The organism is Sphaerisporangium sp. B11E5 (assembly GCF_039871875.1).
GTDB lineage: Bacteria > Actinomycetota > Actinomycetes > Streptosporangiales > Streptosporangiaceae > Sphaerisporangium.
The window spans coordinates 1-56230 of the sequence record NZ_JBDPMD010000003.1 but is presented as its reverse complement, the minus strand read 5'-3'; the positions used below and the strand labels follow the sequence as shown (position 1 = coordinate 56230).

At 71.4% G+C, this 56230-nt stretch carries 54 protein-coding genes and 1 pseudogene (1 of these 55 cut by a window edge); 33 read left to right on the top strand and 22 right to left on the bottom strand.

What is annotated here, in order from left to right; all coding sequences use genetic code 11:
* The 3 genes in view from ABGB17_RS04225 to ABGB17_RS04215 are tightly spaced (each overlapping or abutting the next) and all read left to right on the top strand, a layout consistent with a single transcriptional unit that may run on beyond the window.
* Nucleotides 1–136 carry the 3' portion of an MptD family putative ECF transporter S component gene (locus tag ABGB17_RS04225; protein ID WP_347626393.1) on the top strand. It extends 452 nt beyond the left edge of the window, so only the last 136 of its 588 coding nucleotides appear in the window; its start codon lies off the left edge, out of view; the stop codon is at nt 134–136.
* Nucleotides 133–801, top strand: a complete 669-nt coding sequence (locus ABGB17_RS04220) for an energy-coupling factor transporter transmembrane component T (protein ID WP_347626392.1) — start codon at nt 133–135, stop codon at nt 799–801. The genes ABGB17_RS04225 and ABGB17_RS04220 overlap by 4 nt, the downstream gene beginning before the upstream one ends.
* Nucleotides 798–2189, top strand: coding sequence for an energy-coupling factor ABC transporter ATP-binding protein (locus ABGB17_RS04215; RefSeq protein WP_347626391.1), 1392 nt, complete (start codon nt 798–800; stop codon nt 2187–2189). The genes ABGB17_RS04220 and ABGB17_RS04215 overlap by 4 nt, the downstream gene beginning before the upstream one ends.
* 42 nt (nt 2190–2231) lie before the next feature.
* On the opposite strand, the gene ABGB17_RS04210 is transcribed toward ABGB17_RS04215, so the two are convergent.
* The 6 genes from ABGB17_RS04210 to ABGB17_RS04185 form a co-directional block, all read right to left on the bottom strand.
* On the bottom strand, nt 2232–2993 hold the full coding sequence (locus tag ABGB17_RS04210) for an ABC transporter permease (protein WP_347626390.1): 762 nt from the start codon (nt 2991–2993) through the stop codon (nt 2232–2234).
* A gap of 9 nt (nt 2994–3002) precedes the next feature.
* Complete coding sequence (locus tag ABGB17_RS04205; RefSeq protein WP_347626389.1) at nt 3003–3809, bottom strand: ATP-binding cassette domain-containing protein; 807 nt, start codon at nt 3807–3809, stop codon at nt 3003–3005.
* A gap of 78 nt (nt 3810–3887) precedes the next feature.
* Nucleotides 3888–4214, bottom strand: a complete 327-nt coding sequence (locus ABGB17_RS04200; RefSeq protein ID WP_347626388.1) for a DUF1048 domain-containing protein — start codon at nt 4212–4214, stop codon at nt 3888–3890.
* A 1-nt stretch (nt 4215) separates the two neighbouring features.
* A complete protein-coding gene (locus ABGB17_RS04195; protein ID WP_347626386.1) occupies nt 4216–4572 on the bottom strand; it encodes a DUF1048 domain-containing protein in 357 nt (118 codons plus the stop codon).
* On the bottom strand, nt 4569–4895 hold the full coding sequence (locus ABGB17_RS04190; protein ID WP_347626385.1) for a PadR family transcriptional regulator: 327 nt from the start codon (nt 4893–4895) through the stop codon (nt 4569–4571). The genes ABGB17_RS04195 and ABGB17_RS04190 overlap by 4 nt, the downstream gene beginning before the upstream one ends.
* Before the next feature lie 173 nt (nt 4896–5068).
* Nucleotides 5069–7315 carry a germacradienol/geosmin synthase gene (locus ABGB17_RS04185; protein ID WP_347626384.1) on the bottom strand — a complete coding sequence of 749 codons (2247 nt, stop codon included), beginning with the start codon at nt 7313–7315 and terminating at the stop codon, nt 5069–5071.
* A 174-nt stretch (nt 7316–7489) separates the two neighbouring features.
* Between ABGB17_RS04185 and ABGB17_RS04180 the strand changes: the two genes are divergently transcribed.
* Nucleotides 7490–8314, top strand: a complete 825-nt coding sequence (locus ABGB17_RS04180; protein ID WP_347626383.1) for a universal stress protein — start codon at nt 7490–7492, stop codon at nt 8312–8314.
* Here ABGB17_RS04180 and ABGB17_RS04175 read toward each other — a convergent pair.
* On the bottom strand, nt 8299–9285 hold the full coding sequence (locus ABGB17_RS04175; protein WP_347626382.1) for a DNA polymerase ligase N-terminal domain-containing protein: 987 nt from the start codon (nt 9283–9285) through the stop codon (nt 8299–8301). The genes ABGB17_RS04180 and ABGB17_RS04175 overlap by 16 nt on opposite strands.
* 218 nt (nt 9286–9503) lie before the next feature.
* Here ABGB17_RS04175 and ABGB17_RS04170 point away from each other — a divergent pair, with 218 nt between their 5' ends.
* Together ABGB17_RS04170 and ABGB17_RS04165 are read left to right on the top strand one after the other, a co-directional pair.
* Nucleotides 9504–9716, top strand: coding sequence for a hypothetical protein (locus ABGB17_RS04170; protein WP_347626381.1), 213 nt, complete (start codon nt 9504–9506; stop codon nt 9714–9716).
* A gap of 154 nt (nt 9717–9870) precedes the next feature.
* Nucleotides 9871–10602 (top strand): PIG-L deacetylase family protein, encoded by a 732-nt coding sequence (locus ABGB17_RS04165; RefSeq protein WP_347626379.1) that lies wholly within the window; start codon nt 9871–9873, stop codon nt 10600–10602.
* Nucleotides 10603–10644: 42 nt separating this feature from the next.
* On the opposite strand, the gene ABGB17_RS04160 is transcribed toward ABGB17_RS04165, so the two are convergent.
* From ABGB17_RS04160 to ABGB17_RS04130, 7 genes are all read right to left on the bottom strand, one after another.
* The gene (locus ABGB17_RS04160) at nt 10645–11919 is read right to left on the bottom strand and encodes an MFS transporter (RefSeq protein ID WP_347626378.1); all 1275 of its coding nucleotides are present in this window, start codon (nt 11917–11919) and stop codon (nt 10645–10647) included.
* A complete protein-coding gene (locus tag ABGB17_RS04155; protein ID WP_347626377.1) occupies nt 11916–13034 on the bottom strand; it encodes a GNAT family N-acetyltransferase in 1119 nt (372 codons plus the stop codon). The genes ABGB17_RS04160 and ABGB17_RS04155 overlap by 4 nt, the downstream gene beginning before the upstream one ends.
* 86 nt (nt 13035–13120) lie before the next feature.
* Nucleotides 13121–14902, bottom strand: coding sequence for an FAD-dependent monooxygenase (locus tag ABGB17_RS04150; protein WP_347626376.1), 1782 nt, complete (start codon nt 14900–14902; stop codon nt 13121–13123).
* Nucleotides 14899–15423 carry a hypothetical protein gene (locus ABGB17_RS04145; RefSeq protein ID WP_347626375.1) on the bottom strand — a complete coding sequence of 175 codons (525 nt, stop codon included), beginning with the start codon at nt 15421–15423 and terminating at the stop codon, nt 14899–14901. The genes ABGB17_RS04150 and ABGB17_RS04145 overlap by 4 nt, the downstream gene beginning before the upstream one ends.
* A 36-nt stretch (nt 15424–15459) precedes the next feature.
* The gene (locus ABGB17_RS04140) at nt 15460–15975 is read right to left on the bottom strand and encodes a DUF6879 family protein (RefSeq protein WP_347626374.1); all 516 of its coding nucleotides are present in this window, start codon (nt 15973–15975) and stop codon (nt 15460–15462) included.
* A 251-nt stretch (nt 15976–16226) separates the two neighbouring features.
* Nucleotides 16227–16784 carry a hypothetical protein gene (locus ABGB17_RS04135; protein ID WP_347626373.1) on the bottom strand — a complete coding sequence of 186 codons (558 nt, stop codon included), beginning with the start codon at nt 16782–16784 and terminating at the stop codon, nt 16227–16229.
* Nucleotides 16781–18502, bottom strand: coding sequence for a histidinol-phosphatase (locus tag ABGB17_RS04130; RefSeq protein ID WP_347626372.1), 1722 nt, complete (start codon nt 18500–18502; stop codon nt 16781–16783). Before ABGB17_RS04130 ends, ABGB17_RS04135 begins: the two co-directional genes overlap by 4 nt.
* Nucleotides 18503–18924: 422 nt before the next feature.
* On the opposite strand from ABGB17_RS04130, the gene ABGB17_RS04125 reads away from it, so the two are divergent.
* On the top strand, nt 18925–21573 hold the full coding sequence (locus tag ABGB17_RS04125) for a glycoside hydrolase family 6 protein (RefSeq protein WP_347626371.1): 2649 nt from the start codon (nt 18925–18927) through the stop codon (nt 21571–21573).
* A 215-nt stretch (nt 21574–21788) separates the two neighbouring features.
* On the opposite strand, the gene ABGB17_RS04120 is transcribed toward ABGB17_RS04125, so the two are convergent.
* The 4 genes from ABGB17_RS04120 to ABGB17_RS04105 form a co-directional block, all read right to left on the bottom strand.
* Nucleotides 21789–22811 (bottom strand): family 2 encapsulin nanocompartment cargo protein polyprenyl transferase, encoded by a 1023-nt coding sequence (locus tag ABGB17_RS04120; protein ID WP_347626370.1) that lies wholly within the window; start codon nt 22809–22811, stop codon nt 21789–21791.
* 77 nt (nt 22812–22888) lie between these two features.
* Nucleotides 22889–24298: a family 2B encapsulin nanocompartment shell protein gene (locus ABGB17_RS04115; RefSeq protein WP_347626368.1), complete on the bottom strand. Its 1410-nt coding sequence runs from the start codon at nt 24296–24298 to the stop codon at nt 22889–22891.
* Between the two features lie 397 nt (nt 24299–24695).
* A complete protein-coding gene (locus ABGB17_RS04110) occupies nt 24696–26633 on the bottom strand; it encodes an esterase-like activity of phytase family protein (RefSeq protein WP_347626367.1) in 1938 nt (645 codons plus the stop codon).
* Nucleotides 26633–26962, bottom strand: a complete 330-nt coding sequence (locus ABGB17_RS04105; protein ID WP_347626365.1) for a hypothetical protein — start codon at nt 26960–26962, stop codon at nt 26633–26635. The genes ABGB17_RS04110 and ABGB17_RS04105 overlap by 1 nt, the downstream gene beginning before the upstream one ends.
* Nucleotides 26963–27221: 259 nt before the next feature.
* Here ABGB17_RS04105 and ABGB17_RS04100 point away from each other — a divergent pair, with 259 nt between their 5' ends.
* From ABGB17_RS04100 to ABGB17_RS04015, 18 genes are all read left to right on the top strand, one after another.
* On the top strand, nt 27222–29198 hold the full coding sequence (locus tag ABGB17_RS04100) for an erythromycin esterase family protein (protein ID WP_347626364.1): 1977 nt from the start codon (nt 27222–27224) through the stop codon (nt 29196–29198).
* Between the two features lie 61 nt (nt 29199–29259).
* Entirely contained in the window at nt 29260–29913 is a 654-nt protein-coding gene (locus tag ABGB17_RS04095) for an alpha/beta family hydrolase (protein WP_347626363.1), read from the top strand.
* A 141-nt stretch (nt 29914–30054) separates the two neighbouring features.
* The gene (locus ABGB17_RS04090) at nt 30055–30855 is read left to right on the top strand and encodes an SIS domain-containing protein (RefSeq protein ID WP_347626362.1); all 801 of its coding nucleotides are present in this window, start codon (nt 30055–30057) and stop codon (nt 30853–30855) included.
* On the top strand, nt 30842–31546 hold the full coding sequence (locus tag ABGB17_RS04085) for an SIS domain-containing protein (RefSeq protein ID WP_347626361.1): 705 nt from the start codon (nt 30842–30844) through the stop codon (nt 31544–31546). Before ABGB17_RS04090 ends, ABGB17_RS04085 begins: the two co-directional genes overlap by 14 nt.
* A gap of 16 nt (nt 31547–31562) precedes the next feature.
* Nucleotides 31563–32639 carry a hydrogenase expression protein HypE gene (locus tag ABGB17_RS04080; protein WP_347626360.1) on the top strand — a complete coding sequence of 359 codons (1077 nt, stop codon included), beginning with the start codon at nt 31563–31565 and terminating at the stop codon, nt 32637–32639.
* Nucleotides 32640–32657: 18 nt separating this feature from the next.
* Nucleotides 32658–34451 carry a nickel-dependent hydrogenase large subunit gene (locus ABGB17_RS04075; protein ID WP_347626359.1) on the top strand — a complete coding sequence of 598 codons (1794 nt, stop codon included), beginning with the start codon at nt 32658–32660 and terminating at the stop codon, nt 34449–34451.
* Nucleotides 34432–35016, top strand: coding sequence for a NifU family protein (locus tag ABGB17_RS04070; RefSeq protein WP_347626357.1), 585 nt, complete (start codon nt 34432–34434; stop codon nt 35014–35016). Before ABGB17_RS04075 ends, ABGB17_RS04070 begins: the two co-directional genes overlap by 20 nt.
* Nucleotides 35013–35822 carry a DUF5947 family protein gene (locus ABGB17_RS04065; RefSeq protein WP_347626356.1) on the top strand — a complete coding sequence of 270 codons (810 nt, stop codon included), beginning with the start codon at nt 35013–35015 and terminating at the stop codon, nt 35820–35822. The genes ABGB17_RS04070 and ABGB17_RS04065 overlap by 4 nt, the downstream gene beginning before the upstream one ends.
* Nucleotides 35815–36444 carry a DUF6084 family protein gene (locus ABGB17_RS04060; protein WP_347626355.1) on the top strand — a complete coding sequence of 210 codons (630 nt, stop codon included), beginning with the start codon at nt 35815–35817 and terminating at the stop codon, nt 36442–36444. The genes ABGB17_RS04065 and ABGB17_RS04060 overlap by 8 nt, the downstream gene beginning before the upstream one ends.
* Nucleotides 36441–37979, top strand: a complete 1539-nt coding sequence (locus ABGB17_RS04055) for a hypothetical protein (RefSeq protein WP_347626354.1) — start codon at nt 36441–36443, stop codon at nt 37977–37979. Before ABGB17_RS04060 ends, ABGB17_RS04055 begins: the two co-directional genes overlap by 4 nt.
* Complete coding sequence (locus tag ABGB17_RS04050) at nt 37976–38455, top strand: hydrogenase maturation protease (RefSeq protein WP_347626353.1); 480 nt, start codon at nt 37976–37978, stop codon at nt 38453–38455. The genes ABGB17_RS04055 and ABGB17_RS04050 overlap by 4 nt, the downstream gene beginning before the upstream one ends.
* A gap of 154 nt (nt 38456–38609) precedes the next feature.
* Nucleotides 38610–39002: a hydrogenase maturation nickel metallochaperone HypA gene (locus tag ABGB17_RS04045; protein WP_347626352.1), complete on the top strand. Its 393-nt coding sequence runs from the start codon at nt 38610–38612 to the stop codon at nt 39000–39002.
* Nucleotides 38983–39228, top strand: a complete 246-nt coding sequence (locus ABGB17_RS04040; RefSeq protein ID WP_347626351.1) for a HypC/HybG/HupF family hydrogenase formation chaperone — start codon at nt 38983–38985, stop codon at nt 39226–39228. The genes ABGB17_RS04045 and ABGB17_RS04040 overlap by 20 nt, the downstream gene beginning before the upstream one ends.
* Before the next feature lie 10 nt (nt 39229–39238).
* The gene (gene hypD / locus ABGB17_RS04035) at nt 39239–40366 is read left to right on the top strand and encodes a hydrogenase formation protein HypD (protein WP_347626350.1); all 1128 of its coding nucleotides are present in this window, start codon (nt 39239–39241) and stop codon (nt 40364–40366) included.
* The gene (gene hypE / locus ABGB17_RS04030) at nt 40363–41508 is read left to right on the top strand and encodes a hydrogenase expression/formation protein HypE (RefSeq protein WP_347626349.1); all 1146 of its coding nucleotides are present in this window, start codon (nt 40363–40365) and stop codon (nt 41506–41508) included. The genes hypD and hypE overlap by 4 nt, the downstream gene beginning before the upstream one ends.
* A 149-nt stretch (nt 41509–41657) precedes the next feature.
* A complete protein-coding gene (locus ABGB17_RS04025; RefSeq protein ID WP_347626348.1) occupies nt 41658–42035 on the top strand; it encodes a hypothetical protein in 378 nt (125 codons plus the stop codon).
* A gap of 63 nt (nt 42036–42098) precedes the next feature.
* Nucleotides 42099–43103: an LLM class flavin-dependent oxidoreductase gene (locus tag ABGB17_RS04020; protein ID WP_347626347.1), complete on the top strand. Its 1005-nt coding sequence runs from the start codon at nt 42099–42101 to the stop codon at nt 43101–43103.
* 48 nt (nt 43104–43151) lie between these two features.
* The gene (locus ABGB17_RS04015) at nt 43152–44027 is read left to right on the top strand and encodes an alpha/beta hydrolase (protein WP_347626346.1); all 876 of its coding nucleotides are present in this window, start codon (nt 43152–43154) and stop codon (nt 44025–44027) included.
* A gap of 5 nt (nt 44028–44032) precedes the next feature.
* Here ABGB17_RS04015 and ABGB17_RS04010 read toward each other — a convergent pair whose 3' ends face one another.
* From ABGB17_RS04010 to ABGB17_RS04000, 3 genes are all read right to left on the bottom strand, one after another.
* Nucleotides 44033–44404: a hypothetical protein gene (locus ABGB17_RS04010; protein ID WP_347626345.1), complete on the bottom strand. Its 372-nt coding sequence runs from the start codon at nt 44402–44404 to the stop codon at nt 44033–44035.
* Between the two features lie 70 nt (nt 44405–44474).
* Nucleotides 44475–45392 (bottom strand): hypothetical protein, encoded by a 918-nt coding sequence (locus ABGB17_RS04005; protein WP_347626344.1) that lies wholly within the window; start codon nt 45390–45392, stop codon nt 44475–44477.
* Between the two features lie 3 nt (nt 45393–45395).
* Nucleotides 45396–45794, bottom strand: a complete 399-nt coding sequence (locus ABGB17_RS04000) for a roadblock/LC7 domain-containing protein (protein ID WP_347626342.1) — start codon at nt 45792–45794, stop codon at nt 45396–45398.
* 241 nt (nt 45795–46035) lie between these two features.
* On the opposite strand from ABGB17_RS04000, the gene ABGB17_RS03995 reads away from it, so the two are divergent.
* The gene (locus ABGB17_RS03995) at nt 46036–46539 is read left to right on the top strand and encodes a DUF523 domain-containing protein (RefSeq protein ID WP_347626341.1); all 504 of its coding nucleotides are present in this window, start codon (nt 46036–46038) and stop codon (nt 46537–46539) included.
* A gap of 12 nt (nt 46540–46551) precedes the next feature.
* Here ABGB17_RS03995 and ABGB17_RS03990 read toward each other — a convergent pair whose 3' ends face one another.
* Nucleotides 46552–47802 carry a DUF4032 domain-containing protein gene (locus tag ABGB17_RS03990; protein WP_347626340.1) on the bottom strand — a complete coding sequence of 417 codons (1251 nt, stop codon included), beginning with the start codon at nt 47800–47802 and terminating at the stop codon, nt 46552–46554.
* 357 nt (nt 47803–48159) lie between these two features.
* Between ABGB17_RS03990 and ngcE the strand changes: the two genes are divergently transcribed.
* From ngcE to ABGB17_RS03955, 7 genes and pseudogenes are all read left to right on the top strand, one after another.
* Nucleotides 48160–49611 (top strand): N-acetylglucosamine/diacetylchitobiose ABC transporter substrate-binding protein, encoded by a 1452-nt coding sequence (gene ngcE, locus ABGB17_RS03985; RefSeq protein ID WP_347626339.1) that lies wholly within the window; start codon nt 48160–48162, stop codon nt 49609–49611.
* A 35-nt stretch (nt 49612–49646) separates the two neighbouring features.
* The gene (locus ABGB17_RS03980) at nt 49647–50570 is read left to right on the top strand and encodes a sugar ABC transporter permease (protein ID WP_347626338.1); all 924 of its coding nucleotides are present in this window, start codon (nt 49647–49649) and stop codon (nt 50568–50570) included.
* Nucleotides 50571–51476, top strand: coding sequence for a carbohydrate ABC transporter permease (locus ABGB17_RS03975; RefSeq protein ID WP_347626337.1), 906 nt, complete (start codon nt 50571–50573; stop codon nt 51474–51476).
* A gap of 128 nt (nt 51477–51604) precedes the next feature.
* On the top strand, nt 51605–53713 hold the full coding sequence (locus ABGB17_RS03970; RefSeq protein WP_347626336.1) for a M6 family metalloprotease domain-containing protein: 2109 nt from the start codon (nt 51605–51607) through the stop codon (nt 53711–53713).
* A gap of 81 nt (nt 53714–53794) precedes the next feature.
* On the top strand, nt 53795–54091 hold the full coding sequence (locus ABGB17_RS03965) for a 4a-hydroxytetrahydrobiopterin dehydratase (RefSeq protein WP_347626335.1): 297 nt from the start codon (nt 53795–53797) through the stop codon (nt 54089–54091).
* A gap of 190 nt (nt 54092–54281) precedes the next feature.
* Nucleotides 54282–55319 (top strand): endo-1,4-beta-xylanase, encoded by a 1038-nt coding sequence (locus ABGB17_RS03960; protein ID WP_347626334.1) that lies wholly within the window; start codon nt 54282–54284, stop codon nt 55317–55319.
* Between the two features lie 592 nt (nt 55320–55911).
* A pseudogene (locus ABGB17_RS03955) lies at nt 55912–56230 on the top strand (hypothetical protein); the annotation flags it as partial.

Genomic DNA, 56230 nt, shown 5'->3' with positions numbered 1-56230 from the left:
AGCCGCGATGGATGCCCTGCTCTCCCCGGCGGTGCTCATCGCCTTCGACCTGTCCACGGTCGTCTTCGGCTTCCTCGGTGGCCTGCTCGGCCTGCGGCTGACCCGCAAGCACTTCGAGAAGGCCGGGCTGGCGTGAGCCTCGACCCACGGACCAAGATCGTGCTGGTCCTGGTGACCAGCGTGATCGTGATGGCCCCCGGCGGCGTCACCTTCATCCCCGCCGCCCTCGCGCTCGGTGTGCTGCTGGCGCTGGGCGAGCGGGCCTGGAGGCGCGCTGTGGCGCTCCCGCTCACCGCGGGAGCCGTCGCCGTGGTGGCCTACCTGCTGCCGTTGGCTCTGCCGTACCCGGTGATCGGCGTCGTGGCGGCCGTCGCGGGCTACCTGCTGCGGTTCGTCGCCGTCGGCGGTGTCGCCCTGCACCTGATGCGCACCACCACGCCGACCCAGCTCACCGCGGCCCTGCGCGCCGCCCGCGTGCCGCGCGCCATCACCGTCTCGCTGGCCGTGATGCTCCGCTTCCTGCCCGCGATCATCACCGAGGCCCGCGCCGTCCACGACGCCATGCGGTTGCGCGGCCTCGGCGGCGGGCGCGGGCTGCTCCGCCACCCGGTGCTCGGCATCGAGCGCTTCACGGTACCGCTCATCGCCTCCAGCCTGCGCCTCGCCGATGACCTTTCGGCCTCCGCCCTGCTGCGCGGGCTCGGCTCGCCGACCCGTCCCACCACCATGCGCCCGCCCCGCTTCGGCGTGGCGGACCTGGCGGTGCTGGCGGCCCTGACCACGACGGCGGTGCTCCGATGATCGAGCTGAAGGGCGTGCGCTGGACCTACTCCGGCGCCGACGGGCCCACCCTGGACGACTTCTCCCTCCAGGTACGGCGGGGCGAGACGGTCGTCCTGTGCGGCCCGAGCGGCTCAGGCAAGAGCACCGCGCTGCGCCTCATGAACGGCCTCATCCCGCACTTCCACGACGGAACCCTGGAAGGCACCGTCCACCTGGACGGCCAGGCCCTCGCCGACCTGCCGCTCGACCAGATCGGCCGCCTCACCGGCACCGTGCTCCAGCACCCCCGGCGGCAGTTCTTCACCGACGAGACCGAGACCGAACTCGCCTTCGCCCTGGAGAACTTCGGCGTTCCTCCCGAGAAGATCCGCGAGCGAGTCGCCGCCGCCGTCGACGACCACGGCCTGGGCGACCTCGCCGGCCGCAGCCTGCAGCGACTCTCCGGCGGCCAGCAACAGCAGGTCGCCTGCGCCGCCGCGACCGTCCACAGGCCGCCCGTGCTGCTTCTCGACGAGCCCACCGCCAACCTGTCGGCCGCCGCGGTCGAACGCTTCACCGCCACCCTCCGCCTGCTCCGCGCCCAGGGCGCGACCATCGTCATCGCCGAACACCGGCTGTACCACCTGTACGGCACAGCCGACCGTTTCGTGGTCATGCGCGACGGCCGCATCGACGAGTCGGCCACGATCGGCGACGACGGCCTGCGCGGCCTCGCCCGCCCCACCCGGCTACAGACACCCCTCACTTGCGCCCACGGGCCGAGTGTCGCTCCGGGCGCCACCGCCCCGCTCCCGCGGGCCGGCCTGCGGCTGCGCGGCATCCGCTGCGACTTTCACGGCCGGCGCGTCCTCGACATCGACGAGTCCCACCTGCCCGCTGGGACGATCACCGCGGTCACCGGCCCGAACGGCGCGGGCAAGAGCACCCTCGCCCGTATCCTCACCGGCCTGCAGCGCCACCAGGGCGAAGTGCTCCTCGACGGGAGACCGCTCACCAGGACGCAGCGACAGCGGGTGAGCGCGATCGTCATGCAGGACGTGCAGCGGCAGCTGTTCACCGACAGCGTCGAAGCCGAACTCCGCCTGGAAGCCGGACAGGGCTCCGGCGTCCATGAGGTGCTGCGCGATCTCGACCTGGAGCGGTACGCCGGCCGCCACCCGCTGTCCCTGTCCGGGGGCCAGCAGCAACGCCTCGTCGTGGCCGCGGCCCGGCTCAGCGGGCGCCGCCTGGTCGTGTTCGACGAACCCAGCTCCGGCGTGGACCAGCGTCACCTGCACTCGATCACCCGGGTCATGCGCGACCTGGCCGCCGAGGGCGCGGTCGTGCTGCTGATCAGCCACGACGAGGAACTCCTCGCCCTCGCGGCCGACCAGGAGCTACGCCTGCGCCGCCTGGCTCGTCCGTGAGCGGGACCGATGCGAGGACCGCACCGGCCGGCGGCGCGGCACTCAGGAGATCGTGCGGCGGTAGGTGTGCATGGCGAAGATCCACGCGATGACGAGGATGCCGACGCACCAGGCGAGGGCGATCCAGATGTCGGTGCCGACCGGCTGCTGGGTGAACAGGTCGCGGATGGCGTTGACGATGGCGGTCACCGGCTGGTGGTCGGCGAAGGCGCGCACCGGGCCGGGCATGGTGTCGGTGGGGACGAACGCCGAGCTGAGGAACGGCAGGAAGATGAGCGGGTAGGAGAACGCGCCGGCGCCGTCCGCGGACTTGGCGGACAGGCCGGGGATGACGGCCAGCCATGTCAAGGCCAGGGTGAACAGGATCAGGATGCCGGCGACCGCGAGCCAGGCCGGCAGTCCTGCCGGCGAGCGGAAACCTATGAGGAGGGCGATGAGCGTGACGACCACGAGTGAGATCAGATTGGCGACCAGCGAGGTGAGCACGTGCGCCCACAGAAGGGACGAGCGTGCGATCGGCATGGACTGGAAGCGCTCGAAGATGCCGCTTTTCATGTCCATGTAGAGCCGCAACGCGGTGTAGGCGATGCCTGAGGCGATCGTGATGAGCAGGATGCCGGGCAGCAGGTAGTTCACATACGAATCCGACCCCGTGTTGATCGCGCCGCCGAACACGTAGACGAACATGAGCATCATGGCGATCGGTGTGATCGTGGTCGTGATGATGGTGTCCGCGCTGCGGGTGATGTGGCGCAGGGATCGTCCGAGAAGGGTGGCGGTGTCGCCGAAGAAGTGCTTGGTCATCGTTGTTCTCTACGCGTCGGTGCCGATGGTGCGGTCATGACCGTCCTTGCCGTTGCCGCCGACGAGTGTGAGGAAGACGTCCTCGAGGGTCGGCTGCTTCTTGATGTATTCGACCTTGGCGGGCGGGAGCAGTTGCTTGAGCTCGGCCAGGGTGCCGTTGACGATGATCCGGCCCTCGTGGAGGATCGCGATCCGGTCGGCGAGTTGTTCGGCTTCGTCCAGGTACTGCGTGGTGAGCAGCACCGTGGTGCCCTGGGCGGCGAGCTGTTTGACGGCCTGCCACACCTCGATGCGGGCCTGGGGGTCGAGCCCGGTCGTCGGCTCGTCGAGGAAGATGACCGGCGGATCACCGATCAGGCTCATGGCGATGTCGAGACGGCGGCGCATGCCACCCGAGTACGTCGCCACCTTCCGCGTGCCGGCGTCGGTCAGCGAGAACCGTTCGAGCAGGTCATCGGCGATGCCGCCCGGATCTTTGAGGTGTCGCAGCCGGGCGACCAGCACGAGGTTCTCCCGTCCGCTGAGGATCTCGTCGACGGCGGCGAACTGCCCGGTGAGGCTGATGGACTCCCGCACGTCCGCCGCCTGCGTAGCGACGTCGAAGCCGAGGACGCTGGCTGTGCCCCCATCCGCCTTGAGCAGCGTGGACAGGATTTTCACGGCCGTGGTCTTGCCCGCCCCGTTCGAGCCGAGCAGGGCGAAGATGCTGCCCCGCGCCACGGCGAAGTCCACGCCGCGCAGCACCCGCACCTCCTTGTACGACTTCTGCAGGCCCTGCACGTGGATCGCGGGGCTCTGGACCTGATGGGCTGTCATCCGGATATCCGTTCTCTGTTCGTCACGGCACTCGGCCCGGTGGCCGAGGCGCCCGCCGGTGCCTTGGGCCGACGGGGGTCACTTCTCGGTCGTGCCGGATTTCCCACTGATGGACTCCTGATAGATGTCCGCGTAGGTGCGCGAGTCCTTGATCAGCTCGTCGCTGAAGGCGGCGACGTCGTTGCCGATGAGTTCCAGGACTCCCTTGCCGGCCGCGACGCCTTCCTCGAAGAAATCGACGATCCCTGGGAGCAGGGGCCCGTCGACCAGGTCGACCGGTCCGACCTTGAAGAGGTACCGCTGGATCTCCTTGTAGACGATCTGGTAGTCCGGCGGGAGTGCCCTGACCCGCGCCATGTGCGCCCGCCACTGCTTCTTGCCTTCGATGATGTCTTGGATGCCCACGTCAGCCTCCCAGCCGGCCCAGTTTCCTTGCGACGTTCCTGTTCAACTGCTCGCGCCACCGGTCGCGATGGCTCCGGCCCCCTGCTTCGCCGGCCAGCGCCGCGCAGAAGCCCTTGATGTCGTCACCCAGCACCTCGTGAATGCTCTGCCCTTCGGCGGCTGTCTCTTCGAGCAGCCCCAGAGCACCGTCGAGAATCGGCATCAGATTTCTGCCTGTGAAATCTGAGTAGGGAAGAATATGACCCTTGATCTCTTCCCACGCCGCCCGGTAGTCGGCCGGCAATGCCTCGGCCCGCCTTTCGAAGGCTTTCCATTCCCTGGTGAGATCGCTGCCGGTGATGGTCTCCCAGAAGTTCATCTCCCGCCCTCCTTGAGCTTGTCGATCCGTGTTGTGATGTACTCCCATTTCGCCCAGAACTTCGCGAGTTCTTCGCGCCCCGCGTCGTTGAGCGCATAGAACTTGCGCGGCGGGCCCAGACCGGAGGGTCGTTTCGTCACCTGGACGAACCCGTTCTTCTCCAGTCGCAGCAGGATGGTGTAAACCGTCCCTTCGACGACGTCGGCGAAGCCGAGTTCGTTCAACCGACGCGTGATGGCGTACCCGTAGGTCTCCTCGCTGCCGATGATTTCGAGCACGCAGCCTTCGAGCGTGCCCTTCAGCATCTCCGTCAGGTCGTCCATCGCGGGTCCTTTTCTGTTCCCAGTACTCGGTGCCACTGAGTACCACTATACGGTGTCACTGAGTACCGGGCAACCCCGCTCCGACCGCCCCCCGCCTCGGCAAAGCCGAAGCCGCCCTCCTTCGGCTCGGAAGGAGGGCGGCTCTGTCGGGGAGAGGGTGGGGCGCCCGGGGGTCAGCGGGCGGGGATCTCGGCGGGGCCGGGGAGGGGGTGGAAGGCGGTGGTGCCGTGGCCTTGGGGGTGGAAGGTGTAGTGCTGCGGGGAGTGGGTGGCGCGGATGCGGGTGAGTTCCTGGGGGGTGTAGCGGGGGACGCTCCTGTGCCATTCGAGGATGCCGGACATCCAGTCCTTCAGCAGCGAGGCGTGGCGGGTGAGGGTTTTCTGGGCGGGTTCGTCCAGGGCCAGTTCTTCGACGAGTTTGGGGAGGGATGTGGTGGTGATGTGTTCGAACTGCTGCATGCGGGCGGTCATCAGGTCGGCCACCACGTCGCGGGCGGTCCAGCGGTCGGTGTCCAGGAATTTCTGGACGATCAGCACCAGGTTGTGGAACTCGCCTTCGAACTCGATTTCCTTTTGGTAGGAGAAGAGGTCGTTGGTGAAGCAGGCATAGTCCTGGGCGGCGGTGTCCAGTTCTCTCAGGGTGCGGTGGTGCCAGACGGCTTCGGGGAGTTCGGTGGGGGAGGAGAGGCGGGCCAGGGCGATGGTCAGGTCGCTGCCGAAGGTCCGGCGGCGCATTTCCACGTAGTCGATGGGGTCGGGGATGCGGTTCTGGGCTTGGTTGGACAGTTCCCAGAGCCAGCTCGCGGTGCAGTCGAGGATGGCGGTGCGGAAGGTTCGGCGGTGGGCGGGGGAGAGATCGGTGGCGGTGCGGTGCCACAGGTCGGCCAGGCCGTGTTCCAGCGGGGTCAGGGGGGTGGGGGTGGGGCCGGCGTCCAGGGGGACGAACAACGCCAGGCGGTCGTCGCAGGCTTTGGCCGCGGCCAGGTCGCGGCTGGTGCCGAACATCGCCGGGTAGTAGTCGTCGCCGTAGGTGCCCCAGGTGAGCCAGCCCGCGGTGATGTTCAGGGAGTCGGGGGTGGCGTCGGCGTGGATCATGGCGGCGCAGTAGGCGAGGTCCATGCCGTGGAAGCGTTGCTCGTCCCACAGGGCGCCGTGCTCCAGGCCGGGGAGGGAGTCGAACATGCCCATGGAGCGGGCCCACTCCAGGGAGTGTTTGCGGGCGTCCTCCAGGTACGGGCTGGTGCGTACCGGGTACGGCATGTGCAGGGCGGGCAGGGGGAGCCGGCCCACCGGTTCGTACGGGATGAAGGTGTGTTTGCGGGCGCGGCGGGGGAGGCCGGTGCGGACGGCGGACTGGGCGAGGCGGGCCAGCGACGTGCCAAGGCCGGTCGGGCCGTCCAGGACGGTGGGGGAGTCGGTGAGGGCGCCCTGGTTCATGTAGCGGCTGGAGCGGGCGTGCCACTCGTGGCCGCCGGCCTGCCAGTCCTGCAGACCCTTGGTGTAGGCCGCCACGGCCGCCTGCTCGTGGGGTGGCACGGCCTGCTCGGCCAGCAACGCCGGGATCTCGGTGAGGGCGGTGTCCTCGAACTGCTGGAGGCGGGAGGTCAGGAGGTCGTTGACCAGCTCGGCGGCCTCCTGGGTGGAGCAGCCGAAGAACCGCTCGAAGACCAGCACGGCGTTGGAGTTCTCGCCCTCCTCGCGGACCTCGCGCTGGTAGGAGAACAGGTCGTTGCGCAGGTGCACGGCGTCGGCGAAGGTGTCGCACAGGACGCGCAGCGGCCGGGTGGCGGCGAGGGAGCCGGGGACCTCGGCGGTGACATGTTCCACCAGGTTGGCGGACCAGGGGGCGCCGCCTACCCTGCGGCGCATCTGGATGTACTCGATGGGGTTGGCGACGCGGCCGCGGTCGATGTTCTCCAGCTCCCACATCGACTCGACCATCAGGTTGTGGGTGCTCACGACGAAGCGGCGGCGCCAGGCCTCGGACATGGACGGAACGGTGCGGGCCCACAGGTCCTTGAGGCCGGCCTCGGCGGGGTTGGCCGGCTCGGGTGGCTCCTCGCCCTCGGCGGTCATGAACAGCTCCAGCCGGTCGAGGTGGGCCTTGGCGCCGGCCAGGTCGCGGGAGTACTTGTACAGCTCCAGGAAGTGGTCGTCGAAGAAGAACACCCAGACGTACCAGTCGGTGATCAGGTCCAGCGCGGGGCCGTCGCAGTCGGGGTGGGTGTAGGCGCACATCAGGGCGTAGTCCATGCGCGCCAGGGCGTCTTCGTCCCAGACCACTCCGCCGTCGGGGGTGGGGGAGTCGAGCATGCCCATGCGCCGGGCCCAGGCCATGCTGTGCGCACGGGAACGTTCCAGGTGAGGGTTGAGGCGGGGTGGGTAGGCAAGGTAGAAGTCGGGCAGCGTGAAGGCCTGCATCGGGGGGTGCCTCCCTGTGTTGAACCGACCATGGTTCTTCACTTACCGTGAGCAGAACATCGCCCACAGTACCGCACCTCGGGGGGACGCAGGTCCAGGGCGGTAGAGACCTTTGACTCTGGTTTCCGGTCATCCCGGCGCGTGTGATGGAGGCAACGGCGACGAGGAGACATCGTGATCTTGGCGGGAGTGGACGGATCGGACGCGGGCCTGGCCGCGGCGCGGTGGGCGGGCCGGGCGGCGGTGGCGCGGGAGACCCCGCTTCGCTTGGTGCACGCCATGCCCGCGTGGGCGTGCGACGCCGAGGACACCGGGCCGTACGCCGGTGTCGCCCGGTGGATGCGCGCGGGGGCGCACTCGGTGCTCAACCAGGCCGTCGCGGCGGTCCAGGAGGTGGCGCCGTGCGCCGACGTGAGCTCGGGGTGGGTGCCAGGCGATCCGCGGGACGCGCTGATCGCCGCGGCGGCCGGCGCGGAGTTGCTCGTGGTGGGCAACCACGGCGTGGGCGGCTTCCGCGGCTTGCTGCTCGGCTCGGTGGCCCTCGGGGTGGCCGGCCGCGCGCCCTGCCCGGTGGTGCTGGTCCGCACGTCGGCGGCTCCGCCGCGCCCTGAGATCGTGCTCGGCGTGGACGGCGGGGACACCTGCGCGGCGGCCGTCGAGTTCGCCTTCGCCGAGGCCCAGAGGAACGGCGCCGCCCTCACCGTGGTCCACGCGACCGTCACCGAGGCCGGGCCCGACCGCCCGCCCCGCACGGCCACCCGCGTCGTCGCGGAGTCCCGCGTCCGTCATCCGGAGGTCAAGGTGGCCGAGCAGGACATCGCCGGCCACCCGGTGGACGTCCTGCTGGACGCCTCGGAGGGCGCCGAGGCCCTCGTCATCGGTTCGCGCGGCCGCGGCGGTGTCACGGGCCTCGTCCTCGGCTCGGTGAGCCACGCCCTCATCCACCACGCCACCTGCACCATCGTGGTCGTCCCCACCCCGCCTCAGGACGGCAGGTAGACCCAGTCCGGCGACTCCTCGCCCGGACGGTACGGGGAGTCGAGCCGTTTGCCCACCACTCCGGGCAGCTCCTGGGCGCGGGCGGCCTGGCGGACGGCGGCGAGCTCGCCGGGCCAGGCGGGGGCGGTCTGCCAGCGGGGCCCCGCGATCCCCATGCCCTCCAGGGTGGCCCGGCGGGCGGTGTACGGCGCGTCGAGCAGGGACTCACCCTCGTCGTGCAGCACGTCATAGGCGATGTACACGGGGGTGCCCGCGAGGGGCGCGATCTCGCCGTCCAGGATCGAGGACCGGCTGCCGAACGCCTCGGCCATCGGCCGCAACCACCGGTGGTCCCGGGTGATGTCGTCGCCGGTGGCGGAACGCAACGTCAGGCGCCCGCCCCGGACGTGCGCGAACGCCCGCAGCCCGCCCCAGGCGAACTCCCAGCCGTACCCCCGCGGGTCGCGCGGCGCGCGGGACCGGGTCACCGGGGTCATCGGGGCGAGGCTGTCCGGCGGCCGTTCCCAGCCCTCGACCGGCGGGTCCATGCGGTGGATCATCCAGTTCCGGTCGCGGGTCCGGAACAGCACGTACCGCCCGGACACCCGCGAGCCGTTCAGCACCACCTTGACCTCGCGGTCGCTCCACTTCTCCGTGACGTACCGCCCCCGGTCCCAGATGGTCATGGTGCCGCCGCCGTACTCGCCCGCCGGGATCTCCCCCTCGAAGGTGGCGTACTCCATGGGGTGGTCCTCGGTGCGCACGGCCAGGTGGTTGGTGTCCGGGTCGGGCGGCAGCCCTTTGGGGACGGCCCACGAGACCAGCACGCCGTCCCGCTCCAGCCGCAGGTCCCAGTGCAGCGACCGCGCGTGGTGCTCCTGGATCACGAACGTGTCGTCGCTCCCCGAGGACGGCGGGCCCTCGGCGGGCATGGGCTCGGAGGTGCGCCGGGGGTCGCGCTTGCCCCGGTATCGCTGTAATTTGTCCGCCACACCGGTCGTTCTACCCGCGCCGGGCGGGATACGCCCATGCGCCGCGGCGGGAGAATACGGGTTTCCGGCCGTCAAGTGCCCGGCTGGCAGGAAGCGGGTGCGCACGGGCAACTTGATGACTTCCCTTTCCCTGGTCTCCGGTCCGGGCCGGCCGCAGAGTTGATTGTGCGGAGACGATTCCGCGGCCAGAAGAAAGGTCACGAGAAAGGGATTAGTACATGGCGCAAAAGGTCTGGGACGAGCTCGACGTCTGGGACGAGCTGACGGTGTGGGACCGGCTGGAGGTCTGGGACGACCTGGACGTCTGGGACCGGTACAAGGTCTGGGACCGCGACGAACTGCGCCGCCTCCGGGACGAGTTCACGGTCTGGGACGAGCACAAGGTGTGGGACGAGCTGAAGGTCTGGGACGAGGCGAAGGTCTGGGACTGACCGCGGCCGCACGAGACCGTCGCGGACCGGACTCCCGGGGCCCGGCGGGCCCGGTGGCGCACCCTCGCCCCCGGCTCCCGGCCCGGCGTCCGGTCCGCCGATCCCGCACGAACCCGTGCCCGCGGCACGGACGACCCGAAGGACAAGGTGAGACATGGCAGAGCCGTACGCCCCGATGCCGGACGACTGGCGGCGGGCGCTGGCGGTCGTGGCCCATCCGGACGACCTGGAGTACGGGCCCGCGTTGGCGGTGGCGGCGTGGACGGCCGCCGGCAAGGAGGTCGTCTACGTCATCGCCAGCCGCGGCGAGGCGGGCATCGACACGCTGCCTCCCGAGGAGGCGGGGCGGGTCCGCGAGCGCGAGCAGATCGAGGCGGCGGCCGTCGTGGGTGTCGACAAGGTGGATTTCCTCGGCCACCGCGACGGCGTCATCGAATACGGATTGCCGCTGCGCCGCGACATCGCCGCCGCCATCCGCACATATCAGCCGGATATCCTGGTGACGCTGAATCATCATGAACGCTGGAGGAGCGGGGACTGGAATTCCCCCGACCATCGGAATGTGGGAACAGCCGCGCTTGACGCCGCCGCGGACGCGGGAAACCGCTGGATATTTCCCGAATTGCTGGAGCAGGGCCTGAAGCCGTGGTCCGGCGTGCGGTACGCGGCCGTCGGCGGCTCGCCGCACGCCCGGCACGCCGTGGACGTCACCGGCACCCTCGACCAAGGCGTCGCCGCCCTGGAGGCCCACCGTTCCTACCTGCCGGCCCTCGGCCCCGGCCACCCGATGGCGGACGCGAGGGGCTTCCTGAAGGCCAAGGTCGAACGGTTCGGGCGCAGGTTCGGCGGCATCCCCGCCATCGCCTTCGAGGTGGTCGGCGTCTGACCCGCGGGGCCCCCTGCCGAGGGGGCCCGCCGGGCCGGGGGTTCAGGCGGCCTGAGGAGTGGGACGGGTGCGTTCCGCCCAGCGGATCACCGGGCCGCTGAGCAGGAGGCCGGCCGCGAACAGCGCGGCGAGGACGCCCCAGCCGCCGAGGCCGAAGTGCTCGGGCAGCAGGGTGACGAGCGTCGGGCCCGCGACGGCGGCGAGCGCGTCCCCGGTGGAGAACAGGCCGCCGTACCTGCCCTGGGCGTGGTCGGGGGCCAGTTCGTAGCGCAGGCCCCACCGGGCTCCCTCGCCCCAGATCTCGCCGAGCGAGAAGACCACCATGGCGACCACCATGATGACGGTGGCCGTCAGCGCGGACACCCCGGCGGCGAGGCCGGTGACCACGCACGCGGCGGCGAGCCCGAGGAACGTCCAGCGCTGCAGCCGGGCCGCCCCGGCGACCGTGTCCGCGCCACGGGCCGCGCGGACCTGCAGGAACACCACCATCAGCGTGTTGATGGCCATGAGCCACGCGGCCAGCGCGCGGGGCGCCTCGGTCTGGGTGACCAGCCACACCGGCAGGCCCACGGCGGCGAGCACCGGCCCGAGACGGGCGATGCCGGCGACCTGCGCGACCGCCAGGTACGGCCAGTCGCGCAGCGACAGCCACCCGCCGTCGCCGTCGCGCGTACGGTCGCCCCGGGTGCCGGGCACCCGGGGAAGCCGCAGGTACAGCACCGCCGCGATGAGCATCGCCAGCGCGTTGCCCCACATGAGCGACAGGTACGCGGGCCGGGTGTCGATCGCGATGACGACGCCGGCCGCGAGCACGCCGAGTGTGAAGCCGGCGTTGAACACCGACCGCAGGTACGCCGACAGTTTCACCCGGCCCTCGCGGCCCATCAGCCCCGAGATCAGCGCGCCGCGGGACACCTGCCCACCGCTGTCCGCGATGCCGAGCAGGCCCACGACCAGCAGGTACGCGGGGAAGCTCGCGACCAGTGTGACCAGGCCGAGCGCGACCACCTTGGCCAGCGTCAGCAGCACGGTGACCTCGCGGGGGCCGAACCGGTCGGCGAGGTGGCCGAGCGGCACGTTGATCGGCAGGCTGGCCAGGCCGATCAGCGACAGGCCGATGCCCACCTGGCTGGACGACAGCCCGACCTCGCGGATGAAGTAGACCGCCGAGCCCGACAGGTACAGGCCGTTGCCGACACTGGACACGGCCGAGCAGATGACGAGCATCCGGCCGGGGCCCGCCGGGGGCAGCAGCCGCGACAGGCGGTCGCGCAGGGTGCGGGGCGGCGCGGCCTTCTTCTCTTCTGTGACGGTCAAGACGTCTCCCATCGTTGCTTCGCCCGGACGGCCGCGTAGAGCGTGTCGGTCGCGCAGCCGCGCGACTGTTTGGCGGCGATGGTCCCGATGCCGTAGCCGATGGCCCGCACGCCGAGGGCGGGGGCTATTTCGGCGGGGCGGTAGAACATCGTCGCGAAGTAGATGAACGAGGCGTCGGGGTCGTCGTAGTCGGTGCCGTTCATCAGGACGGTCAGGCTGTCGCCGTCGCGGATGAACAGGCTGAAGGCGAGCATCCTGCCGGCCTTGCGTGCCTCGACCACGATGAGGTCGCCGGCGCCGAAGTGGTCGCGCAGGTAGCGCAGTGAGGTCGCTTCCCGTCCGGGGTCGGGGGTGCCGCCGTACTTGGCGACGAGCTTGCAGCGCAGGGCGATCAGTTCGGGCTCGTCGTCGCCGAACGGGCGCTCGGTGACGGTGATGCCGCGCCGGCCGATCTCGCGCAGCTCGCGGCGTACGGCGGTGCGCTTGTTGCGCGAGAGGGTGCGCAGGTAGCCCTCGAAGCCGGTCCAGGTGACGCGCATGTCGCAGCGGTCGACCATGGGGATCAGGGTGTGGCCGGTCTCGGCCAGGGCCGCGGCGAACTCGGGGTGGTCGCTTCTCAGGTAGAGGTAGGCGACGGTGCGGATGCCGTTGTCCTCGGCCCAAATGTCGAGGGCGGTGATGAAGCGGCGGGCGGCCTCGGGGTCCCTGGCGTCGCGGCCCGCGGGGGCGGTCTCGTAGTTGGGGAACATGATCAGGCAGCAGGGGAAGAGGGCCGCCGGGTCGGCGTCCTTCCAGGGGTGGGGGCCGGCGGGGGCGATGTCGTCCCCGGCCGAGGCTCCGGTGAAGATCATGTGGGGGTCGAAGCGGGGGTGGCCGGTCGGCTGGTCCTGGATGCCGCCGGTGAAGGCGACGGAGAGGGTGCCCTGCTCGTAGAGGGCGAACGTGCGGAGTCCTCCGGGGAGTCTCGGTGCCGCCAGGCCGATCCAGCGTGCGCTCAGGGTGGCTGGGGTGGGGGTGACCTGTCGGTCCCAGTCGTCCGGGAGGCCCTCCTGCACCACGAAGCCGGATGTGGGCGCCGTTTGCTCGGCTTTGCGTTCCAGAACGACGTCCGCCACTGTCCCTCCCGGATCCGGCGAGCCCGAACCGATCCCCCCCACTGTTCCGCGTGGCCGCTACGGCGGGCATCTTCGAAAGTGCGACGTCAGTGGGCCGTCGGGGTGGGGAGGCGGGCGATGTCCTGTGGGTCGATCGTCGCGACCAGGTCGATCCGTCCTGCGGCGATGAGGGTGTCTGCCTCGTCGTGGGAGAGCTCATCTGGTGTCAGGAGCAGAACGGGGATCTCGTGGTCGTACCTGAGGCGGTCGGCGAGGCGCGTCCTCGCGATACGGCCGGTGCCCGGCTGGGCCGGGACGGCCAGGAGGTCGGCGCCGTGTGTCTCCTTCAGCGGCGCGTCCTCGCTGATCAGGAGCCCCACCGCGCAGGCTCCTGCCGAACGGTAGGCGCGGACCAGTTCCCCGGGGTCGGTGTGGTCGTTCACCTCGACCAGGACGCAGGGGGGTACGGCCGTCGTCTCCCCGGGCGGGCCGTCCGCCACCATGCACCAGGCTCCTCCGGTCGCGGTGGGAAGCACCACCGCGTCCGCCGTACGGCGGCGCCGGACTCGCCGCACCACGTCCCGCCGCGTCGGCGCCGGAGAGGGCACCTGGGAGGTGGGCGAGAGGACAGGCGGGGCAGGGGTCGCGGGGAGCGAGGCGGCCTGCGCGGTGGGGAGTGGGGTGGTCGTGGCTGTTCGGCCGGTGAGGTGGAGGCCGCCCAGGACCAGGGGGAGGTCGGAGGGGGAGTCGGTCGTGGGGTGGCCGGCGAGGGTTCTCAGGGTGGCCATGGTGAAGGCGGGGTCGTGGGATTCCAGGCGTGCGTAGGTGTTGGCGGTCCGGCGGCTGCGGAGGGCGAAGACTGTCTGGTGGCCGTTGAGGCGGGGGCGGAGGCTCAGGGTCTCGAACCATTGCTGGCTGTCTTGGGCCTCTGCCTGGGTGGCGGTGACGATGGGGCGGCGGGTGGATTCGTAGGCGGGCAGGGCGGTGCCCACGGAGGGGTGGGTGGCCAGGCAACGGGCCAGGGTCAGGGCGTCGTCTATGGCGAGGGCGGTGCCGGAGCCTATGGAGAAGTGGGTGGTGTGGGCGGCGTCGCCGATCAGGACCAGGTTCCCGTGGTGCCAGCGGTCGTTGACGACGGTGGGGAAGGCGCGCCAGCCCCAGGTCTGGGAGTGCAGGGGGGCGCCGGCCAGTTCGTCGGCGAAGACGGCGGCCAGTTCGCGTTCGACGTCGGGCAGGGGGCGGTCCAGGAGGCCGAGGGCGTCCAGGGTGCGGGGGTGGGCCTCGACGATGAACGTGCTCTCCTGCTCGCCGTGCGGGTAGGAGTGCACGATCAGCAGGCCGGGGCCGGACGAACGCAGGACGAACGTGGGCAGGAGGACCGCGGGGGTGCGCATCCAGAGGAAGACGGTGCGGCCGGGGGTGCCGCGGGTGCCGAACGGGCCGCCGTACCGGCCGCGCAGGCGGCTGTTGGCGCCGTCGGCGACCACCACCAGGTCGGCGCCGGCGGGACGGCTCAGCACGTCGTGCCGCAGGAACCGCACGTTGGGCAGCCCGGCGGCGAGCTCCGCGACGTGCCGGCGGAACACCCGCCGGGTGAGGCCGAACATGCCGTACGCGCCGGACCAGATGCGCTCGTCCCCCGCCACGGTCAGCGTGCGGTCCCAGGTGGCCATGGCCGCGGGCGGCAACGCGAACGCCTCGGGGTGCGCGGCCCTGACCTTCTCGGCGAACTCCCAGGACATCACGATGCCCGCCCCGGGGGACCGCTCCTCGCGGTCGTACAGGTCGACGGCCACCTCGGGCAGCAGGCGCGACAGCTCCAGCGTGAAGAACGCGCCCGCGGCCCCCGCGCCGACGACCGCGACCCGGCGCGGCGGCTGCGGCGTCATCGCGGAGAACCGTCCCAGTGGAACCGTTGCCCCCGGGCGATGGCGGCGCCGCGGGACACCGCCATCATCTCCCCGCTCGCGATCTTCATGATCGTCATGAACTCGGTGAAGTGCGGCTCCGGCGCGGAGAGCGAAGCCCCGGCCTCCCGCATCAGCGCCAGCCACCGCAGCCGGTGGTCCCGGGTGATGAGCGTGTGCGCGTGCGCCTGGTGCATCCGCGGGTCCCAGGCCGCCGTCAGGTCGTTCCGCCCGTAGATCTGCACGTAGTGCGCGGCCAGCCGCTCGGCGTGCCGCGCCCAGTCGTGCACGGGGAACAGCGCGGGCAGCAGGTCGTCCCGCGAGACCAGCTCGTAGAACCGGGTGGCGAGCGCGCGGAAGAACGCCTCCCCGCCGATCCCGGTGTAGAAGTCCTCGACCTTCTTGTCCACCTCGGACGCGGTCATGTGCTCGGCCGGCTTGACGCCCTCGTCGGCGACCAGCAGGACCTTCCCGTCATGCGCGGGCACTGATGACGTCGGCATGGGGTCTCCCGTATCGGCGTGCGGGCGCGGGGTGCCTCAGACGGGCTGGTAGTCCTTGTGGTCGATCGCGCGGGCCCACACGGCCTCGAACGCGTCGAGGCACGCCTTGACGATCTTGGGGTCGTCGGTCAGCTCGTGCGGACCGTACGCGCCGTCCCCGGTGAAGTGGGTGAACCGCACCAGCTTCTCGTCGAACACCCAGAAGTCGTTGCCGGGCAGCAGCAGGTCGGACGCCAACCGGCGGGGCAGCCACCGCACGTTCTCGCCGGCGGGGACGTTCACGATGGTGGTCGTCTCGTGCTCGTACTTGATGAACTCGGTCACCGGCTCGGACACGATGCGGGCGCGGCGCCAGTCCACCCCGCGGCCGATGGTCTCGCCCACCAGGTCCACCCACGCCTGGTGGCGCTGCAGCTCGATGGGGATGCCGGCCTTCCAGTCCACGAACACCGCGCCCTTCGGGGTGTACTGGTCGCGCATCTCCAGGTGCAACGCCGAGAAACGGGTCTCGGCGATGAGGTCCTTGAACTCGGGGACCGTCGTCGTCGTCATGATCGACCTCCTGACGAGCCCCGCGTCCCGCAGCGGCGGATCATCCGCACGGTCCGGCCTGCTGGGAGCTTGAGCCGGGGCAGCCTGCTCGATGAGAACTCATCGTCGCAACGGCCCCACCTGCCCCGCTTCTCCGAGCGTGCGGACCTGCCGCCGGCCCCCTCCTGGAGCGTGCGGACCTGACAGTGGCCCGCCTCCCGGGGCGTGCGGGGCCGCCGGTGGCCCGCCGCCCCGGGCGCGGGATCCCCGCCTCAGCCGTGGTCGGCGCAGCAGGGAGTCGGGTTCGGCACCTCGGCCGGCGTCAGGCGTCCGCCCGCGGCGGGCATGGTGAGCAGCACGACCTCGCCGTCGCGCCACTGCGGCCGCACGAAGTCGTTGGTCACCACAGGGGTGTCCGGCGCCGGGTCGCCGGCGTGGGCGAGCACCACGACGCGGTCGATGCCCGAGCGGGCCACCACCTCGGCCACGCCGAGCGTGCCGGTCAGCTCGTCGTGGCCCGGGAACAGCACGAGGCGCCCGCCGGTGCCGGACGCGTGCGCGGCGGCGGCCAGGGACGCGCCCTCGGCGAGGTCCGCGGGCCCGGAGCGGCCGTGCCCGAACGCGACGCCGGACCCCTCGGGCAGCGCCCCGGGGTCAAGGGTGTCCGGCACGGTCAGCGAGCACGCCACGTGCGGCGGCCCGTCACCGGTGCGGACGAAGTGTGTGCAGGCCACGGTGCCCGCGGGGAGGCCGAGCACCTTCACCAGGTCGTGGAGAAGGTGCTCGGCGTCCGTGAGCGTCCGCGTGCCTGTGTCCAGGCCGAGGATCATCCGCGGGGCACGATCCAGATGGGGTTGCTGTAGAACCACAGGTCGTTCCACGGGTCGGCGTCACCGAAGACGTCGATCGCCGGGCCGTGCGGGTCCACCGCCGCGCCGAGCAGGCCGGGGGCCGAGCGCTTGCCGTCGGTGCCGCGCAGGCGCACGTACACCGGACGGTCCACGGCGCCGACCTTGTAGGTGAACGTCACGGTGCCGGTGTTCTTGCCCACCTCGTAGGAGGACACGACCTTGGTGGCCGGGGTGGTGAAGACGTCCTTGTCCTTGACCGGGCCGGTCACGTCGCCCTGGATGACGTCCACGCGGGCCAGGGTCGGCACGACCTGCGCCCAGTTGGGCTTGCCGGCGAGGGTGATCTCGATGGAGATCTCCACCTTGGAGCCCTTGCGGACGTGCAGCGTGTCGCCGAGGCTGACGCCGAGCTGGCCGGTGCCGGACTGGCGGGCCCGCACGACCAGGGAGCTGATCAGGCCGCCGTGGTCCACCCACACCCGGCCCTGGCGGATGGCCTCCATGACCGCGAGGTAGGAGAAGGACCGCGCGCCGACGTGGGTGCGGCTGTAGAAGCCGGGCCAGAAGTCGCCCGCGTTGACGTTGAGCGTGCCGCCGTAGGTCGGGTCGTCGTACCGGCCGTTGGCGTTGAAGTCGCCGCCGCCGCGCGCGGTGGTGTCGGCGTAGATCGAGTGGGCGTCGGAGTTGGCGGTGATCCACCAGCTCTTGCCCTCGGCGAGGAGGCTGTCCCAGAGGCCGCCGACGGTGGAGGTCATCCAGTCGAAGCCGCCGAACGTCTTGTAGCTCTCCGGCGGGTACCCGGGCCAGGAGTCGGCGCCGGGGGTGCTGTCGTAGAAGCCGCGGCCGCTGCCCGGCCCGTTCGGCTTGGGGATGCCGGCGGCCTGGTGGCCGGGGGCGCCCTCCATGCCGACCGCGATCTCCGGCTGGGCGTCGCGCCAGCCGCGGATCTCGTGCGGGGAGTCGAGGCCCTTGCGGGCGGGGTGGTTGGCGAGGAACAGCGCGGCCTCGACGCGGCGGCGGCGCACCGACTCGGCGAGGAAGTTGAGGCCCGCGATGGCCAGGGCCTCGTTCTGCGGGGTGCTGGCGCCGGCGTTCTTGACCGAGCCGTCGTAGGAGTTCTCGAACTCCTTGAGGGTGGAGACCTCATTGCGGCCCGGGGCCACGAACACGGTGCCGTGCTCGGCGCCGGGGATGTTCCACTCCAGGCCCTGGAACACCAGGGTGTCCTTGTGGTCGCGGCGGGCCGCCACGATGTCGGGGTTGACCTTCTCCACACCGATCTTGGCGTGCGCGTTGCTGCCGTGGTCGGTGATGACCATCCAGTCGAGGCCGTACGCGGCGCCGTGCCCGACCTGGTCGCTCACCTTGTAGACGCCGTCGGAGCTGTGCTGGGTGTGGATGTGGTGGTCGCCGGCCAGCCACAGGTAGCCGCCGCGCGGCTCGCGGTCACCCCCCGTGTGCTGGGGCGTGGTGGCCGACGCCGCGGCGGGGGTGCCGAGCACGCCCGCGGCGGTGAGGCCGGCGCCGAGCAGCCCGGCGCGGCGGAACACCTGACGCCGGGACACCTGACCGGGGGAGAGCTCGCCGTCGGGGATCGACGTGTCGACGACGGCGGCCAGGTCGCCCTGGTCCAGGGTGTGCCCGTCGTGCGGGTGCGAGTGATCGTGCGAATGACCGTGAGGGTGGCCGTGTCCCATTTCCTGCCTTCCGTCCCGCCGGACGATTTCGTGCTCCGGCTACGCAGGGCACCCTGGCGAACCCGGCTGAACCGGATATGAACAGGCCAGAGCCACACGGGGTCGAATGGCTTGCGATCTTTTACGAGGTGGCGGGGGGTGCGGGTCCGGTCGGTCCTCGTACCAGATGAATGTTTCATCGGATGTCGAGGGGGTGCCGTCCCGTTCGACGCCGCGTTTGCCAAGGCCACGGCCCGGCTGGTCGCGGCGGGGGACAGCGTGCGATTGCTCGTGGGATTGCCCGCACGCAATGTGCTGTACATCCTCCCGAAACAACCGGACTATGGGAGCGCTCCCACGCCGCGTGTCCGAGCTGGGCGCTGCTTGGCCGTCAACAAGAAGGCGGCGACCCCCAACAGTTACGTGAGGGAGATTTACAGAAGATGGGACCCCACAAGAGTTTCTGGCGTAGAGCCATGGCGGGCGCGGCGGTCATGTTCGCCGCCGCCGTCGGGCTCGTCGCCGGCCCGACAGCCGCCCACGCGGCTGTCGCCTGCGAGGTCACGTATACCAAGGCCTGGGAGGGCGGCGGCGGCTTCGGGGGCAACCTCACCGTCAAGAACACCGGCGACGCGCTGAGCAACTGGACGCTCACCTTCGCCTTCCCGAACAGCCAGCGGGTCAGCAACGGATGGAACGGCCGGTGGTCGCAGTCCGGCGCCAACGTGACCGTCCAGAACGAGTCCTACAACGGCTCGCAGGCGAGCGGCGCGAGCTGGACCCTCGGGTTCAACGGCACCTACAGCGGCACCAACACCAACCCGAGCACGTTCTTCATCAACGGCACGCAGTGCAACCAGCAGGGTGGCCAGACCCCGAACCTGGTGGTCACGCCGACCAGCGTCTCGGTTCCCGAGGGCGGCACCGCCACCTACTCGGTTCGCCTCTCCTCCGCGCCCAGCGCCAACGTGACGGTGACCTCGACGGCCGGCAGCGGTGACAACGACATCACCGTGTCCAGCGGCTCGAGCCTCAGCTTCACCACCTCGAACTGGTCGACCGCGCAGACCGTCACGCTGGCGGCGGCGCAGGACTCCGACAGCACGAACGGCACGCGGCCCATCACTGTGGCGGCGAGCGGCCTGACCTCGGTGAGCGTCACCGCGACCGAGTCCGACGACGACGGCAGCAGCACCCAGTCCCTGGTCGTCTCCTCGACCGCCGTGACCGTGCCGGAAGGCGCCACCGCCAGCTACACCGTGCGCCTCGCCGTCGCTCCCTCCGGCAACGTGACCGTGACCAACACCGCGGGCTCCGGTGACAGCGACATCACCGTGAGCAGCGGCGCGAGCCTGACCTTCACCACATCGAACTGGCAGACCCCGCAGACGGTGACGCTGGCGGCGGCACAGGACAGCGACCTCAGCAACGGCACGCGGCCCATCACCGTGGCCTCCTCGGGTCTCACCTCGGTGACGGTCAACGCGTCCGAGGCCGACGACGACGGCAGCAGCACCCAGTCCCTGGTCGTCTCCTCGACCGCCGTGACCGTGCCCGAGGGCGCCACCGGCACCTACACGGTGCGCCTGGCCACCGCGCCCAGCGGCAGTGTGACCGTGACCAACACCGCGGGCTCCGGTGACACCAACATCACCGTGAGCAGCGGCGCGAGCCTCACCTTCACCACCTCCAACTGGCAGACCCCGCAGACGGTGACCCTGGCCGCCGCGCAGGACACCGACCAGACCAACGGCACCCGTCCCATCACGGTGGCGTCCTCCGGTCTCACCTCGGTGACGGTCACCGCGACCGAGTCCGACGACGACGTCACCAACCCCGGCCGCGTGGACAACCCGTACGTCGGCGCCACCGGCTACGTGAACCCCGACTGGTCGAGCAAGGCCGCGGCCGAGCCCGGCGGCAGCCGCGTCGCCAGCTACTCCACCGGTGTGTGGATCGACCGCATCGCCGCCATCGCCGGCACCAGCACCGCCATGGGTGTGCGTGCGCACCTGGACGAGGCCGTCCGCCAGGACGCGGCCAACGGCAGCTCCGCGCTGACGATCCAGTTCGTCATCTACAACCTGCCGAACCGCGACTGCTCGGCCCTCGCCTCCAACGGTGAGCTGAAGATCGCGGAGAACGGCCTCAACCGCTACAAGACCGAGTACATCGACCCGATCGCTGCGATCATGGCGGACCCGGCCTACCGGAACCTCCGCATCATCAACATCATCGAGATCGACTCGCTGCCGAACCTGATCACCAACACCAACATCGCGGCCTGCGCCGAGGCGCAGAGCTCCGGCGCCTACGTCCAGGGTGTGCAGTACGCGCTGAACAAGCTGCACGCGGTCCCGAACGTGTACAACTACATCGACGCCGCGCACCACGGCTGGCTTGGCTGGGACACCAACTTCGGTCCCGCGGCCGAGCTGTTCGCCAGCACCGTCCGCGGTACCACCGCCGGCTTCAACAGCGTGACCGGCTTCATCACCAACACGTCGAACTACTCCGCGCTGACCGAGCCGCACTTCACCGTCAACGGCTCGGTGAACGGCCAGCAGATCCGGCAGTCCGACTGGGTCGACTGGAACATGTACATCGACGAGCTGTCCTTCGCGCAGGCCTTCCGTAACCGCCTGGTGCAGCAGGGCTTCAACAGCAACATCGGAATGCTGATCGACACCGGCCGCAACGGCTGGGGTGGCGCGGCGCGGCCGGCCGGGCCGAGCACCTCGACCGACCTGAACACCTTCGTCAACCAGTCGAAGATCGACAGGCGCATCCACCTCGGCAACTGGTGCAACCAGAGCGGTGCCGGCATCGGCGAGCGGCCGAGGGCGAACCCCGCCACCGGTATCGACGCCTATGTGTGGATCAAGCCTCCGGGTGAGTCGGACGGCTCCAGCCGCCTGATCGACAACGACCAGGGCAAGGGCTTCGACCGGATGTGCGACCCGAGCTACGAGGGCAACGAGCGTAACGGCAACAACCCCACGGGTGCCCTGCCGGACTCTCCGATCGCCGGTGCCTGGTTCTCCGCCCAGTTCCGCCAGCTCATGGAGAACGCGTACCCGCCTCTGTCGTGACCCGCACCTGAGCTGCGGGCCCCGTCGCGGCTGATCGATCAGCCCGTGGCGGGGCCCGCCCCCACATCGCCGTCGCCTCCCCCCGGACAGGGGTCCCGCCGGAAACGGCACGGGGGGAGAGACGGCATGGGTGACACCGTCGCACCGCCGTCCCCTACGGCGGTGCGACTGTCGTTTCGCGGTGACTTCCCGGTCGACGCGGCGGCCGTGGACGCTCAGTGGTCCCGGTGCGCGATCAGGTGGGCGAGTGCGCGTAGTTCGGCGGCGGGCCGACAGGCCGGGTCGGCCGACGAGAGGTGGGTGAGGGCCTCGTGGAACAGTTCGTCCACCCGGGTCCGGCTCCACGTCCGGGCACCCGCCGCCTCGATCAGCGCCGCGGCCCTCGCGAGGTCCGCGGCGTCGAGCTCGTGGTCGCCGCGGTACAGCGCGGCGAGTTCGCCTCCTGCGGGGGTGCCGGAGGACAGGGCCGCCACCACCGGCAGTGACTTCTTGCGGTTGCGCAGGTCCGAGTGCGCAGGCTTGCCGGTCACCGCCGGATCGCCCCAGACGCCGAGCAGGTCGTCCACGAACTGGAAGGCGAGCCCCAGCCGCTCGCCGAACGCGCGAAGGTGTTCCACCCGGCCGGCGTTCCCGCCGCCGAGCAGCGCACCGAGTGCGCACGCGCCGCCGAGCAACGCACCGGTCTTGCGCTCGGCCATGCGCACGCATTCGTCCAGCCCGACCTCCGCGCGCGTCTCGAACGACGTGTCCGCCCCCTGCCCCTCCACGAGGTCGAGCACCGCGGCGGCGAGCCCGCGTGCGGCGTCCCGCATGCCGGGGTGACCGCTGTCGGCGAGCACCTCGAAAGCCAGCGTCAGCAAGGCGTCCCCGGCGAGGATGGCGTGACTGACGCCGAAGACCCGCCAGGCGGTGGGCCGGTGGCGGCGGGTCGCGTCGCCGTCCATCACATCGTCGTGCAGCAGGGAGAAGTTGTGCACCAGCTCGACCGCGACCGCGCCAGGCACGGCGTCGGCGGCCTGGCCTCCCGCGGCCTCGGCGGCGAGCAGGACCAGCGCGGGCCTGATCGCCTTGCCGCCGCCGCCGGCCGCGGGGTGTCCCTTTTCGTCCAGCCAGCCGAAGTGGTAGCCCGCGATGTCCCGGACCGACGCCGGGAGGGTCTCCACCGCGGCGCGCAGGGCGGGCCCGGCAAGGTCGCGGCTCCACGCCAGCACCTCGGATGCCGGCCGTGCGGTGGTCATCACCTTGGCCATGTGCGCCGCCCTTCGCGTCGTCTCCGCTTTCCTACGCTTTACCTTCTGCCCCCGGCAGGGGCGGGTCAGTGGCCGATCTCGACGTGTTCCAGCACGCCGAGGGCGTCCGGCACCAGCACCGCCACCGAGTAGTAGGCGCTGACGAGGTAGGAGATGATCGCCTGGTCGTCGATGCCCATGAACCGCACCGACAGGCTCGGCTCGTACTCGTCCGGCAGGCCGGTCTGGTGGAGGCCGACGACGCCCTGGTCGTCCTCGCCGACGCGCATGACCAGGATGGAGCTGGTGCGGGTCTTGGTGATGGGGATCTTGTTGCACGGCAGGATGGGCACGCCGCGCCACGCGGGGATGGCGTGGCCGTTGATCTCGACGGTGTCGGGGTACAGGCCGCGCTTGCTGCACTCGCGGCCGAACGCGGCGATGGTGCGCGGGTGCGCCAGGAAGAAGTTGGACTTGCGCCGCCGCGAGAGCAGCTCGTCCAGGTCGTCCGGGGTGGGCGGGCCGGTGCGGGTCTGGACGCGCTGGCGCAGGTCGGTGTTGTGCAGCAGCCCGAACTCGCGGTTGTTGATCATTTCGTGTTCCTGACGCTCGCGCAGCGCCTCGATGGTCAGGCGGAGCTGCTGGTGCGTCTGGTTCATCGGCTGGTTGTACAGGTCGGCGACCCGGGTGTGGATGCGCAGCACCGTCTGGGCGACGCTGAGGTCGTACTCGCGCGGTGTGGTCTCGTAGTCGACGAACGTGCCGTCGAGCAGCGGCTCTCCGGCGTGGCCCGAGGTGATGGCGATGGCGGCCTCACCGAGCCTGTTGTGCGGCGGCCTGCGCCCGGCGCGCTGTGCCGCCACGTGGGCGCGCAGCGACTCGGACTGCCCCATGAGCTCCTGGAACGCCTCGCGGGACAGGCTGAGCGTGGTGGTGGGGGTGACCGCCTTGACGGTGTGCTCCCAGGTGCCGGGGTCGCTCGACGCGATGGCCTGGTGGCCGTAGTACTCGCCGTCGGCCATGACGGCGAGGGTGGTCTCGTCGCCGTACTCGCCCGCGCCGATCTTGTTGGCCTTGCCGTGCGCGATCAGGACGATCCGGTCCGCGGGCTGCCCCCGCTCGACGATGACGTCGCCCGCCTCGTACTGCTGCTGGGTGAAGCGGTCGGCCAGCCCCTCAAGGGCCGCGTCGTCGTCGAAGGAGCGCAGCAGCGCCAGCTCGCGCAGCTCCGGCGGCACGACCCGGACTTCCCCGCTCTGCACGGTGAAGCTGAGCCGTCCGTCGCCGATGTCGTAGGTGAGGCGGCGGTTGACCCGGTAGGTGCCGCCGGCGACGTGGACCCAGGGCAGCACGCGCAGCAGCCACCTCGAGGAGATGTTCTGCATTTGCGGCTGCGATTTGGTCGTGGTCGCCAGATTGCGGGCAGCGTCCGGCGCCAGGCTTCGCTGCTGCTGGCCGTTCTGCAGGTTCTCGTGCGCGTCGAGCGTCTCGGTCACGAGCCGCACCACCAATCTTTTATCGCGTTGCACCGTTAATCGCGGGACACCCGGATGTCGTCGGCGATGGAGACGCCGGTCAGGGCGAAAAGGCAGCGGAAAGCGGTCGTGAATTATTTTCGGCGTCGCTGGGGACGGGGGATATCGAAGAGGGGGGCGGGCCGCCGATCGCTGCCTGATGCCCGGCCGGGGGGCTGGACAGCAGCAATTATGCGGCGCTGACATTCGAGTGTCAATTATGTTTTTCGCCGTGTGTGCGGCCATCGGAATAAGGATTTTCCCCCGCCCGGGGAAATGCCCGAGTATCTGAATGATGCCCGATAAAAGCGCGATGTAGGAATTCGCCGTTCTTTGCCTGCTTCGCCGGCGGCAGGTCCGGCGGCGCCGCGGCCGGGCCCTACGGTACGCGGACGCGCACGGCGTAGAGCCGGGTGGCCTGCTGTTCGTTCTGGTTGTCGTCGGAGACCAGGAAGAGGTCGCGCCAGCCGGGTGCGCCAGGAAGGGGAGCGCCGAGTGCCATGCCCTCCACGTTGTCGAGCAGAGGGTTGATCTGGGGGCCCTTCCGGGCGACCTGACCGGGGGAGCCGGGCGGGCAGGCGGCCAGATCGAAGAGGAGTTCGCTGCGCACGAAGACATCGGCGGCGGCGGCGTACAGGGAGGAGAGGCCCGTCACGTCGGGTGCGCCGGCCAGCGGCACGTCGTAGACGCGGACCGCGTTGCCGAGGCCCCGGACGAACTGGCGCTCAAGGGTGAGCAGCCGATCGTCGCCGATCGCCACGAACTCCGTCAGATGGAGGCCCTCGCCGGTCTGGTACGCGTACTGCCGATCGGGTGTGTACTTCCCGCCCGGGGTGCCGGTGTAGCGCTGGATGCGCAGCAGGTTCCTGCCGCGGCCGTCGCCGTCGCTGGACAGGGGGGACTCCAGCGCCGCGTAGAGATGACGCCCGTCCGGGGTCGCGGCCAGCGCCTCGATCGTGCGCCCCGCCTGGGCCTCGCCGTCCGGCCAGACCTTGAAGCGTGCCGGTATCGGCAGTTCGCCCACTTGACGGCCGGTGTCCAGGCGGAAACGCCGGATGGCCGGCCCCGTCTCCGAGCTGACCAGGATGGTCCTGCCTCCCTGCTCCACCACGAGGCCTTCCCCGTCGAACCCGGTGGTGTACGCCTCGCCGTCGGCGTGCCGCAGCGTGCGCGCGGTCCCGGCCCGCGGCGACAGCCGCTCGGCGGGGCCCAGAGAGATCGGGAAGATCCGCCCCGGCGTGTTGTCCGCCAGCGCGTACGCCCGCGACGACCCGGTGAGCGCCAGGGCGGACAGTCCTCCGATGCGCTCGCCCATGACCTCGGTCTTGTCCAGGGCGTCGGAGTGGCTGAGCAGGACGGCGCGTGAGGAGCAGGGCCCGCCCGGTTCGACCGGCGGGGGCGGCCACAGGCGGCTCGCGACCACGGGATAGGCCAGCCCGGCGCCGGTGCCCGCGGCGAGGCTCACCAGGATCGCGGTGGTGAGCAGCAGGCGGGACACGCGGGCGGTGCCGGTGGACTCAGGGGCGGGGCCGGGCGGCACGACGGCGAGGTTGCGCACGAAGGGCAGATCGCCGACGCCGTTGTGGTCCTGCCGCTGCGGCCTCGGCCGTCCCTTGCGCACCAGCCGGTCGCGCACCTGCTTGAAGATCTCGTTCAGCGTCAGGATCTCCGGGCCGTCGGGCACGCCGCCACGCAGGACGTCCACGAACTCGCCGGTGAAGGCCGTGAGTCTCTCGCCCTTCGGCGCGAGGGCCCTGCGGTCCCGCGCGGTGGAGGTCATCACGTACGAGCCGTGCTCCTCCATGGCGTTCGTCAGCACGTGCTCGCCGACGCCGGCCACCGACATGCCCTCCAGCGCCTTGCCGCTGTAGCAGCAGTCGAGGATGACCACCCGCCGTCTGGCGGTGCCCTCGCCCATGGCCTGGCGCACCCACTGGTACGGCAGCATGGTCTCCGGATGCCAGAACCTGGCGTCGGGAAGCGTCAGGTGGAGGTGGCCGTCGCGAGGGTCGAGCAGGCCGTGACCGGCGTAGTAGACGATCAGCGTGTCCTCGGCGAGGTTCGCCATGGCCCGGACGGCGCCGATCACCTCGGCCTGCGTGGCGGGGTTGGCGAGCACGCGGACACGGTCCTGCGCGACACCCCAGATCGCCTCGTCCGTCAGGGCCCTGGCGAGCTCGCTGAGGTTGTTGCCGACGGCCCCGAGCGGCTCCAGGGCGGTGTACGCGTCCACGCCGATGAGCACGCACGTCGAACGCGCGGGGTCGATGCCACGGAGCAGGCCGCCGTCCGGCGCTTTATCGGGTGGCGGGGGCACTACTCATTCTCTTCGGGCTTCAACGCGTCGATGACGGGTTTGGCGGCGTCACGGTCGATCTCCGACACGACGATCACTATGTTCTGCCGGCGGCCGCCGCGCGCCTCACGCCACGCGGCCACGCTGATGCCGAGCTGGACCACCGCGCTCACGCCGGAGATGATCGCCACGATGGCCTCCAGGTCGCCGGCCATGTGCTCTGAGGACGGCCGCCCGGTCACCGGCTCGACGCGCACCTGGCCACGGAGCTCCTGGTCGTCCAGGAGCCACGCGTGAAGAGACCTCAGGTCCTCACCGTGGTCGTCGCTTTGCTGGAACGTGATTTCCATGCGTACTCCGGCGGACTCAGCGGCCAGGCCAGTTGGTGGCCAAATGACTCAACTACGGTGCCATATCCGGAGTTCCCAGGATGCCGACATGAATGGCGAATTTTATGGCTATGTGTGGTCGCGGGGCCCGGGGCGGCGGGGGGCGGCGGCGGGTACGGGCGTAGGTTGGGGGTGACCGCCGAGGACCGAGCGGTCCGCTCGGGGTGGTGCCCTGGGCGTGCCGCGTACAGCCTCGCCGCCGCGTACGTGAGGCAGTGCCATGCCCGAGCATCTTTTCCATGACCGCCGGGACGCCGGTCGTGCCCTGGCCGCTCTGCTCGACGCCTATCGGGGGCGGCGGGAGGTCGTGGTGCTCGCCATGCCGCTCGGCGGGGCGCCTGTGGCGGCGGAGATCGCCGAGGCGCTGCGGGCCCCGCTCGATGTGCTCGTGGTTCGCGAGCTCGGGGTGCCGGGGCAGGAGGACCTGGTGATGGGGGCGGTCACCTCCTACGGCGTGCTCGCGCTGAACGACGACGTCATCCGGGGCCTGGGCATCGAGCCCGAGGTGGTGGAGCACGTCGCCGCGTGGGAGGGGCGGGAGGTCCAGCGCTGGGAGCGGCACTACCGCCGGGGGCGGCCCGCCTGGCCGGTCGAGGGCGGGATCGCGATCCTGGCCGACGACGGTCTCGGGACGGGGGCGCGGCTGCGGGCCGCCGTGCGGGCGTTGCGCCTCATGCGTCCGGCCCGGCTGGTGGTCGCGGTGCCCGCCGCGTGCGAGGCGACCCTGCGTGACCTGTCCGCCGAGGCCGACGAGGTGGTGTGCGCCACCGGGCCGGCGGCGTTCCTGGCACCGGAGCGCTGCTATCGCCAGGCCGCCGAGACCACCGCCGCCGAGGTGCGCGACATGCTGAGCCGCCGCGCCGCGGGCCGCCCCGTGGGCCGGGCCCCGGGTGGCGAAGCGGTCACCGTGGAGCCGCACGAGGGGGCCGCGCGCACGGAGGCGCTGCTCGACCTGGTGGGCGACGCCCGCCTGGTGCTGATCGGCGCGGCCTCGCACGGCACCCGTGAGTTCCACGCCACCCGGGTGGAGCTGACCCGGGCGCTCATCGAGGAGAAGGGTTTCGGCGCGGTCGCCCTCCTCGCGGACTGGCCGGACGCCTACCGCGTGGACCGCTACGTCCGGGGTGCCGGCGGCGACGCCACCGCTGAGCAGGCGCTGCGCGGCTTCCGCCGCTTCCCGTCCTGGGCGTGGCGCAACACGGTCGTGATGGAGTTCGTCGAGTGGCTGCGCCGTCACAACGGCCGCCTGCCTCCGGGGGCTCCCGCGACCGGCGTCTACGGCCTCGACCTGTACTCCCTGCACCGCACCGCCGCCGAGATCGTCGCCGTCCTCGACGCCGCCGACCCGCCCGCCGCCGCCCGTGCCCGCGCCAGGCTGGCCCACGGCCACCTCGGCTGCGGCGACCACGGCCCCGGCGGTCCCGGGTGCGAGGAGGGTGATCCGTTGTTCGACGCCGCCTGCGGGGCGGGCGAGCGGCGCGAGGCCGAGATCGTCGCACGGCTGTCGTGGCTGCGGCGGGAGGCCCTGCGGCGGGCACGGGAACAGGGGCTGCCCACCGAGGACGAGTTGTTCTACGGAGAGCACGTCGTGCGGGCCCTCGGCACGGGTATCGAGTACGACCGGGCGCTGTTCCGCGGCCACATCTGCTCGTGGAACCTGCGCGACCGGCACATGGCCGACACGCTGGACGCGTTGCTGGACCACCTCGACCGGCACGGCGACCGCCCGGCCCGGATCGTGGTGTGGGGCACCACGCCGCACCTCGGCGACGCCCGGGCCACCGAGGCGGCCTGCCGCGGCGAGCTGAGCGTCGGCCGCCTGGTCCGCGAGCGGTACCCCGGGGAGGTCCTCCTGCTCGGACTCACCACCTACAGCGGCACCGTGACCGCCGCTCCGTGCTGGGGCGCGCCGAGCGCCGTCGTCCGGCCCCCGCCCGCCGTCCCGGGCAGCGTGGAAGCCCTGTTCCACGAGGTGGGGGTGAAGAACTTCCTCGTCATGTTCCCCGGCGCCGGGCCGTTCGACTCGGCACGCCCCGAGCACGTGCTCGCCGACGTCATCCCGTCCACCGGGGGCGGCGACCAGGTACGCGCCCGGATCGGCGGCCAGTTCGACGCGGTCGTCCACTTCGACGAGACCCATGCGGTGCACCCGCTGGACCTCGCCGCGGCGTCGCCCCCGGCCGCCGCGGGACGTTGACCGGGGAGTCCCGTGCCCCGCGGCGCGGGCGGCGCACCGGAAGCACCGAAAGGAGCAGACGATGATCGTCCGCCAGAGCACATCGTTCCTCGCCGCCGGCGTCCCTCTGGAGGCCGACGTCGTGGTGCCCGACTCGGCCGTCGGCGTGGTCGTGTTCGCCCACGGCAGCGGGAGCGGCCGCCGCAGTCCCCGCAACCGCCACGTCGCGGCCGGGCTGCAGGAGGCGGGCCTCGCCACGGTCCTGATCGATCTGCTCACCCTTGAGGAGGAGCGGGCCGAGTCGATGGTGGCCCTCCGCTTCGACATCGGCCTGCTCGCCTCCCGTCTGATCGCCGTGACGGCCCGCCTCTCCGCCTGCGAGTCCCTGGCCGGCCTCGGCGCCGGCCTGTTCGGCGGCAGCACCGGCGCCGCCGCGGCCCTGGTGGCCGCCGCGGAGCGCCCGGACATCGTGCGTGCCGTGGTCTCCCGAGGCGGGCGGCCGGACCTCGCGGGTGACCACCTCACGCGGGTGCACCAGCCCACCCTGCTGATCGTCGGCGAACGCGACCCTGTGGTGATCGACCTCAACCGCGAGGCGCTCGGACAGATCCCCGGCCCCTCCCGCCTGGTCCTCGTCCCCGCCGCCACCCACCTCTTCGAGGAACCCGGCGCTCTGGACCAGGTCACCGCCCTGGCCGGCGCCTGGTTCACCCGTCACCTGCCCGCTGTGAGCTGACCGCGCACCCGTGGGGCCGGTGCGACGCCTGGAGGCTCGTGGGAGGCATGAAGGCTTTACTGCCGGTTGTCCTGGTTGAGGTGACAACGGCATGTGTACGGGTCGTAACCTGGCGGTCACGGTATATGACGGAGTGTGGTCATGGGTGTGACATCCACCGCGCGGACGGCGGTCGACGAGGCCTTCTGCCGGCGTGACGCGGCCGGGGCACGGCTCGCTGAGGAAGCGGAGCGGATCGCCACCGCCTGCCAGGAGATGGCGGAGCGGTTCCGGCGCGGTGGGAAGCTGATCGTCTTCGGGTCCGGGGGCGCGGGCACCGACGCGTCGCACGTGGCCGTCGAGTTCATGCACCCGGTGATCATGGGGAAGCGGGCGCTGCCGTCCATCGCGCTGAGCAACGACGCCGCGACGGTCACCGGGGTGAGCGGGCGGGACGGCCCCGCCGAGGCGTTCGCCCACCAGGTGCGGCGGTTCGCCGAGCCGGTGGACATGGCGCTCGGCATCTCGCCGGACGGCGACTGCCCCGCCGTGCTGCGGGGGCTGGAGGCGGCGCACGAGCTCGGCCTGTACACCCTGGCCCTCACCGGCGGCGACGGCGGCGCCGTCGCGCGCAGCCCCGCCGTCGCCCAGGCCCTCGTCGCGGACTCGCGGGACCCCGCCGTCGTCAAGGAGATCCACGTGACCGTCTACCACGTGCTGTGGGAGCTGGTCCACGTGTTCCACGCCCGCGCCGGCGCCGCCTGTGTCACGTGCGCGGACGAGGCCCGCCCGGCCCAGGTGATGCGCGAGCTCGGCGACGGCATGGCCCTGGTCGATCTCGGCGGCACCCACGAGCACGTGAGCGTGGCCCTGGTGGACGCCGGGGTGGGCGACACGGTGCTGGTGCACGCCAAGGAAGCCATCGCGGTCACCCGGAAGGCCGGTGCCGATGGAGACCGCTGAGCGAGCCGGGGAGGACGGGTCCCACGGAACGCAGGGGCTCTACCCGTTCCTGTACCCCGGTTCCGGCGGGCTCGCGGAGGACGTGGTCGCCGGGGCGGTGGCGTCCACCAGGGAGAAGGTCGCGGAGATCGCGGAGTTGCGGCGGCGGGTGCGGGGGCTGCACGCCGAACGGCTCGTGGCGTGCGCGCGGGACATGGCGGGGCGGTTCGCGGCGGGCGGCCGGATGTTCACGTTCGGCAACGGCGGCAGCAGCACCGACGCCCAGCAGGTGGCCACGGCGTTCCTCGCCCCCGCCGCCGGGCGCCCCCTGCCCGCGCTCTGCCTGACCTGCGACGTCGCCGTGGTGACCGCCTTGTCGAACGACATCGGCTTCGACGTCGTCTTCGCCCGCCAGCTCGCCGCCCTGGCCCGGCCAGGCGACATCGCCCTCGGCCTGTCCACCAGTGGCGGGTCCGCCAACCTCGTTGGAGCGTTCCACGAGGCCAGGAGCCGCGGTCTGCTCACCGTCGCCCTCGCCGGCTACGAGGGCGGCCTGCTCGCCGAGCCCCCCATGGCGGGCGTCATCGACCACCTTTTCGTCATCCCCTCGTCCTCGGTGCACCGCATCCAGGAGGCGCAGACCACCGTCTACCACGTCCTGTGGGAGGCCACCCAGCACGCGCTGCGCGACTCGACGCCCATCGGCACCTAGCGGAACGGGAGGCGGCATGGCCGTACAGAGCGGGCCGGCGGACACCGCCGGGCGGGACGCGGAGGAACCCGTCGTCCACATACTCTGGATCAACGCCGGCATGAGCTGCGACGGCGACTCCGTGGCGCTCACCGCCGCGACGCAGCCCGCCATCGAGGACATCATCCTCGGTGTCCTGCCGGGCCTGCCCAAGGTGGAGGTGCACTGGCCGCTCCTCGACTACAACAGCGGCCCGGCGCCCGGCGCGGACACCATGATCGAGTGGTACTTCCAGGCGGCGCACGGCGGCCTCGACCCGTTCGTGCTGGTCGTCGAGGGTTCGATCCCCAACGAGTCCATCAAGCAGGAGGGCTACTGGTCGGGGTTCGGCAACAACCCCGACACCGGCCAGCCCATGACGCTGCCCGAGTGGCTGGACCGCCTGGCGCCCCAGGCGACCGCCGTGATCGCCGCGGGCACCTGCGCGACGTACGGCGGCATCCACGCCATGGCGGGCAACCCGACCGGCTCGATGGGCCTGGCGGACTACCTCGGCTGGGACTGGCGGTCCAAGGCGGGCCTGCCGATCGTCAACGTGCCCGGCTGCCCGATCCAGCCGGACAACATGTCCGAGACCCTGCTGTACCTGCTCTACCAGCTCAACGGCCAGGCGCCGATGATCCCGCTGGACGAGGCGCTGCGGCCCACGTGGCTGTTCACCCAGACCGTGCACGAGGGGTGTGACCGGGGCGGCTACTACGAGCAGGGGCAGTTCGCCTACGAGTACGGCTCACCCAAGTGCCTGGTCAAGATCGGGTGCTGGGGCCCGGTGGTGAAGTGCAACGTGCCGAAACGCGGCTGGATGGCCGGCCTCGGCGGCTGCCCGAACGTCGGCGGCATCTGCATCGCCTGCACCATGCCCGGCTTCCCCGACAAGTTCATGCCGTTCATGGACGAGCCGCCGGGCGCCATGGTCTCCACCGCCGCGAGCGCGGTCTACGGCGGCGTCGTCCGCCGGCTCCGCGGCATCACCCTGCACACGGTCGACAAGGAGCCGAAGTGGCGGTCCAAGGGCCGCGCCCTGCTCACCGGTTACAAGGCTCCCTGGAGCTGACATGAGGACGGAGCGGTGATGACGACCTCGGAGCGACGCGGGGAGAACCGCGAGCTGGTCGAGATGGCCTGGGACCCGATCACCAGGATCGTCGGCAGCCTCGGCATCTACGCCAAGATCGACTTCGCGGCCAAGGAAGTGGTGGAGTGCCACAGCACCTCCTCCATCTTCCGCGGCTACAGCATCTTCATGAAGGGCAAGGACCCGCGGGACGCGCATTTCATCACCAGCCGCATCTGCGGCATCTGCGGCGACAACCACGCCACGTGCTCGGTGTACGCGCAGAACATGGCGTACGGCGTGCGGCCACCGGCGCTGGGTGAGTGGATCATCAACCTCGGCGAGGCGGCCGAGTACATGTTCGACCACAACATCTACCAGGAGAACCTGGTGGGGGTGGACTACTGCGAGAAGATGGTCGCCGAGACCAACCCCGGCGTGCTCGACCAGGCCAACCGCACCGAGGCGCCGCACGCGGCCGAGCACGGCTTCCGCACCATCGGCGACATCATGCGCTCGCTCAACCCGCTGGAGGGCGAGTTCTACCGCGAGGCCCTCACCATGAGCCGCGTCGCGCGCGAGATGTTCTGCCTGATGGAGGGCAGGCACGTGCACCCGTCCACGCTGTACCCCGGCGGCGTCGGCACCGTGGCCACGGTGCAGCTCTTCACCGACTACCTGACCCGCCTCATGCGGTACGTCGACTTCGTGAAGAAGGTCGTGCCGATGCACGACGACCTGTTCGACTTCTTCTACGAGGCGCTGCCCGGGTACGAGCAGGTGGGCCGCCGCCGGGTGCTGCTCGGCTGCTGGGGCAGCCTCAACGACCCCGACCACTGCGACTTCACCTACGAGAACATGAACGAGTGGGGCCGGCGCATGTTCGTCACCCCCGGCGTCATCGTGGACGGCGAGCTGGTCACCAACAACCTGGTGGACATCAACCTCGGCATCCGCATCCTGCTCGGCAGCTCGTACTACGACGACTGGGAGGGCCAGGAGCCGTTCGTCACCCACGACCCGCTCGGCAACCCGGTGGACACGCGGCACCCGTGGAACCAGCACACCATCCCGCGCCCGCAGAAACGCGACTTCAACGACAAGTACAGCTGGGTGATGTCGCCGCGCTGGTTCGACGGCAAGGACATGCTCGCCCTGGACACCGGCGGCGGCCCCATCGCCCGCCTGTGGTCCACGGCGCTGTCCGGGCTGGTGGACGTCGGCGGCTACGTCCGCTCCACGGGGCACAGCGTGCTCATCGACCTGCCGAGGAGCGCGACCCGGCCGGAGACGACGTTCGAGTGGAAGATCCCCGAGCGGAACGGCGAGCTCATGTCCAACGCGCTGGAGCGCAACCGGGCCCGCAGCTACTTCCAGGCGTACGTGGCGGCGTGCGCGCTGCACTTCGCCGAGCAGGGGCTCAACGAGGTGCGGCAGGGGCGCAGCCAGACGTGGGAGCCGTTCGAGGTGCCGGACGAGGCCATCAGTTGCGGCTTCACCGAGGCGGTGCGCGGCCTGCTCTCCCACCACATGGTGATACGCAACGGGAAGATCGCCAACTACCACCCGTACCCGCCCACCCCGTGGAACGCCAGCGTCCGCGACGTGCACGGCACACCCGGGCCGTACGAGGACGCCGTGCAGAACACGCCGATCTTCGAGGAGAACCCGCCGGACACCTTCAAGGGCATCGACATCATGCGCACCGTGCGCAGTTTCGACCCCTGCCTGCCGTGCGGGGTGCACATGTACCTCGGCCGCGGCAAGGAGCTGCGGAAGCTGCACAGTCCCCATGCCTACACCACCGGCTGACGGCCGCCGGCGGCGTGCGGACGTGCGCGCCGCCGGCGAGCGCGTCGAGGCGCTGATCGACGAGCTCGGGCGGCTCGCCGACCCGGCGGCGCGGGCCAGGGCCGAGGATCTGGTGCGTGTGCTCGGCGACCTCTACGGGGCGGCCCTGGAGCGCGTGATGGACATCGTGGTGGAGAACGAGGCGGCCGGCGTGCTGCGAAGGCTCACCGAGGACGAGATCGTGTCCGGGCTGCTCGTGCTGCACGACCTGCACCCGCTCGGCACCGCCGAACGGGTGCGCGCCGCGCTGGACCGGGTGCGGCCGATGCTCGGCCTGCACGAGGGCGGCGTGGAACTGCTCGGCGTGAGCGACGACGGCGTCGTCCGGCTGCGGCTGGAGGGCGGCTGCCACGGCTGCGCGTCCTCACCCGCCACGGTGACCGGCGGCATCGAGCGGGCCGTACGGCAGGCGGCGCCGGAGGTGACCCGGCTGGAGGTCGAGGGGCTCCCCGGCGAGCCCGGCCTGCTGCAGATCCAGACCCGCCCCCCGGGCCCGTGCCCGGTACCGCAGGACACGGCCCCGTGAGGCCGGCCGGGAGCCCGCCGGGGACGGGCCGCGCCGGGACCGGCGGGACGGACGGCGCTGAAACGGACGGTGGCGGGGCGGGCCGCGCCGGGACCCATGGCGCGGACGGCGGGGCGGCGCCGCGGGGGTTGCGGCGGTTCCGGGAGCCGCCGCCGGTCGTCGCGGAGCGGTGCGAGATGTGCGGGGAGCCCGCGGGGGAGCGGCACGGGCACGTCGTGGACGCCGGGAGCCGGGCGTTGTTGTGCGCGTGCAAGGGCTGCCACCTGATGTTGCTGCGCAACGGGGCGCGCGGCTCGGGGCGGTACCGCGCGGTGCCGGAGCGGTACCTGAACTTCCCGGCCTTCACGCTGGCGCGGGAGGACTGGGACGCGTTGTGCGTGCCGGTGCGCACCGCCTTCTTCTTCCACAACTCCGAGCTCGGCAAGATCGTCGCGTTCTACCCCAGCCCCGGCGGCGCCACCGAGGCCGTCGTGCCCGGCGGCGCCTGGGAGCGGGTGCTGGCCGCCGAGCCCGCGCTGGCCGCGGCCGATCCGCTGCCGGACGTCGAGGCGTTCCTCATCGACCGCCGCCCCGAGGAGGGCTTCACCTGCCACCTGGTCCCGGTGGACGCCTGCTACGAGCTGGTCGGCCTGGTCCGCACCCGCTGGAAGGGCTTCCACGGCGGCCGGGAGGCCTGGGACGCCATCGAGGGCTTCTTCGCCTCCCTGCGTGAACGCGGCGAGGACGTGCCCGCGGACGGCGTGGACGCCGCACCGGGAGAGGGACACCGCGTGGACGTGCCGGGGGAGGGGGACGGGCGTGCTTGACATCCGGTTCGACTGCCGGGGCGTGCGGGCCGACCCGTACGCGGCGTTCCCGACGCTGACGTTCCGGCTCGCCATAACCGGGCCGGGGACGGGCACCGTGCACGCCGTGGCGCTGCGCTGCCAGATCAGGGTGGAGCCGCAGCGGCGGCGGTACACCTCCGGGGAGGCCGAGCTGCTCGGCGACCTGTTCGGCGACCCCTCACGGTGGGGCGAGACGCTGAAGCCGTTCCAGTTCGCCACCGTGCCGGTGCTGGTGCCGAGGTACACCGGCGCCACCGAGGTCGACGTCCCCGTGCCGTGCAGCTACGACCTGGAGGTGGCGGCCGGCAAGTACTTCGCGTCGCTGCGGGACGGCGAGGTCCCGATGCTGATGTTGTTCAGCGGCACCGTCTTCGCCCGCTCCGGCGACGGCTTCACCGTCCAGCCGGTGCCGTGGGACCGCGAGGCGCGCTGCGGCCTGCCCGTCGGGGTGTGGCGCGAGCTGATGGACCGCTACTTCCCCGGGTGCGGCTGGCTGCGGTTGCGGCGCGACACCCTGCGCGCCCTGCAGCGGTACAAGACCGGCCAGGCGCTCGCCACCTGGGACGAGGTCGTCGAGGCGCTGCTGAAGGAGGCCCGGTGAGGAGTGTGCCGATGGACGCGGCCCGGGCGGTGGCCGACGCCGTCCTGTACGAGGGGTATCTGCTGTACCCCTACCGGGCCTCGGCCGCCAAGAACCGGCTGCGCTGGCAGTTCGGGGTGCTGGTGCCGCCCGCGTACCAGGAGACCGCGGAGCCGTCCGGCAGCGTCACCGAGGTCCTGCTGGACGGGGGCGCCAACGCGCTGCTCCGGGTGCGGCTGCGGTTCCTGCACGTGCGCGAGCGCCGCGTGGAGCGCCGCGAGGAGGACGGCGGGTTCACACCGGTCGCCGAGCTGCGCTGCGGGGACACCGCCCACCTGTCGTACGACGACGCCACCGAGCGCGAGACCGAGGCTGTGCTCGCCGTGCCGCACCTGATCGGCGCCGAGCGCACCCTGGTGGTGCGGATCCCCGGCGACCGCGCCGAGGAGCAGCTCCTCGGTCCGTCCGGCGAGGTGGCCGGCCGACTCGTCACCGCGCACCGCCCCCTGCACGCCGTGCTGCGCGTGCGCGCCGAACGGCCCCCCGGCCCGTACGGCCTGCTCCGGCTGCGCGTCCGCGTGGAGAACCGCACCGCGTGGCTGCCCGGCCGCGGTGCCGCCAGGTTCGCCGCGTTGGACCCGGTGCGGGCGACCACCTGGCAGACCGACGGCGTGGCCGCCTGGATCGCGCGGGGCGAGGGACGCGAGGAGGCGCTGCGGCACTCGCTGGTGGCCGCGCACCTGCTCATCGGCGCCACCGCCGGGTCGTTCCTGTCGCTCGCCGACCCGCCCGAGTGGGCGCGGGCGGCGGCGCGCACCTGCCGCAACCGGCACACCTGGCCGGTGCTGGTGGGCGATCCCGGGCGGCGCGACGTGGTGCTGTCCTCGCCGATCATCCTGGACGACCACCCCGGCGTCGCGCCCGAGAGCCCCGGCGGGTCGTTCGACTCCACCGAGATGGACGAGATGCTGCACCTGCGCGCCCTCACCCTGACCGAGGAGGAGAGACGCGAGGCCGAGGCCACCGACCCCCGCGCCGCCGAACTGCTCAAGCGCGCCGCCGACCTGCCGCCCGAGATGCTGGAACGCCTGCACGGCGCCATCCGGCACCTCGGCCCCGCCGCCCAGGAGGGCCGCGACCCCGCCGCCCAGGAGGGCCGCGACCCCGCCGCCCCCGCGCGGGCCGGGGACCCCGCGGCCCCCGAGGAGCGGGTGCCGTGGTGGGACCCCGCCGCCGAGCACGTGCCGGGCGCGGACCACGTCACGGTGTGCGGCACGACGATCCGCAAGGGCAGCCGGGTGCGGCTGGTCCCCGGGCGGCGCCGCGCGGACGCGCACGACATGTTCCTCGCCGGCCGCGCCGCCCGGGTGGAGGCCGTGCTGCTGGACGTGGACGGCGGGCGGCACCTCGCCGTCACCCTGGAGGACGACCCCGGGGCCGACCTGCGCCGGGCCCACGGCCGCTACCTGTACTTCGCCCCCGACGAGGTGGAACCCCTGGAGGAACCGGCCCGCGAGGACACCGGAGAACCCGAGAACAAGGGGGTCGAGGCGTGAAGACCCTGGTGGCCGGGGTGGGCAACGTCTTCCTCGGGGACGACGGCTTCGGCGTCGCCGTGGCGCGGCACCTCGCCGGGCGCGACCTGCCGGACGGCGCGGTGGTCGCCGACTTCGGCATCCGCGGCGTCCACCTCGCCTACGAGCTGACCGGCGGCGGGTACGACGCGGCGATCCTCGTGGACCTCGCGCCGAGGGGCGACCCGCCCGGCACCCTGTACGTGCTGCGTCCCGACGAGGGCGACATCACCGGCGTGCTGTTCGACGCGCACGACATGAACCCGGAGGCGGTGCTGGCCCTCGCGGGCACGCTCGGCGAGATGTCGATCCCCGTCCTGCTCGTCGGCTGCGAACCCGCCACCACCGAGCCCGGCATGGACCTCAGCCCGCCGGTCGCCGAGGCCGTGCCCCGCGCGGCCGGCCTGGTCCTCGACCTGCTGCGTCAGCGCAGCGATCAACCGGAGGTACCGCGATGAAACGACGCCTGATCACGCTCGCCGCCCTGACGGCCGCCGGGGTGATGGTCTACCGGTCCATCCCCGACTTCAAGCGCTACATGAGCATCCGGCGGATGTGACCCTCGCCTGACCGGGCCTGGGGACGAACACGAGAGAACGGGGGGTAGTGATCGTGCATGAGTTCGGGATCGCGGAGGCGATCCTCGCGGCCGTGGAGAAGCGAGCGGACGGACGGCGGGTCTGCCGGGCGCGCGTGCAGGTGGGGGCGCTGCTGCGGGTGGCCGAGCCGTCCATCAACGACGCCTTCGCGCTGGTCAGCGAGGGGACGGTGGCGGAGGGTGCCCGTCTTGACCTGGTCACGCTGCCGGTGCGGGTGACGTGCCGTGACTGCGGGGGCGCGGCCCTGTCGGCCGACCCGCACGCGGTGTGCCCGGCCTGCGGGTCCGCCGACGTCGACAGCGAGGGCGGCGACGATCTCGTCCTCGAATCCATCCAGCTCGCGGAGGCGACCTATGTGCCTGGGGATCCCCGGGGAGATCGTGGAGATGCCGGTCGATCGACCTGACCTGGCGCAGGTGGACGTCAGCGGCGTGCGCCGCGCGGTCAACATCGGCCTGCTGGAGGGGGAGGAGCTGGCGCCCGGGGACTGGATCCTCATCCACGTCGGCTTCGCCCTCTCCAAGATCGACGAGGTGGAGGCCAAGGCGGCGCTGGACTTCCTGGAGAGCATCGGGCAGGCGTACGAGGACGAGATGGCCGCGCTGCGCGAGTCCATGATCGACAAAGGGTAGGGAGCCGGGGATGCGCTTCGTCGACGAGTACCGCGACGCCGGGACGGCCCGGGCGCTCGCGGCGGAGGTCGCCGCCCTGTGCGAGCCGGGGCGGCGGTACAAGTTCATGGAGGTGTGCGGCGGGCACACGCACACCATCTACAAGCACGGGCTCGAGGACCACCTGCCGGAGGCGGTCACGCTGGTGCACGGCCCCGGCTGCCCGGTGTGCGTCATCCCGATGGGGCGGGTGGACGACGCGATCCACATCGCCGGGCAGCCGGACGTGATCATGACCTCGTTCGGGGACATGACCCGGGTGCCCGGCGGGCGGGGGTCCTTCCAGGACGCGGCGGCGCGGGGCGCCGACATCCGGGTGGTGTACTCGCCGCTGGACGCTCTCAAGATCGCCAGGGACAATCCCGATCGCCGGGTGGTGTTCATGGCCATCGGTTTCGAGACGACGGCGCCGTCCACCGCGATGACGCTGCTGCGTGCCGAGGCCGAGGGGGTCGCGAACTTCTCGGTGTTCTGCAACCACGTGACGATCATCCCGGCCATCAAGGCGATCCTGGAGTCGCCCGACCTGCGGCTCGACGGTTTCATCGGGCCCGGTCACGTCTCCACGGTGATCGGCTGCCGGCCGTACGGGTTCATCGCGGAGCAGTACGGCAAGCCGCTGGTCGTCGCGGGGTTCGAGCCGCTGGACGTGCTGCAGGCCGTGCACGCCTGCCTGCGGCAGCTCGCCGAGGGCCGCGCCGAGGTGGAGAACCAGTACTCCCGGGTCGTGCCGTGGGACGGCAACCCCAAGGCGCTGGCCGTCATCGGCCAGACCATGGAACTGCGGCCGCACTTCGAGTGGCGCGGGCTCGGCTTCATCTCCCACTCGGCGCTGCGCCTGCGCGAGCGGTACGCCGCGTTCGACGCCGAGCGGATCTTCGACGTCCCCGGTGGCCGGGTGGCCGACCCCAAGGCCTGCCAGTGCGGCGAGGTGCTGAAGGGCGTGCTCAAACCGTGGGAGTGCAAGGTGTTCGGCACGGCCTGCACCCCCGAGACGCCCATCGGCACCTGCATGGTGTCCTCCGAGGGGGCCTGCGCCGCGTACTACAACTTCGGCCGCTTCTCCCGGGAGCGCGTCAGGGAGGCGACCCGCAGGTGAGCACCGACGACCGCACCGAGGTGGCCCCGCACGCGGGCGACCGCGCCGTGCCGGTTCCGCACGCGGGCGACCGCGCTCCGTCCCGTGAGGAGCAGGTGCTCGACCGCATCGAGCGCGCGCGGCGGCGCAAGGCGAAGGTACGGGAGGAACTGATCACCCTGGCGCACGGGGCCGGGGGGAAGGCGACCCGCACGCTGGTCGAGGACGTCTTCCTCGACGCGTTCCGCAACCCCCTGCTCGAACCGCTGGCGGACGGCGCCGTCGCCGGGGAGCTGGCCTTCACCACCGACTCCTACGTGGTGACCCCGCTGTTCTTCCCCGGCGGCGACATCGGCGACCTCGCGGTCAACGGCACCGTCAACGACCTCGCCATGTGCGGGGCCCGGCCCGCGTACCTGTCGGCCGGGTTCATCCTCGAAGAGGGCTTCCCGCTCACGGACCTGCGGCGGATCACCGCGAGCATGGCCGCCGCCGCCCGGGCGGCCGGGGTGGCCGTCGTCACCGGGGACACCAAGGTCGTGCAGAAGGGGAAGGCCGACGGCTGCTACATCACCACCGCCGGGGTCGGCACCGTGGACCCGTCGCTTCGGCTCAGCGCGTCGGCCGCCCGGCCCGGTGACGCCGTCCTGGTCTCCGGCCCGGTCGGCGACCACGGCGTCACCGTCATGCTGGCCCGGGGCGGATTCGAGATCGAGGCCGACCTGACCTCCGACACCGCGCCCCTGCACGGCCTCACCGCGCGCCTGCTGGAGACCTGCCCCGGCGCCAGGGTGCGCTGCCTGCGCGACGCCACCCGGGGCGGCGTGGCCACCGTGCTCAACGAGATCGCCGAGGCGTCCGGGGTGGCCGTGGTGCTGACCGAGGACCAGGTGCCGGTGCGCCCCGCCGTGCGCGGCTGTTGCGAGCTGCTCGGCATCGATCCGCTGTACTCGGCCTGCGAGGGCCGCATGATCGCCGTCGTGGACCGCGACGCCGCCGACGCCGCCCTCTCCGCCCTGCGCTCCCACCCCCTCGGCACCGGCGCCGCCGTCATCGGCCGCGTCGCCGCCGACCCGCCCGGCCTGGTCCTGCTGCGCACCGCCTTCGGCGGCACCCGCATCGTGGACGTCCTGGTCGGCGACCCCCTGCCGCGCATCTGCTGACCTCCGCTCCGGACGAGTCACCTGTCCACCGCCGGACAGTGCATTCACCGACAAATCCCCTCTCTGCTCCTGAAGAGTGACGAATCACGCATCCGCCCGCGTCCGCCGGGGAAGGTAAGGAGAAGAGAACGTCCACGGGGGTGGTGTCGATGAGCCAAGCCTGGGATCCCGATCTTCCCGGCCGCCCGATCACCCGGGAGGAGATCCGCGATCTGGCCCACCGCGAAGCGGTCCGGGGCGCCCAGCGCGCCTTCCAGAGCCCGCCACGCGGCGACCGCCGCCCGCCTCGTGTCATCTCCGACGCCGAACGCCACGGCGTCCCCTCCACCGACACCCACGCCACCAGCCCCCTGAGCGTCGGCCAGAGCATGACCACCCGCCCCGAACGCCTGGCCCGCGAGAAGCAGGAACCCGGCCGCGTCCGGGTGGGCGAACACCCCCGCACCGGCCGCCCCGCCGGCGTCACCACCCCGGAGCACTTCACCGGCGTGGGCCAGGACCGAAGCGGCTCCAAGTCCGGCCGCTGACCCGCGCCTGATCCCGTGCCGTAAAAGGAGGGCGCGTCCCGCCGTCCATGGCACAGTGGGCGGGTGGGTGAGGTGCGGATCGGGGTGTTCCTGCTGGCGCCCGGGTTTCCGGGGCGTGAGCACGGTGAGGTGCTGAGGGCCGCCGTCGAGACGGCGGTGGCGGCGGAGCGGGCCGGGTTCGACGACGTGTGGATCGCCGAGCACCATTTCACGCCGTACGGGCTGTGTCCCTCGGCGGTCACGCTGGCCGCGCACGTGCTCGGCAGGACGTCGCGGGTGACCGTGGGGACGGCGGTCAGCGTGTTGTCCACCGTCCATCCGGTGGCGCTGGCCGAGCAGGCGGTCCTGCTGGACCACGTGTCCGGCGGGCGGTTCCGGCTCGGTGTGGGGCGCGGCGGGCCGTGGGTCGACCTGGAGGTCTTCGGCACGGGCCTCGCGCGCTACGAGGAGGGCTTTCCCGAGAGCCTGGACCTGCTCCTCGCCGCCCTGTCCGGCGCCCCGGTGAGCGCGGGCGGCCCCACCTTCCGGTTCCCCCCGGTGGAGCCGCACCCCCGCCCGTCCCGTCCCCTGCGCCCGGTGGTCGCCGTCACCTCCGAGCCGACCCTGCGCGTCGCCGCCGCCCGCGGCCTCCCGATGCTCCTCGGCATGCACATCGGCGACGCGGACAAGGCCGCCCTCGTGGACGCCTACACCCGCGCCGCCCCGTCCTCACGGGCGACGCACATCGCGGCGGGTCTGGCCCAGGTCGCCGACACCACCGAGGAGGCGGTGGCCGTCGTCACCGGATCGCTCCCCGCCTGGCTGGTGCCCGGCCTCGCCGCCCACCGCCGCGCCGACGGCCGCCCGTACCACCCGAGGAACGCCGAGGAGTACACCGCGCTGCTCTGCCGCCTCCACCCGGTCGGCTCCCCGGCCCGCTGCGCCGCGGTCCTGCGCACCACGATCGAGACCACGGGCGTCCGTCACGTGATCCTCGCCGTGGAGGGCTCCGGCGACCCCGCCGCGACGCTGGAGAACGTCGCGAGGCTCGGCGCGGAGGTGCTGCCCGCGGTCCGGGCGTCCCGCTGACGGCGGGTCGCCCTTGTCGGCGAGGGAACAGAATGGAATTCTGTTCGCATGAATCGGGTGAAGGCCAACGGGATCGAGATCGCCTACGACACCTTCGGGGACGCCGGGGGGCGCGCGTTGCTGCTGATCATGGGCCTCGGGACCCAGATGATCAGTTGGGACGAGGAGTTCTGCGAGGCGCTGGCCGCGACCGGGCACTACGTGGTGCGGTTCGACAACCGGGACACCGGCCTGTCGACGCACCTGCACGAGGCGGGGTCGCCGGACATCGCGGCGGCGCTCGGCGGGGACGTGTCGGGGGCGCCGTACCGGCTGGCGGACATGGCGGACGACGTGGCCGGGCTGGCCGCGGCGCTCGGACTGGACGGGGTGCACGTGCTGGGGGTGTCGATGGGGGGCATGATCGCGCAGGAGTTCGCGATCCGGCACCCGGGGCGCACGCTCAGCCTCACGTCGATCATGTCCACGCCGAGCCCGGAGGCCGGGCCGCCGACCGAGCGGGCGCTCGGCATGCTGCTGACGCCGTCGGCCCCGGACCGGGAGTCGGTGGTCCGGCGGGCGCTGGAGTCGTGGAAGGTGCTGGGCTCGCCCGGGTTCCCGATGGACCAGGAACGGCTGGCGCGGGTGGCGGGGGAGAGCTTCGACCGGTCGTTCGACCCGCCGGGGTTCGGCCGCCAGTTCGCGGCCATCCTCGCCTCCGGCGACCGCACGGCGGCCCTGCGGGAGCTGACCGTGCCCGCCCTGGTGATCCACGGCGAGGCCGACCCGCTGGTCCAGCTCTCCGGCGGCGTCGCCACCGCGGACGCCATCCCGGGGGCCAAGCTCCTGACGTTCCCCGGGATGGGCCACGACCTGCCCCGCGCGCTCTGGCCGAAGATCGTGGACGCGGTCACCGAGCTCACCACCCGCGCCGCCGCCCTGTAGACGGGTCAGACCTCCAGCTTCTCCTCGATGGCCCGCAGCGAGTGGCGGGCCATCGCGAGGTTGGCGCGCCGGCGGTCGAGGGCCAGGTAGAGGAACAGGCCCTTGCCGCCCCGGCCGGACAGCGGGCGGATGACGTGGTACTGCGCGCTCAGCGTGATGAGGATGTCCTCGATGCCCTCCTGGAGGCGCAGGGCCTCCATGGTGCGGAGCTTGGCCTTGATGACCTCGGTGTTGCCGGCGGCGGCCACCTGAAGGTCGAGGTCCTTGGAGCCGCCGAGCGCGCCGAGGGCCATGCCGCTGCCGTAGTCGACCACGGCGGCGCCGATCGCGCCGTCCACGGACATCATCTCCTTGAGCGAGACATCCAGGCTTGCCATGTTTCCTCCTGATGGGATCACGGTGGGACGGCCCGCCGCCCTTGTCCGGTGGGCCGGTGACGACGGACGGTCAGAGCAGGCGCTCCAAGGCGTCGCGGAGTCTGATGAGCACCCCGACGTCGGTGCCGTCGGCGCTGTGGGCCGGCGGCGCGCCGGCCGGGCGCGAGGCCCCCTTCTCACGGCGCGGCAGCTCGCCGGACGCGCCGTCCGCCGCGGCGGCCCCGCCGGGGGCGGGCGGGTCGGCGGGCGGCGGGCCGCCCGGTGTGCCGTTCGCGGGCGCCGGCGGGACGAGCAGCCCGGCGGCCGCCAGTTGGCGTACGGCCAGGAGCAGCGGGTACACGGGGCGGCCGAGGCGCCGGGCCAGGTCGGCCGGGGTGGCCGTGGCGTCGGCGTGGACGATCACCTCCCACTGGACGGCCGTCAGGACCACCCGGTCCGCCGTGACACGCGGGGCGGGGACGACGGGCCGGGTGTCCAGGGCGGGCGACGGCCAGGCGTGGTCCAAGCGGAGCCTCCTTCTGCGGCACTCGCGCGACAGGCCGGCGACGTCGAAGTACCACTGCGGCCCGAGCCAGTGCCGGTCGCCCTCACGGAACCGGGGCCGCGCGCCGGTGACCTCGTGCAGGGAGAACGCGGCGTCCAGGGTGGCGCCGAGCACGCAGAACTGCAGTTCGCCCCGGGTGAGCGTCCCCTGCCGCACCAGCGTCTCCCCGCCGTCCGCGGCGGCCGCCCGCCGGACCTCGGTGACCACGGCGGCCGCGACCCGCCCGGAAGCGGTGAGCAGGTCCTCGACGCCGGGGACGTGCACGCTCTCGGCGTAGGTGATCCGGCCGCCGGTGATGTAGATCGTCCCGGCCCTCCCCACGCGCAGCGCGCCGGTCGCCCGCTCCCGGGCGAGGTTCCCGAGGACGGCGTCGAGCCGGGACGGCGGCGGCGCGCCGCGTCCGGTCCGGCGGGCCGCGGTGTCCGTTCGCGAAGCGGACGCCATGGGTCACCCGCCGCCCAGCCGGCCGGCGATGGCACGCAGGCGATGACGGGCGAGAGCGAGGTTGGCGCGTTCGCCGTCCAGGCGCAGGTACAGCAGCGCGGTCCCCGCGGGGGTGGGGCAGAGGGGACGCAGCAGGTGGTGGCCCCGGTCGGTGGTGACGATGACGTCCTCCAGGCGTACGGTGCCGCCGGGCGTGCTCAGCGCGAGCGCGTCCAGGGTGGTCCGCAGGCTCGCGGTGAACGCGTCGGCCAGGGCCTGCGGGTCCAGCGACGTGAGAGAGCCGGACGCGACGGCCGCGCCGCCCGCGTCCTCGGCCACGAGCGCGTCCAGCGCCCCGGGGACGGCCAGCGCGCCGGCCAGGCAACCTTCGATGTCGAGCACGGTGCACCCCTCGCCGGACACGGTCCGTAACAGAACGTGGCCGACTCTAGGGAGGTGACCGGTCCTGGTCGTCTCCGGTCAACGCTCCGGTAAAGTTCCGGGCTACAAGGATCTTTCACCGCGTAGAAGGATTTGCCGACCAGGTGACAGAGTCGCCGTTGAATGTCGCTCGGTATATCTCTGTTGATTTACTCATAAAGTGACTTATGTGGACGCAATGGCGCCGTCACCATCGGCGTCCGGTGCGCGTTACCGTGGGGGAATGGAAAGGATCCTGGTCAGCGCGTGCCTGATGGGGCGTCCGGTGCGCTTCGACGGCCAGGCGAAGACCCTCGACGACGCCCTCCTGGCGAGCTGGCGCGCCGAGGGCCGGCTGGTGCCTTTCTGCCCCGAGGTGGAGGGCGGGCTGCCGGTGCCCCGCCCACGCGCCGAGATCGAGGGCGGAGTGGGCGGCCCCGCGGTGCTGGCCGGCAGCGCCCGCATCCTCACCGCCGACGGCGCCGACGTGACCCGCCACTTCCTGGCCGGCGCGCAAGCCGCCCTCGCCGTGGCCCGTTCGCTGAACCTCAAGGTCGCCATCCTCAAGGACGGCAGCCCCTCCTGCGGCACCCTGCGCATCCACGACGGCACCTTCCGCGGCCGGGTGGCCCCCGGCTCCGGCGTGACCGCCGCCCTGCTGTCGGTGCACGGCGTCCGCGTCTTCGGCGAGGACCGTCTGGCCGAGGCGGCCACCGTGCTCAGGGAACTGGAGGCCGTCGGCGGCTGAGACCGCCGGCCGTCAGAGCGTGAGGTCCGGCGTCTGCTCCACCGCGGGCACCGCGTCGTCCCCGAGCAGGGCCTTCTCGTCGGGCTTGAAGACCAGCACCGTGTCGATGTACGACCGCAGCGCCGCCTCGAGCCCCACGTCCCGCCCCGCCGCCTCCGACATGAACCACCGGTGGTCCAGCACCTCGTGGAAGAGCTGGGCGGGCTCCAGCTTGCCCCGCAGCTCCGGGGGGATGGCGAGCACGGTCGGCTGGAAGATCTCCGCCAGCCACAGGTGGGCGACGATCGCTTCGTCCTCGTGGCGGAGGCCTCGGGCCACGCGGAACGAGTCGAGGTCGTTGAGCAGGCGGCGTGCCTGGTTCTCCTCCACGTCCAGTCCGGTGAGGCGGAGCAGGCGGCGCTGGTGGTGGCCGGCGTCGACGACCTTCGGTTTGACCATGAGCCGCGCGGTGCCCGCCTTGCGGCGGATCATCATCTCGGCGACGTCGAAGCCCAGGGAGTTGAGGCGGCGGACGCGCTGGTCGATCAGGTGCCACTCGACGTCCTCGACGATCTCCTCCTGCGTGAGCTCCTCCCACAGCCGCTGGTAGCGCGCCACGAGCTGGTCGGCGAACGCCAGCGGGTCGATCGACGGGTGGAGGAAACCGCCGGCTTCCAGGTCGAGCATCTCGCCGAAGATGTTCACCCGGGCGACCTCGATGTCCTGGTCGCGCTGGCCCCGGCTGAGCACCGCGTGCAGCTCCCCGGTCTCGGCGTCCACCAGGTACGCGGCGAACGCCCCCGCGTCGCGGCGGAACAGGGTGTTGCTCAGCGAGCAGTCGCCCCAGTAGAAGCCGGCCAGGTGCAGCCGCACCAGCAGTACGGCCAGCGCGTCGAGCAGCCGGATGAGCGTGTCGGGCCGCAGGGAGCCGGACAGCACGGCCCGGTACGGCAACGAGAACTGCAGGTGACGGGTGATGAGCGCGGAGTCGAGCGGCTCGCCGTCCGCGGTGGTCCGGCCGGTGACCACGGCGACCGGCTCCACGGCGGGGGCGTCCAGGCGGCCGATGTCCCACAGGAGCTGGTACTCCCGGCGGGCGAACCTGCTGTTGATCTCCTTGACGGCGTAGACGCGCCCGGACAGCCGGACGAATCGCACGATGTGCCGGGAGATGCCGCGCGGGAGCGTGACCAGGTGGTATTCCGGCCACTCCTCCAGCGGGGTCTCCCACGGCAGGCGGATGAGGTCGGGGTCGCTCGGCGCGCCGGTGATCTGGAGCGGCAAACCGTGCTCCTCGCTACTAGGAAAAGTCCGGAAGGTGACGGTAGCCGCTCTTAGCCAACGAATGCACCCTGTGTCCGCTCTTCGGACGGTTTCCAGATCGCTGGTCTAGACCGGGTCAAAGGTCTGTCAATCATGTGGTGTTCTGTGTCATCATCGGCCGATGACCTGTGGTGTTGGCAGGTTACGCACGGGTTTCGGAGGGCGGTGCATGACGTCGTCGGTCGCGGTCCCCTTGCTGGTCGGCTACAGCTCGATCACGGGTTGGCCTATACCACTTGACGGTGCCCGGCGTTGGACGTACGTTCCTCAAACGTTTAGGAAACTTTCCTAATTGATAGCTCCTTCCTGGAGGGTTGCATGACCTACTCCGCCGGCACGCCCAAAGAGATCACCCGGCGGCAGATGCTCCGCCGTATCGGCCTCACCGCGCTCGTCGCCGGGCCCGCCGCAGGGTTCCTCAGCTCCTGCGCGACCAGCGGCGGCGGTGGCGACGCCGCCGCCCCGAGCGCGTCCGCCGCGGCGCCGACCTCGGGGGCCAACCCGTTCGGGGTGAAGGCGGACGCCCCCCTGGAGGTCGTCATCTTCAAGGGCGGTCTCGGCGACAGCTACGCCACCGACGTGCACGAGCCCCTGTACAAGAAGGAATTCCCGAACGCCTCGGTCAAGCACGTCGCGACCCAGCAGATCGCGCAGACCCTGCAGCCCCGTTTCGCCAGCGGCGACGTGCCGGACTTCATCGCCAACTCCGGCTCCGACCTGATGGACAACGGCGCCCTGCAGACCGAGGGCCAGTTGCTGGACCTCACCCCGCTGTTCGACGCGCCTTCCATCGACGACCCGAGCAAGAAGGTGCGCGACACGCTGGTCCCCGGCACGGTGGAGTCCGGCCAGATCGCCGGCAAGCCGTACATCCTCAACTACGTCTTCACCGGCTACGGCCTCTGGTACAACGCCAAGCTCTTCCAGGAGAAGGGCTGGGCCCCGCCGAAGACGTTCGACGAGTTCAAGACCCTCTGCGCAACCATCAAGGACGCGGGCATCACCCCCTACGCCTATGCCGGCAAGAACGCCTCGTACTACCAGTACTGGATGATCCTGATCACGGCCGCCAAGATCGAGGGCAACCAGATCCTCCTCGACATCGACAACCTCGCCGACGGCGCGTGGACCCGCGACTCGGTGAAGCAGTCCGCCGCCGCGTGGGCCGAGATCGGCAAGTTCATGGACAAGAGCTACGAAGGGCTCATCCACACCGAGGTGCAGACCCGGCAGAACCAGGACAAGGTGGCGCTGTACCCGTCGGGCTCCTGGCTGGAGAACGAGCAGAAGGACAACACGCCCGGCACCTTCGAGTACGCGGTGACGCCCACCCCGAGCCTCACCCCGAGCGACAAGATGCCGTTCGAGGCGATCCGCGCCGCGGCCGGCGAGCCGTACATCATCCCGTCCAAGGGCAAGAACACCGCCGGTGCCCTGGAGTACGCCCGCATCATGCTCTCCAAGGAGGGCGCGAAGGGTTTCACCGAGAAGTCCGGCAGCCTCACCGTGGTCGTCGGCGCCGCCGAGGGACTGTCGCTCACTCCCGGCCTGAAGAGCGTCGCCGACGCCCAGACGGCCGCCGGGGCGAACATCGTCACCTACAGCAGCTTCGAGAACTGGTACAAGGAGCTGGAGACCGAGCTGCGCAAGCAGACCAACTCCCTGATGTTCGGCCGCATCACGGCCGAGGAGTTCTGCGCGAACATGCAGAAGAAGGCCGACTCCGTCAAGGCCGACTCCTCCATCACCAAGCAGAACCGGACGGTGTAGCCGATCATGCGGCATGGCGAGCAGGGAGGTCCGGGATGCTGACCTCCAGCAAGGCGCGGATGTACGGGTTCGTCGTCTCCTTCCTGGCGATCCCCGTCGCGCTGTACGTGGTCTTCGTGATCGGCCCGTACGCCCAGGCGTTCTACATCTCGCTGACCAACTGGCGCGGCATCTCCGCGAACCCGCAGTTCATCGGGTTCGAGAACTTCACCCGCCTGTTCGACGACGAGGTGTTCTGGGCCGCGGTGCGCCATCACGCGCTGCTCCTGCTCGCCATGCCGCTGATCACCATCGCCATCGCGCTGTTCTTCTCGTTCCTGCTGAACCTCGGGGGAGGCAGCAGGGGCGGGCGCATGACCGGCGTCTTCGGGTCGAAGCTCTACCGCGTGGTGTACTTCTTCCCGCAGGTCCTCGCGGTGGCGGTGGTCGGCGTGCTGTTCCAGGCGATCTACCGCCCGGACGGCACCGGTGTGATCAACGGCCTGCTCGGTCTCGTGGGCATCGGCCCGGTCGGGTGGCTCATCGAGCCGGACCTCGCGCTGTGGTCGATCATGGGTGTGATCATCTGGCAGTCCGTCGGGTTCTACGTGGTGCTGTTCTCGGCGGGCATGGCCGCGGTGCCGAAGGACGTCTTCGAGGCCGCCGCGCTGGACGGCGCCGGCCGGTTCCGGCTGTTCTTCAGCATCACGCTCCCGCTGATCTGGGACACCATCCAGGTCGGCTGGGTCTACCTCGGCATCGCCGCGTTCGACTGCTTCGCCCTGGTGCAGGTGCTCTCGGTGGACCGCGGCGGCCCGGACAACTCCACCACGGTGCTGCCGCTGGAGATCTGGCGCACCGCGTTCACGTTCTCCAAGTTCGGCTACGCCTCCGCGATGGGCGTGGCCCTGTTCTTCCTGACCATCACGTTCGCGGCGCTCAGCCTGCGCGTCACGCGGCGCGAGAGGATCGAGCTCTAGATGGCCACCTCCACCGACACGATGCGGGTGGCCGCCCCGCGCGCCGCCGCCCGGCCGAACCGTCCGAAGCACCCCCTGGGCGTGTTCGGCGCCCTGTCCCACCTCGCGCTCGTCGTCTGGCTGATCCTGGTGGTCGGCCCGATCCTGTGGACGTTCCTCGCGTCGTTCAAGACCAACGCCGAGATCGTCGGCGACGCCCCGCTCGCGCTGCCGCAGGGCTACTCCTTCGACGCCTGGGTGCGGGCCTGGGACAAGGCCCACATCGGCCGGTACATGCTGAACACGGTGTTCGTGGTGGCGGTCAGCACGGCGTTCACCATGCTGTTCGGGTCGATGGCCGCGTACGTGCTCGCGCGCTACCGCTTCTTCGGCAACCGCATCGTGTACTACCTGTTCGTCTCCGGGTTGTCCTTCCCGGTGTTCCTGGCGCTGGTGCCGCTGTTCTTCGTGGTCCGCAACCTCGGGCTGATCGACAGCCACCTCGGCGTGATCCTGGTGTACATCGCCTACTCGCTGCCGTTCACGGTGTTCTTCCTGACGGCGTTCTTCAAGACGCTCCCCACGTCGGTGGCCGAGGCCGCGATGATGGACGGCGCCTCGCACACGCGCACGTTCTTCCAGATCATGATGCCCATGGCCAGGCCCGGCCTGATCAGCATCACGATCTTCAACATCCTCGGCCAGTGGAACCAGTACCTGCTGCCCATCGTGCTGCTGTCGGGCGGCGTCGAGGACAAGTGGCTGATCACGCAGGGCATCGCCAACATCAACACCAACGCCGGGTACGAGGCCGACTGGCCGGGACTGTTCGCGGCGCTCAGCATGGCGATCATCCCGATGCTGATCGTCTACATCGTCTTCCAGCGGCAGATCCAGTCCGGCCTCACGGCGGGGGCCGTCAAGTAACGCCTTTCTGCGCGGACCGATTTCATCATTTGTCCGCTCTTGCCCGGAATCAACTTCTGCTTCATGATCGCGGTCAAGGCCGTCCCCGAGACGGCCGAGCAGCCCCCCATGGAGATGAGGCAGAGATCGTGCCATCCGTCCATCGCCGGAGAAGACGACTCACCCTGTTGTTCGCCGCCGTCGTGCTCGGCCCGCTCGGGCTGACCGCGATCCCCGGCCCGGCCGCCGCCGCACCCCCCGTCGAACCCGCCAACCCCTGGCAGGCCGACCACTGGCCGCAGCGCCAGCCGTGGCAGGAGTCCGCCCCCGCGTCCGCGCTGCGCGGCGCCCCCGGCGGCCCCGCCGCGATCGACCCGCAGAACTGGAAGAACCCCGACCACATGACCTGGGCGGACTACAAGGCCGTCCCCGGCACCAACTGGGCCGACCCCGCGGGCAAGGGCTCGGTGCGCACCTTCAAGGGCGCCCTGGTGCTGCTCGACTACCCGAACCAGCCGTTCGTGGTCACCCAGCCCGCCAAGTCCACCGTGTTCGGCAACCCGAGCACCGAGGCGCACGACATCCCGCGCGACCAGGTGGCCCAGTTCTACAAGGACTTCCTCAACACCCCGAACGCCCTCAACCGGGGGCACACCATCCACGAGTACTGGATGGAGGACTCCGGCGGCCGGTACGGCGTGGACCTCACCGCCTTCGGCCCGTACGAGATGCCGGGCAAGGACCACGAGTACGCCATGGAGTTCCAGGGCGGCACCGCGTGCCCGGCCGGCGACACGTGCAACCGCAACATCCGCACCGACGGGCGCGCCGCGTGGGTCGGCGACCAGGGTGAGGAGGTCGCGGGGCAGTACGACTTCATCTTCTACCTCAGCGCCGGGCAGGACGAATCGGCCACCTGGCAGGAGTTCGGGCCGATCAAGTTCCCGACCAAGGAGGCCGTCACCGACGACTTCGGCCCGCCGGACCCGGCCCTGCCCAACTGGGCACGCACCCGGTACGTCGAGTGGACCTCCTGGGCGTCGGCGTCCTCCATCTGGCCGAACGCCGGCGGCGGCTCGTCCACCCAGGCCGAGAGCTCCGGCCAGGGCGTGTACGCCCACGAGCTGAGCCACATCCTCGGCATCGGCGACAACTACAACAACCCGTTCGGGGTGCCGCCGCGGCGCGCGTACACCGGCATCTGGGAGATGCTCAGCCGCGGCAGCTTCAACGGCCCCGGCGGCCCGCACAGCCGGTGGCTGATCCCGCCGACCGGCGGCGGCTCCATGGGAGCCCAGCACATGCTGCGCAACAAGATCAAGCTGCAGATGGTGGACGAGGGCAACGTGCTGCGGCTCACCCGCGAGGCGCTGGCCCAGTCCGGCCTCGTGGTCGCCAAGGTCACCGCCCGGGCCGCCCAGCCCGGCCCGTCCGGGCTGTCCGGCGTGAACGTCGTGCTCGGCGGCGGCGACCTCAGCCCCGCGTGCGACGTCACCACCGACCCGATGTGCGACGGCGGCGGCTACCAGAACTACACGGTCGAGGTCGTGGACCGCATGGGCGCCGACTCCTTCACCCCGGACGCGGGCGTGCTGCTGGCCAAGACCAAGGACCAGGACCGCGCGCCGTTCGAATGGGTCGTCGACGCCAACCCGCAGGACATCGGCATGACCGACTACGTGCTGCCCGACGGCACCGCCGTGCCGATCACCATCGGCGACTACCGGCAGCTCTCGGACGCGCTGTTCCACGCCGGCACCGGCTCCGGCAGCGAGTTCGAGCACGTCGACCAGGCCAACCGCCTGCACTTCTACATCATCGACAAGCACCGCGACAAGCAGGGCGTCCTGTCCTACACGGTCGCCGTCCGGTCGCTCGACGGCGCAGGCCCGCAGCGCCGCGGCGTGAAGGTCCTCCCCACCGCGGCCATCGCCAGTGGCACCGAGTGGGCCACCTGCCGGTTCCCCCTGACCAACACCGGCAAGAAGGCCGCCCCGCAGGGTGAGCACCCCGAGGACGTCTCGGCGTACCTCGGCTCCGACGTGTACCGCCTGACCGCCTCCACGTCCGCCGGCGGCTGGCGGACCTGGGTCCCGAACCAGCTCACCGCCCTGGAGTCCGGCAAGACCACCCTCGTCCCGATCTCCGTACAGCGCGGCGAGAACGCCCCCCGCCTGGCCACCGTGACCCTGACGGCGACCAGCGAGAGCGACCCCACCAAGAAGTCCACCGCCACCTGCCACGCGGTAGGACTCTGACCCCGATGTCCCGAGGCGGGCACGACACCCTGCCGTGCCCGCCTCACGACATTGTCGTCACCACGTGAAATGATGATCGGCATGGAGAGGCTGGACGACGAGACGATCACCGCGAAGCTGGCAGAGATCCCCGACTGGCACCGCGAAGGCGACGAGATCCGCCGCACCATAGTCGCCCCCGACTTCCGCACCGCCATAGCGATCGTCAACGACATCGCCGAACAGGCCGAATCCCTGAACCACCACCCCGACATCGACATCCGCTGGCGCAAACTCCACGTCGCCCTCACCACCCACGACGCCAACGGCCTCACCCAGCACGACTTCACCCTGGCCCTGCGCATCGACACCATCGCCGCCGACCACGCCGCGTCGTGAAGCTTTCGGTGGTAGCGGTCCGGGTGGTTCTCTCCGGCGCAGCGTAACCCCGTCGGCGCCTATCGGTGCCTTGGTTTCCGGTTGACACCCACTTGTGTGCTTCACACACTCCCTTGTGAGACCTCCCGTCAGCACTTCACGGGTGACGTACGTCCCCTGCCCCGCACGGTGTCCCACCGGAGGAACAACAATGGCCGTCCTGCCACTTCGCCGCCTACTGGCCGTCACCGTCGCGGTCGTCTGCGCCGCCGCGCTCGCCGTCATCACGCAAACCCCCGCCGGTGCCGCCGACGAGACCCTGGGCTCCGCCGCCGCACGCACCGGCCGCTACTTCGGCGCCGCCGTCCAGTCCCGCTTACTCACCGATACCGCGTACACCACGGTCCTGGACCGGGAGTTCACCTCGGTCACCCCGGAATTCGAGATGTGGTGGGACATGATTCAGCCGTCCAGGAACGTCTGGAACTTCCCCCCCGCCGACCGCATCGTCGAGTACGCGCAGGCCCACGGCATGCGGGTCCGCGGCCGGCTGATCGCGTCGTACGGCGTGCCGAACTGGGTGAGCGGCCTCACCACGGCGAGCGAGGTCAACACGGCTCTCGTCACCTTCATCAGAACCGTGATGGACCACTACCGCGGGAAGGTCGACACCTGGGACGTCGTCGGCGAGGCCTTCTCCGACAACCCGAGCGTCCCCCGCCGCCGCAACGTCTTCCAGGTCCGCCTCGGCGACAGCTGGATCGAGCAGGCCTTCCGTGCGGCCCGCGCCGCCGACCCCGAGGTCAGGCTCTGCTACAACGACTACGGCATCGAGGACATCGACAAGCCCAAGAGCCAGTCCGTCCTCCGGCTCCTGCGCGACTTCAAGGCCCGCGGCGTCCCCCTGGACTGCGTCGGCCTGGAGTCCCACTTCAACAGCACCTTCCCCTACCCCGCGAACTTCCGCCGCACCCTGGAGACCTTCGCCTCCTCCGGACTGGACGTCCACCTCACCGAGCTGGACGTCGCCGGCACCGCTCCACGCCAGGGGGAGATCTACCACTCCGCGATCTCCACCTGCGTCGCCGTCACCCGCTGCAAAGGCGTGACCGTCTTCGGCATCGCCGACCACCAGAGCTGGCGCTCCGCAGAGACCCCGTTGCTCTTCGACCGCTACTACAACAAGAAGCCGGCGTACTTCGCCGCACTGTCCGCCTTTCCCATGCCACTGACCCGGACGACGCCGTAGCCCTTGCCGGTCCCGCGACATGCCGGCGGGACCGGCCAGGTGTCACTCGTCACCGCGACTCCATCGCCGCCACCGGCCTCCCGTGCGTTCGGCCAGGTCGGGCTTCTGCCATCAGCTTCAGGCTGTCGCCGCCACCCATGCGGTCTTCTTCTCACCGTGTGGTCCATCAGCAGGACAGGAACGGCGGTCCGGTGCGGCCCGGAACGGGCGATCGGGGGCCGCCGATCCTCCTCTGCGGTGCTGTCACCTGAGTGGTTCTGAAACGTTCACCCTGTCGCGCCGCCGGCGCACGCCGAGGTCTCGCTGGTCACGGCATGTCGGGCGGAGACATGGGATGTCTACGTCACCACTGCGTGTCACCGGACCTTTGACAGGCCGTGCCGTATCCGGTTTGCTCCGCTGCACCGTCACCTTCCACCCTCGGTGAGAAGCGGAGTTAGCAGCAGCTTTCAAGCTGTTAGCGCCAACATCTCAAGCTCTCGCGTGACGTGCCGGACAGGTGGCGGCTCAGGCGGATCATGCCTGGGACGAACCGAGACAGTGGATGGCTGATCCCGTCCACGTCGACCGGGACCGCAAAGGGAGCAGCGGGATGTCAAGAAGAAGGTCCTTGTTCGGGGCCGTCGCGGTCGCAGGGTTACTGGTCCTCGGCACAGGGCACGCGGCGCTGAGCGCCGCCAAGACCAGCCCGGCCGTCAGGAGCACGACGGCCGTCGCGGCGGCGACGGCGGGGTGCGGCAAGACCCCGACTCTCACGAACGGCACGCACACCATCCAAAGTGGCGGCAAGAGCCGCAGCTTCATCCTGCGGCTCCCCGACGGCTACGACAACCGCCGTCCCTACCGCCTGGTCTTCGGGTTCCACTGGTGGGGCGGCACCGCCACCGACGTCGCCACCGGCCAGACCGTGC

Excerpts from the sequence above, each read along its gene's own strand:
- ABGB17_RS03960 (WP_347626334.1), top strand. The coding sequence starts at position 54,282 with ATGGCCGTCCTGCCACTTCGCCGCCTACTGGCCGTCACCGTCGCGGTC.
- ABGB17_RS04080 (WP_347626360.1), top strand. The coding sequence starts at position 31,563 with ATGGCCGTACAGAGCGGGCCGGCGGACACCGCCGGGCGGGACGCGGAG.
- ABGB17_RS04190 (WP_347626385.1), bottom strand. The coding sequence starts at position 4,895 with ATGGACGACCTGACGGAGATGCTGAAGGGCACGCTCGAAGGCTGCGTG.
- ABGB17_RS04125 (WP_347626371.1), top strand. The coding sequence starts at position 18,925 with ATGGGACCCCACAAGAGTTTCTGGCGTAGAGCCATGGCGGGCGCGGCG.
- ABGB17_RS04120 (WP_347626370.1), bottom strand. The coding sequence starts at position 22,811 with ATGACCACCGCACGGCCGGCATCCGAGGTGCTGGCGTGGAGCCGCGAC.
- ABGB17_RS04135 (WP_347626373.1), bottom strand. The coding sequence starts at position 16,784 with ATGATCCTCGGCCTGGACACAGGCACGCGGACGCTCACGGACGCCGAG.
- ABGB17_RS04150 (WP_347626376.1), bottom strand. The coding sequence starts at position 14,902 with ATGACGCCGCAGCCGCCGCGCCGGGTCGCGGTCGTCGGCGCGGGGGCC.
- ABGB17_RS04130 (WP_347626372.1), bottom strand. The coding sequence starts at position 18,502 with ATGGGACACGGCCACCCTCACGGTCATTCGCACGATCACTCGCACCCG.
- ABGB17_RS04205 (WP_347626389.1), bottom strand. The coding sequence starts at position 3,809 with ATGACAGCCCATCAGGTCCAGAGCCCCGCGATCCACGTGCAGGGCCTG.
- ABGB17_RS03995 (WP_347626341.1), top strand. The coding sequence starts at position 46,036 with ATGGAAAGGATCCTGGTCAGCGCGTGCCTGATGGGGCGTCCGGTGCGC.
- ABGB17_RS04015 (WP_347626346.1), top strand. The coding sequence starts at position 43,152 with ATGAATCGGGTGAAGGCCAACGGGATCGAGATCGCCTACGACACCTTC.
- ngcE (WP_347626339.1), top strand. The coding sequence starts at position 48,160 with ATGACCTACTCCGCCGGCACGCCCAAAGAGATCACCCGGCGGCAGATG.
- ABGB17_RS04085 (WP_347626361.1), top strand. The coding sequence starts at position 30,842 with ATGGAGACCGCTGAGCGAGCCGGGGAGGACGGGTCCCACGGAACGCAG.
- ABGB17_RS03980 (WP_347626338.1), top strand. The coding sequence starts at position 49,647 with ATGCTGACCTCCAGCAAGGCGCGGATGTACGGGTTCGTCGTCTCCTTC.
- ABGB17_RS04140 (WP_347626374.1), bottom strand. The coding sequence starts at position 15,975 with ATGACGACGACGACGGTCCCCGAGTTCAAGGACCTCATCGCCGAGACC.
- ABGB17_RS04090 (WP_347626362.1), top strand. The coding sequence starts at position 30,055 with ATGGGTGTGACATCCACCGCGCGGACGGCGGTCGACGAGGCCTTCTGC.
- ABGB17_RS04010 (WP_347626345.1), bottom strand. The coding sequence starts at position 44,404 with ATGGCAAGCCTGGATGTCTCGCTCAAGGAGATGATGTCCGTGGACGGC.
- ABGB17_RS04145 (WP_347626375.1), bottom strand. The coding sequence starts at position 15,423 with ATGCCGACGTCATCAGTGCCCGCGCATGACGGGAAGGTCCTGCTGGTC.
- ABGB17_RS04100 (WP_347626364.1), top strand. The coding sequence starts at position 27,222 with ATGCCCGAGCATCTTTTCCATGACCGCCGGGACGCCGGTCGTGCCCTG.
- ABGB17_RS03965 (WP_347626335.1), top strand. The coding sequence starts at position 53,795 with ATGGAGAGGCTGGACGACGAGACGATCACCGCGAAGCTGGCAGAGATC.
- ABGB17_RS04165 (WP_347626379.1), top strand. The coding sequence starts at position 9,871 with ATGGCAGAGCCGTACGCCCCGATGCCGGACGACTGGCGGCGGGCGCTG.
- ABGB17_RS04215 (WP_347626391.1), top strand. The coding sequence starts at position 798 with ATGATCGAGCTGAAGGGCGTGCGCTGGACCTACTCCGGCGCCGACGGG.
- ABGB17_RS04070 (WP_347626357.1), top strand. The coding sequence starts at position 34,432 with ATGCCTACACCACCGGCTGACGGCCGCCGGCGGCGTGCGGACGTGCGC.
- ABGB17_RS04170 (WP_347626381.1), top strand. The coding sequence starts at position 9,504 with ATGGCGCAAAAGGTCTGGGACGAGCTCGACGTCTGGGACGAGCTGACG.
- ABGB17_RS04095 (WP_347626363.1), top strand. The coding sequence starts at position 29,260 with ATGATCGTCCGCCAGAGCACATCGTTCCTCGCCGCCGGCGTCCCTCTG.
- ABGB17_RS04075 (WP_347626359.1), top strand. The coding sequence starts at position 32,658 with ATGACGACCTCGGAGCGACGCGGGGAGAACCGCGAGCTGGTCGAGATG.
- ABGB17_RS04105 (WP_347626365.1), bottom strand. The coding sequence starts at position 26,962 with ATGGAAATCACGTTCCAGCAAAGCGACGACCACGGTGAGGACCTGAGG.
- ABGB17_RS04185 (WP_347626384.1), bottom strand. The coding sequence starts at position 7,315 with ATGCAGGCCTTCACGCTGCCCGACTTCTACCTTGCCTACCCACCCCGC.
- ABGB17_RS04040 (WP_347626351.1), top strand. The coding sequence starts at position 38,983 with ATGCCGGTCGATCGACCTGACCTGGCGCAGGTGGACGTCAGCGGCGTG.
- ABGB17_RS04025 (WP_347626348.1), top strand. The coding sequence starts at position 41,658 with ATGAGCCAAGCCTGGGATCCCGATCTTCCCGGCCGCCCGATCACCCGG.
- hypD (WP_347626350.1), top strand. The coding sequence starts at position 39,239 with ATGCGCTTCGTCGACGAGTACCGCGACGCCGGGACGGCCCGGGCGCTC.
- ABGB17_RS04195 (WP_347626386.1), bottom strand. The coding sequence starts at position 4,572 with ATGAACTTCTGGGAGACCATCACCGGCAGCGATCTCACCAGGGAATGG.
- ABGB17_RS03975 (WP_347626337.1), top strand. The coding sequence starts at position 50,571 with ATGGCCACCTCCACCGACACGATGCGGGTGGCCGCCCCGCGCGCCGCC.
- ABGB17_RS04005 (WP_347626344.1), bottom strand. The coding sequence starts at position 45,392 with ATGGCGTCCGCTTCGCGAACGGACACCGCGGCCCGCCGGACCGGACGC.
- ABGB17_RS04210 (WP_347626390.1), bottom strand. The coding sequence starts at position 2,993 with ATGACCAAGCACTTCTTCGGCGACACCGCCACCCTTCTCGGACGATCC.